Source organism: Pseudochrobactrum sp. sp1633 (assembly GCF_030376605.1).
Classification (GTDB): Bacteria; Pseudomonadota; Alphaproteobacteria; order Rhizobiales; family Rhizobiaceae; genus Pseudochrobactrum.
Genome location: NZ_JARRAE010000010.1, coordinates 1 through 57538, shown reverse-complemented (window position 1 = coordinate 57538; position 57538 = coordinate 1). Strand labels below are relative to the sequence as shown.

General features: G+C 51.3%; 57 protein-coding genes (1 of these 57 cut by a window edge). 19 read left to right on the top strand and 38 right to left on the bottom strand.

Features of this window, described 5'->3' with window-relative positions; translation table 11 throughout:
• On the top strand, positions 1-603 hold the 3' end of the coding sequence (gene radA, locus P8H26_RS12280; protein ID WP_289633333.1) for a DNA repair protein RadA. It extends 801 nt beyond the left edge of the window; 603 of the gene's 1404 nt are visible here — the last part of the coding sequence; the start codon falls outside the window, past its left edge; it ends in the stop codon at positions 601-603.
• 300 nt (positions 604-903) lie between these two features.
• Positions 904-1482, top strand: coding sequence for a CvpA family protein (locus tag P8H26_RS12275; protein ID WP_289633332.1), 579 nt, complete (start codon positions 904-906; stop codon positions 1480-1482).
• Positions 1483-1549: 67 nt separating this feature from the next.
• Here P8H26_RS12275 and P8H26_RS12270 read toward each other — a convergent pair whose 3' ends face one another.
• Together P8H26_RS12270 and P8H26_RS12265 are read right to left on the bottom strand one after the other, a co-directional pair.
• Entirely contained in the window at positions 1550-2764 is a 1215-nt protein-coding gene (locus P8H26_RS12270; protein WP_289633331.1) for a DUF418 domain-containing protein, read from the bottom strand.
• The gene (locus P8H26_RS12265; RefSeq protein WP_289633330.1) at positions 2761-3378 is read right to left on the bottom strand and encodes a TetR/AcrR family transcriptional regulator; all 618 of its coding nucleotides are present in this window, start codon (positions 3376-3378) and stop codon (positions 2761-2763) included. The genes P8H26_RS12270 and P8H26_RS12265 overlap by 4 nt, the downstream gene beginning before the upstream one ends.
• Positions 3379-3851: 473 nt before the next feature.
• On the opposite strand from P8H26_RS12265, the gene purF reads away from it, so the two are divergent.
• The 3 genes from purF (at position 3852) to P8H26_RS12250 (ending at position 6986) form a co-directional block, all read left to right on the top strand.
• Positions 3852-5426, top strand: coding sequence for an amidophosphoribosyltransferase (purF, locus tag P8H26_RS12260; protein ID WP_374708295.1), 1575 nt, complete (start codon positions 3852-3854; stop codon positions 5424-5426).
• A gap of 61 nt (positions 5427-5487) precedes the next feature.
• Positions 5488-6228: an SDR family NAD(P)-dependent oxidoreductase gene (locus tag P8H26_RS12255; protein ID WP_289633329.1), complete on the top strand. Its 741-nt coding sequence runs from the start codon at positions 5488-5490 to the stop codon at positions 6226-6228.
• Between the two features lie 206 nt (positions 6229-6434).
• Positions 6435-6986 carry an AAA family ATPase gene (locus P8H26_RS12250; protein WP_289633328.1) on the top strand — a complete coding sequence of 184 codons (552 nt, stop codon included), beginning with the start codon at positions 6435-6437 and terminating at the stop codon, positions 6984-6986.
• Positions 6987-7040: 54 nt separating this feature from the next.
• Here the strand turns inward: P8H26_RS12250 and pssA are convergent, their stop codons facing one another.
• The 4 genes from pssA to P8H26_RS12230 all read right to left on the bottom strand — a co-directional run bounded on the left by pssA (position 7041) and on the right by P8H26_RS12230 (position 12204).
• A complete protein-coding gene (gene pssA, locus P8H26_RS12245; protein WP_289633440.1) occupies positions 7041-7862 on the bottom strand; it encodes a CDP-diacylglycerol--serine O-phosphatidyltransferase in 822 nt (273 codons plus the stop codon).
• 2 nt (positions 7863-7864) lie between these two features.
• Complete coding sequence (locus P8H26_RS12240; protein WP_289633327.1) at positions 7865-8563, bottom strand: phosphatidylserine decarboxylase; 699 nt, start codon at positions 8561-8563, stop codon at positions 7865-7867.
• Positions 8564-8785: 222 nt separating this feature from the next.
• The gene (locus P8H26_RS12235) at positions 8786-10672 is read right to left on the bottom strand and encodes an ABC transporter ATP-binding protein/permease (protein WP_289633325.1); all 1887 of its coding nucleotides are present in this window, start codon (positions 10670-10672) and stop codon (positions 8786-8788) included.
• Between the two features lie 236 nt (positions 10673-10908).
• On the bottom strand, positions 10909-12204 hold the full coding sequence (locus tag P8H26_RS12230) for an Ig-like domain-containing protein (protein ID WP_289633324.1): 1296 nt from the start codon (positions 12202-12204) through the stop codon (positions 10909-10911).
• 327 nt (positions 12205-12531) lie between these two features.
• Here P8H26_RS12230 and P8H26_RS12225 point away from each other — a divergent pair, with 327 nt between their 5' ends.
• A complete protein-coding gene (locus P8H26_RS12225) occupies positions 12532-13137 on the top strand; it encodes a TIGR00730 family Rossman fold protein (protein ID WP_289633323.1) in 606 nt (201 codons plus the stop codon).
• A gap of 56 nt (positions 13138-13193) precedes the next feature.
• Here P8H26_RS12225 and rarD read toward each other — a convergent pair whose 3' ends face one another.
• From rarD to cysS, 4 genes are all read right to left on the bottom strand, one after another.
• Positions 13194-14114: an EamA family transporter RarD gene (rarD, locus tag P8H26_RS12220; RefSeq protein WP_289633322.1), complete on the bottom strand. Its 921-nt coding sequence runs from the start codon at positions 14112-14114 to the stop codon at positions 13194-13196.
• Positions 14115-14232: 118 nt separating this feature from the next.
• Positions 14233-15846, bottom strand: a complete 1614-nt coding sequence (gene cimA / locus P8H26_RS12215; RefSeq protein WP_289633321.1) for a citramalate synthase — start codon at positions 15844-15846, stop codon at positions 14233-14235.
• Between the two features lie 26 nt (positions 15847-15872).
• Positions 15873-16376 (bottom strand): GFA family protein, encoded by a 504-nt coding sequence (locus P8H26_RS12210; protein ID WP_289633320.1) that lies wholly within the window; start codon positions 16374-16376, stop codon positions 15873-15875.
• Entirely contained in the window at positions 16358-17872 is a 1515-nt protein-coding gene (gene cysS, locus P8H26_RS12205) for a cysteine--tRNA ligase (protein ID WP_289633319.1), read from the bottom strand. Before cysS ends, P8H26_RS12210 begins: the two co-directional genes overlap by 19 nt.
• Before the next feature lie 359 nt (positions 17873-18231).
• On the opposite strand from cysS, the gene P8H26_RS12200 reads away from it, so the two are divergent.
• Positions 18232-18414 (top strand): hypothetical protein, encoded by a 183-nt coding sequence (locus tag P8H26_RS12200; protein ID WP_289633317.1) that lies wholly within the window; start codon positions 18232-18234, stop codon positions 18412-18414.
• Here the strand turns inward: P8H26_RS12200 and P8H26_RS12195 are convergent.
• Entirely contained in the window at positions 18388-19002 is a 615-nt protein-coding gene (locus tag P8H26_RS12195) for a LysE/ArgO family amino acid transporter (RefSeq protein ID WP_289633315.1), read from the bottom strand. The two genes, P8H26_RS12200 and P8H26_RS12195, sit on opposite strands and share 27 nt — an antisense overlap.
• A gap of 37 nt (positions 19003-19039) precedes the next feature.
• On the bottom strand, positions 19040-19837 hold the full coding sequence (locus P8H26_RS12190) for an SOS response-associated peptidase (protein WP_289633314.1): 798 nt from the start codon (positions 19835-19837) through the stop codon (positions 19040-19042).
• Between the two features lie 90 nt (positions 19838-19927).
• Here P8H26_RS12190 and P8H26_RS12185 point away from each other — a divergent pair, with 90 nt between their 5' ends.
• The 4 genes from P8H26_RS12185 (at position 19928) to P8H26_RS12170 (ending at position 22223) form a co-directional block, all read left to right on the top strand.
• Positions 19928-20353: an NUDIX hydrolase gene (locus P8H26_RS12185; RefSeq protein WP_289633313.1), complete on the top strand. Its 426-nt coding sequence runs from the start codon at positions 19928-19930 to the stop codon at positions 20351-20353.
• A gap of 57 nt (positions 20354-20410) precedes the next feature.
• Positions 20411-20797, top strand: coding sequence for a TIGR02301 family protein (locus P8H26_RS12180; RefSeq protein WP_289633312.1), 387 nt, complete (start codon positions 20411-20413; stop codon positions 20795-20797).
• 231 nt (positions 20798-21028) lie between these two features.
• Positions 21029-21286: a hypothetical protein gene (locus P8H26_RS12175; RefSeq protein ID WP_289633311.1), complete on the top strand. Its 258-nt coding sequence runs from the start codon at positions 21029-21031 to the stop codon at positions 21284-21286.
• Positions 21287-21437: 151 nt separating this feature from the next.
• A complete protein-coding gene (locus tag P8H26_RS12170) occupies positions 21438-22223 on the top strand; it encodes a hypothetical protein (RefSeq protein ID WP_289633309.1) in 786 nt (261 codons plus the stop codon).
• Here the strand turns inward: P8H26_RS12170 and P8H26_RS12165 are convergent.
• Positions 22180-23160 (bottom strand): phosphatase PAP2 family protein, encoded by a 981-nt coding sequence (locus P8H26_RS12165; protein ID WP_289633307.1) that lies wholly within the window; start codon positions 23158-23160, stop codon positions 22180-22182. The genes P8H26_RS12170 and P8H26_RS12165 overlap by 44 nt on opposite strands.
• Before the next feature lie 219 nt (positions 23161-23379).
• Positions 23380-24714 (bottom strand): dihydroorotase, encoded by a 1335-nt coding sequence (locus P8H26_RS12160; RefSeq protein WP_289633306.1) that lies wholly within the window; start codon positions 24712-24714, stop codon positions 23380-23382.
• Positions 24715-24844: 130 nt separating this feature from the next.
• Between P8H26_RS12160 and P8H26_RS12155 the strand changes: the two genes are divergently transcribed.
• Genes P8H26_RS12155 through P8H26_RS12145 form a run of 3 tightly spaced genes read left to right on the top strand, consistent with a single transcriptional unit; the run spans position 24845 to position 27358 of the window.
• Positions 24845-25759, top strand: a complete 915-nt coding sequence (locus tag P8H26_RS12155; protein WP_289633305.1) for a folate-binding protein YgfZ — start codon at positions 24845-24847, stop codon at positions 25757-25759.
• Positions 25759-26382: an HD family hydrolase gene (locus tag P8H26_RS12150; protein ID WP_289633304.1), complete on the top strand. Its 624-nt coding sequence runs from the start codon at positions 25759-25761 to the stop codon at positions 26380-26382. Before P8H26_RS12155 ends, P8H26_RS12150 begins: the two co-directional genes overlap by 1 nt.
• On the top strand, positions 26375-27358 hold the full coding sequence (locus P8H26_RS12145) for an NAD regulator (protein ID WP_289633303.1): 984 nt from the start codon (positions 26375-26377) through the stop codon (positions 27356-27358). The genes P8H26_RS12150 and P8H26_RS12145 overlap by 8 nt, the downstream gene beginning before the upstream one ends.
• Before the next feature lie 5 nt (positions 27359-27363).
• Here P8H26_RS12145 and panB read toward each other — a convergent pair whose 3' ends face one another.
• Genes panB through nadA form a run of 5 tightly spaced genes read right to left on the bottom strand, consistent with a single transcriptional unit; the run spans position 27364 to position 32593 of the window.
• On the bottom strand, positions 27364-28173 hold the full coding sequence (gene panB / locus P8H26_RS12140; protein ID WP_289633302.1) for a 3-methyl-2-oxobutanoate hydroxymethyltransferase: 810 nt from the start codon (positions 28171-28173) through the stop codon (positions 27364-27366).
• A 22-nt stretch (positions 28174-28195) separates the two neighbouring features.
• On the bottom strand, positions 28196-29053 hold the full coding sequence (panC, locus tag P8H26_RS12135) for a pantoate--beta-alanine ligase (protein WP_289633301.1): 858 nt from the start codon (positions 29051-29053) through the stop codon (positions 28196-28198).
• Positions 29054-29092: 39 nt separating this feature from the next.
• Positions 29093-29956, bottom strand: coding sequence for a carboxylating nicotinate-nucleotide diphosphorylase (nadC, locus tag P8H26_RS12130; RefSeq protein ID WP_289633300.1), 864 nt, complete (start codon positions 29954-29956; stop codon positions 29093-29095).
• On the bottom strand, positions 29956-31506 hold the full coding sequence (locus P8H26_RS12125) for an L-aspartate oxidase (protein ID WP_289633299.1): 1551 nt from the start codon (positions 31504-31506) through the stop codon (positions 29956-29958). Before P8H26_RS12125 ends, nadC begins: the two co-directional genes overlap by 1 nt.
• Before the next feature lie 10 nt (positions 31507-31516).
• On the bottom strand, positions 31517-32593 hold the full coding sequence (gene nadA / locus P8H26_RS12120) for a quinolinate synthase NadA (protein ID WP_289633298.1): 1077 nt from the start codon (positions 32591-32593) through the stop codon (positions 31517-31519).
• A gap of 364 nt (positions 32594-32957) precedes the next feature.
• On the opposite strand from nadA, the gene P8H26_RS12115 reads away from it, so the two are divergent.
• Positions 32958-34190, top strand: a complete 1233-nt coding sequence (locus P8H26_RS12115) for an MFS transporter (RefSeq protein WP_289633297.1) — start codon at positions 32958-32960, stop codon at positions 34188-34190.
• Here P8H26_RS12115 and recO read toward each other — a convergent pair whose 3' ends face one another.
• The 4 genes from recO to lepB all read right to left on the bottom strand — a co-directional run bounded on the left by recO (position 34191) and on the right by lepB (position 37613).
• Positions 34191-34916: a DNA repair protein RecO gene (gene recO / locus P8H26_RS12110; protein ID WP_289633296.1), complete on the bottom strand. Its 726-nt coding sequence runs from the start codon at positions 34914-34916 to the stop codon at positions 34191-34193. It abuts the gene before it with no gap.
• 4 nt (positions 34917-34920) lie between these two features.
• Positions 34921-35865 carry a GTPase Era gene (gene era, locus P8H26_RS12105; protein ID WP_289633295.1) on the bottom strand — a complete coding sequence of 315 codons (945 nt, stop codon included), beginning with the start codon at positions 35863-35865 and terminating at the stop codon, positions 34921-34923.
• Between the two features lie 191 nt (positions 35866-36056).
• Positions 36057-36773, bottom strand: a complete 717-nt coding sequence (gene rnc / locus P8H26_RS12100; RefSeq protein ID WP_289633293.1) for a ribonuclease III — start codon at positions 36771-36773, stop codon at positions 36057-36059.
• Positions 36774-36827: 54 nt separating this feature from the next.
• Positions 36828-37613 (bottom strand): signal peptidase I, encoded by a 786-nt coding sequence (gene lepB, locus P8H26_RS12095; protein ID WP_289633291.1) that lies wholly within the window; start codon positions 37611-37613, stop codon positions 36828-36830.
• A 373-nt stretch (positions 37614-37986) separates the two neighbouring features.
• Here lepB and P8H26_RS12090 point away from each other — a divergent pair, with 373 nt between their 5' ends.
• Entirely contained in the window at positions 37987-38436 is a 450-nt protein-coding gene (locus P8H26_RS12090) for a GNAT family N-acetyltransferase (RefSeq protein WP_289633290.1), read from the top strand.
• A 47-nt stretch (positions 38437-38483) separates the two neighbouring features.
• On the opposite strand, the gene acpS is transcribed toward P8H26_RS12090, so the two are convergent.
• From acpS to rpoZ, 10 genes are all read right to left on the bottom strand, one after another.
• Complete coding sequence (acpS, locus tag P8H26_RS12085; protein WP_289633289.1) at positions 38484-38882, bottom strand: holo-ACP synthase; 399 nt, start codon at positions 38880-38882, stop codon at positions 38484-38486.
• Positions 38879-39460 carry a DUF2062 domain-containing protein gene (locus P8H26_RS12080; RefSeq protein ID WP_289633287.1) on the bottom strand — a complete coding sequence of 194 codons (582 nt, stop codon included), beginning with the start codon at positions 39458-39460 and terminating at the stop codon, positions 38879-38881. The genes acpS and P8H26_RS12080 overlap by 4 nt, the downstream gene beginning before the upstream one ends.
• A 436-nt stretch (positions 39461-39896) precedes the next feature.
• Positions 39897-41234: an oxygen-independent coproporphyrinogen III oxidase gene (gene hemN, locus P8H26_RS12075; protein WP_289633286.1), complete on the bottom strand. Its 1338-nt coding sequence runs from the start codon at positions 41232-41234 to the stop codon at positions 39897-39899.
• Positions 41231-41458, bottom strand: a complete 228-nt coding sequence (gene cydX / locus P8H26_RS18085) for a cytochrome bd-I oxidase subunit CydX (protein WP_308446669.1) — start codon at positions 41456-41458, stop codon at positions 41231-41233. Before cydX ends, hemN begins: the two co-directional genes overlap by 4 nt.
• A gap of 36 nt (positions 41459-41494) precedes the next feature.
• Complete coding sequence (locus tag P8H26_RS12065; RefSeq protein ID WP_289633285.1) at positions 41495-41641, bottom strand: hypothetical protein; 147 nt, start codon at positions 41639-41641, stop codon at positions 41495-41497.
• Positions 41642-41829: 188 nt separating this feature from the next.
• A complete protein-coding gene (locus tag P8H26_RS12060) occupies positions 41830-43407 on the bottom strand; it encodes a peptide ABC transporter substrate-binding protein (protein WP_289633284.1) in 1578 nt (525 codons plus the stop codon).
• A 153-nt stretch (positions 43408-43560) separates the two neighbouring features.
• Positions 43561-44283 (bottom strand): helix-turn-helix domain-containing protein, encoded by a 723-nt coding sequence (locus P8H26_RS12055; protein WP_289633439.1) that lies wholly within the window; start codon positions 44281-44283, stop codon positions 43561-43563.
• Positions 44284-44496: 213 nt separating this feature from the next.
• On the bottom strand, positions 44497-45075 hold the full coding sequence (gene pyrE, locus P8H26_RS12050; RefSeq protein ID WP_289633282.1) for an orotate phosphoribosyltransferase: 579 nt from the start codon (positions 45073-45075) through the stop codon (positions 44497-44499).
• A 10-nt stretch (positions 45076-45085) separates the two neighbouring features.
• Positions 45086-47338: a bifunctional (p)ppGpp synthetase/guanosine-3',5'-bis(diphosphate) 3'-pyrophosphohydrolase gene (locus P8H26_RS12045; RefSeq protein ID WP_289633280.1), complete on the bottom strand. Its 2253-nt coding sequence runs from the start codon at positions 47336-47338 to the stop codon at positions 45086-45088.
• 287 nt (positions 47339-47625) lie between these two features.
• A complete protein-coding gene (rpoZ, locus tag P8H26_RS12040) occupies positions 47626-48027 on the bottom strand; it encodes a DNA-directed RNA polymerase subunit omega (protein ID WP_289633278.1) in 402 nt (133 codons plus the stop codon).
• Positions 48028-48588: 561 nt separating this feature from the next.
• Here rpoZ and P8H26_RS12035 point away from each other — a divergent pair.
• Positions 48589-49161, top strand: a complete 573-nt coding sequence (locus P8H26_RS12035; RefSeq protein ID WP_289633277.1) for an NYN domain-containing protein — start codon at positions 48589-48591, stop codon at positions 49159-49161.
• Between the two features lie 16 nt (positions 49162-49177).
• On the top strand, positions 49178-49879 hold the full coding sequence (locus tag P8H26_RS12030; protein ID WP_289633276.1) for a uracil-DNA glycosylase: 702 nt from the start codon (positions 49178-49180) through the stop codon (positions 49877-49879).
• Between the two features lie 93 nt (positions 49880-49972).
• Here the strand turns inward: P8H26_RS12030 and smpB are convergent, their stop codons facing one another.
• Both smpB and dapA read right to left on the bottom strand, forming a co-directional pair.
• Positions 49973-50449 (bottom strand): SsrA-binding protein SmpB, encoded by a 477-nt coding sequence (gene smpB / locus P8H26_RS12025; RefSeq protein WP_289633275.1) that lies wholly within the window; start codon positions 50447-50449, stop codon positions 49973-49975.
• Between the two features lie 191 nt (positions 50450-50640).
• Positions 50641-51525, bottom strand: a complete 885-nt coding sequence (gene dapA, locus P8H26_RS12020; protein WP_289633274.1) for a 4-hydroxy-tetrahydrodipicolinate synthase — start codon at positions 51523-51525, stop codon at positions 50641-50643.
• A gap of 799 nt (positions 51526-52324) precedes the next feature.
• On the opposite strand from dapA, the gene P8H26_RS12015 reads away from it, so the two are divergent.
• Positions 52325-54373, top strand: a complete 2049-nt coding sequence (locus tag P8H26_RS12015) for a lytic transglycosylase domain-containing protein (RefSeq protein WP_289633273.1) — start codon at positions 52325-52327, stop codon at positions 54371-54373.
• A gap of 228 nt (positions 54374-54601) precedes the next feature.
• Here the strand turns inward: P8H26_RS12015 and P8H26_RS12010 are convergent, their stop codons facing one another.
• From P8H26_RS12010 to P8H26_RS12000, 3 genes are all read right to left on the bottom strand, one after another.
• Positions 54602-55090, bottom strand: coding sequence for a DUF423 domain-containing protein (locus tag P8H26_RS12010; RefSeq protein ID WP_289633272.1), 489 nt, complete (start codon positions 55088-55090; stop codon positions 54602-54604).
• Positions 55091-55433: 343 nt separating this feature from the next.
• Positions 55434-56360 (bottom strand): tyrosine-type recombinase/integrase, encoded by a 927-nt coding sequence (locus P8H26_RS12005; RefSeq protein WP_289633438.1) that lies wholly within the window; start codon positions 56358-56360, stop codon positions 55434-55436.
• 286 nt (positions 56361-56646) lie between these two features.
• Positions 56647-57538 (bottom strand): porin (locus tag P8H26_RS12000; RefSeq protein WP_289633270.1); only part of this gene is annotated, 892 nt, incomplete at its 5' end.

The window sequence follows — 57538 nt, the reverse complement described above, 5'->3', positions numbered from 1 at the left end:
GAAATGTCCGACAAGGGTTTGAGAGAAGTCTCCAATCCGTCAGAACTGTTTCTCGGTGAACGAAATGAAAAAGCACCGGGGGCTGCGGTTTTTGCCGGTATGGAAGGCACGCGCCCCGTTCTGGTGGAAATTCAGGCACTCGTTGCCCCCTCAACGCTCGGCACACCGCGCCGCGCCGTTGTTGGCTGGGATAATAGCCGCCTCTCCATGACGCTTGCCGTGCTGGAAGCCCATTGCGGTGTGCGTTTCGGCCAGCACGATGTTTATCTCAACGTAGCCGGTGGCTATCGTATTTCTGAACCAGCGGCCGATATGGCTGTAGCGGCGGCACTCGTCTCTTCACTTGCCGGTATTCCCTTGCCCGCCAACAGCGTTTATTTTGGCGAAGTCAGCCTGTCCGGTGCAGTGCGTGCTGTGGCGCATGCCGCACAACGCATCAAAGAGGCGGAAAAACTGGGATTCAAACAAGCAGTTCTGCCTGCCGGTGGTGTCGACCTGTCAAAACCACGCAATTTCACGCTAACTGAAACCGACTCGCTGCCTGATCTTGTGGCGCAGATCGCTGCTTCAGGTCCGGGTAAAAATGCGCAGAACCGCGATTAATGCGGGTGTGAAAGTGCTGAAAAATCGGGAATCATATGTGTTTTGCATCTTAAAATGATGCAGGCACAGCATGAGCAGCCGGACTTACCCCACAATTTTTGCAGGTTACGACAGGTTAAAACCGCAAACAGCTCCCGAATTAGTGATTTGTGAAAGAAATTCAGGTTAATTTCCCACGACAGAAGTGTCACAACTCTATCGGACTGACACAAGACACTGTAGATATTTGAGTTGCGGCATCATTGCCGCACAAGATTATATGTCCGCACGGACATACCGGACACAGAGGAACAAGGCAGGATGCCGATTACATTACTTGACGGAATTCTTATCGGGGTAACACTCGTATCGGCAATTCTCGCCATGGTACGCGGATTTTCGCGTGAAGTGCTTTCGGTTGCGTCCTGGGCAGCGGCAGCGCTGGCAGCCTATTTCTTCTACAAGCCGGTCGTGCCTTATCTCCAGCCATATATCAGCAATGAAACCATTCTGAATATTGCGGCTGCCGGTTCGGTGTTTCTGGTCACATTGATTGTTGTTTCAATCATCACCATGAAAATTGCTGATTTCATCATCGACAGCCGTATCGGCGCGCTTGACCGCACACTGGGCTTTATCTTTGGCGCAGCACGCGGCGTCTTGCTGGTTGTGGTTGCAATGCTGTTCTTCAACTGGCTCGTGGCAACAGATCAGCCAAGCTGGGTCACCAATGCCAAATCCAAGCCAATGCTGGATTCACTTGGGCAGCAGCTGGTGGATATGCTGCCGGAAGATCCTGAAACCGCAATCATCGAACGTCTGAAGCCACAGAATAATGCTCAACCTTCAGCGCAGGATGTGCCTGAAAATGAAGCTCCGGTAACACCGCCTGCTAATTGATTAAGCAGCTGTTCCAATTATAATTTTAAAACCGCTGACAGAACTCTCTGTCAGCGGTTTTTTATTTTCAGAGTTTGGCATTTGGCTTTTGCCAGTCCGGCCAGCGGCCTATTGTGATCGCCCGCAATAGCCATTCCAGCGGGCCATAATGATAATGCCGCATCCACCACCGGCTCAGGAAAAGCTGAAAGACAAAGATCGCCAATCCTATCAGCACATTCTCTAAGGCCGTTGTTTTATCAATCAGACCAAGGCCGAAACCATAGAAAATGAAACTGCAAATCAGCGATTGCAGTAAATAGTTGGACAGCGCCATACGCCCCGCCGGTGCCAGTGCATCACGCCAGAACTGACCGTGCTTTGTGCCAAAAAGCCGGAGCATCAGCGCGATGATGCCAAAGGTCAGCAAAGGTGCGGTTGCAATACTCAAGGCCAGACCAAACACTTCCCAATGGGTCCCTGCCGCCCAAAACGTAGTCAGAGCAGTTACAACAGATGCCGGCATACCGATGAATACACCGGCTTTAATCGCTGGTTTCAGATAGGGTCTATATTGATCCGGCTGCGCCAGAAACTGGTGCCTGCCTGCCAAAAAACCAAGCAAAAACATGACCAGCGCACAGGGCGCCTGTATCAATAACAACAAAATCCACATGGTTTGCAGTTCTGTTATATGCTGCATGATTACAGCACTAAAACTACCATTATAGGCAGTATAGGCCAGCCGCGCTTCATATAAGAGTTCCGCAGTCACTGTCTGCTCCGGTGAGCTCCAGAACAAAGCACCCACCAATAACCAGAGCAGAGCTGTTAGGCCAATCAGCCAAACCGCGCTTTTAATCAGTGTGTGATCCGGTTTGTTTCGCCAAAACAATAAAACCACGCCGAGCACAGCATAGGTCGTGAGAATATCACCATGAAACAACAAAATTGCATGGAGAAGACCGACAATCCACAAACCGGCCTGGCGCCGTAAAAAGCGCGGGACAAAGGCCTCTCCTACACGCACTGCGGACTGCATTTGCAATGTGACGCTATAGCCGAACAGGAAAGAAAACAGCAGATAAAACTTCATCTCGAATATGGTCGAGATGAACAGATGGACCAGCTCATTCAAACCAAATGTCAGCCCTGTTGTGCCAGTTGGCAGGCCATACATTACCGAAGAAAAGGCCATAATATTGACCTGCAAAATGCCAAACAGCGCAAAACCACGCAATGCGTCCACATCCGCAATACGGGATACCGGCCTTGCAACCTGAGACGGGAAATCTGATTTCATTTTTGTGCTTCCCCGCCGTTTGAAAGCCCAAGCACACCCGTCATCATTGCTTTCAGTGCGGCTTTTTCTTCCTGCGGCTTAAATTGCGGATCGACCGAGACACGGCTGAAAACACCGTCGACAACCACCATAATACAGTGAACCACCGAGCTTGCTGAAAACTGCTTGCTGATCTGCCCGCGCTCCATGCCAAGACTGATCAGGCCTTCCAGCTCCGCACACATCGCCTTTTCACTCAGACGGTATAAGCTGTTGATTTCTGCATCGCGACCGGCTTCAGCTGCAATTTCCAGAGCAAGCGAGGCCTGTGCTCTGTCAGCAGCCATATCCAGAACCCCGTCAAGAAACGCATTCAATGCTGCAAAAAGATCATCCCCTTCACACAGAACCGCAACAAAATCCTGAGTTTGCCGTCTGTCATCCTCAACAATCGCTGTAATGATTGCTTTCTTGCTGGCAAAATAATGAAACAGATTACCGGCACTAATGCCCGCAGCCGTGCATATTTGTGCGGTACTGGTCTGGTGAAACCCCTGCTCTGCAAAGCAGGTTTTTGCCGCCTCTAAAATCATCTGTTTCTTTGCCTGATGCTTGTCAGGATCTGTAACGCGCATAGCGCACCTCTAAAATAGACTGAATACTCGGTTTATTAATATGAGTCGTCAATTTTTGTAAGCAAAAAAATAACCGCATAGACTGCGACCAATATGTGCTATTGTTCAAAACTTAAGGGAAAGTGTTGTGTCTCAATGCTATCCGCCATATATGAGGCTGAAAATCAGAGACAAAACTGAAGACAGACAGGGATTATAGTGTCTGCGGGACGAAGTTTGTTTTCTCGTCTATAGCTGCACAAAGCCAAGCCGCAGATTTGAAATCTGCTCAGCACCTGACGTCTCACTTTGACTTTTCATCAGAGCCTGCATTTTTGAACAGCATATGTTTAAAACCCTGCTTACAGCTCTGAATTGTTACTGCTGCATGAGACAGCATCCAAAAACCTTTCAGTTTTTGGGACTATGCAGCAAAAGCACTCTTATGATAGAGAGCATTTTTTATTGCTCTGCAATCGAAAGGCCCAGCGGCTATGATCAGTCACTCCGGTGAAACCGTCCTGTCTTCGTCAGATCATTCTCAGATGATCCGCTCCGCTCAGAGCGTAGAGAACAGCGGCGCAGAACCGCTTCATAACTCGTCCCGTTTCTCCATTGATGAAGACGCCTTGCATGAAGAATGCGGCGTCTTTGGTATTCTCGGCCATGAGGATGCTGCAACACTGACAGCGCTTGGTCTTCATGCCTTGCAGCACCGCGGACAGGAAGCAGCCGGTATTGTTTCCTTTCATGAAGGACGCTTTTATTCAGAACGCCATATGGGACTGGTCGGCGACCATTTCACCAATCCGGCAACCCTGAAACAGCTTCCGGGCAATCTTTCGATTGGTCATGTACGCTACTCCACGACGGGTGAAACCGCGCTGCGCAATGTGCAGCCGCTGTTTGCCGAACTGGAAGTCGGTGGCATTGCGATCGCCCATAACGGCAACTTCACCAATGGCCTGAGCCTGCGCCGTCATCTGATTGCTTCCGGTGCGATCTGCCAGTCCACTTCGGATTCTGAAGTTGTGCTGCATCTTATCGCCCGTTCGCGTCTGGCCTCTTCCAGCGACCGCTTCGTTGATGCTGTCCGTCAGCTTGAAGGCGGCTATGCCATTCTCGCTATGACCCGCACCAAGCTGATTGCAGCGCGTGATCCGGTTGGTATCCGCCCATTGGTTATGGGTGAACTCGACGGCAAGCCGATTTTCTGTTCCGAGACCTGTGCTCTTGATATTATCGGCGCGAAATATATCCGCGACGTGGAAAATGGTGAGGTCATTGTCTGTGAAACACAGGCGGACGGTACTATCACCACCACATCAATCAAAGCGCCGAACCGCAAGCCGGAACGTCTCTGCCTGTTTGAATATGTTTATTTTGCCCGCCCTGATTCCGTTGTCGGCGGCCGCAATGTTTACACGGCACGCAAAAATGCCGGTATCAATCTGGCCAAAGAAGCCCCGATTGAAGCTGATGTTGTTGTGCCTGTGCCGGATGGCGGCACACCGGCAGCAATCGGCTATGCGCAGGCCAGCGGCATTCCGTTTGAACTCGGTATCATCCGCAATCACTATGTCGGCCGTACCTTTATCGAACCGACCCAGCAGATTCGTGCCCTCGGCGTGAAACTGAAACACTCAGCCAACCGTGCCATTATCGAAGGCAAACGCGTTGTGCTGGTGGATGACTCCATCGTGCGCGGCACAACCTCGATGAAAATCGTGCGTATGATCCGTGATGCCGGTGCCAAGGAAGTGCATATTCGCGTAGCATCCCCGATGATCCATCATCCGGATTTCTACGGTATTGATACACCGGATGCAGATAAGCTGCTCGCCAATCAATATCCTGACCTGCAAGCGATGTGTGATTATATCGGTGCAGATTCGCTGGAATTCCTCTCCATTGACGGTCTTTATGAAGCTGTCGGCGGTGAGAAGCGCAATCCGAAAGCCCCGCAATTCACCGATCATTATTTCACAGGCGATTATCCGACCCGTCTGGTTGATCAGGAAGAACTGTCGAATATTCATAATTTCGCATTGCTTTCCAGTAACGGCTAAAATCCAAAAAGGCGGCTTTAAGCCGCCTTTAAATTATACAGACTGAATGGGGTGGATTTTTATGAGCTTTGATCTGAGCGGACGCACAGCACTGGTGACCGGCGCATCCCGCGGCATCGGTTATTTTCTGGCACTGGAACTGGCAAAACGCGGCGCCCATGTGATTGCGGTTGCCCGTACTGTCGGTGGTCTGGAAGAGCTGGATGATGAAATTCAGGCATTGGGCAACACAGCCACGCTCGTTCCCCTTGATCTGAAAGACATGCCTGCGCTCGATATGCTCGGCTCTTCCATCAATGATCGCTGGGGCAAGCTGGATATTCTGGTGGCCAATGCTGGTGTGCTTGGCACGATCTCTCCGGTCGGTCATGTCGAGGCTAAAGTCTTCGAAAATGTTATCAGCACCAATCTCACTTCAATCTGGCGTCTGATCCGCTCGGTTGATCCGCTGCTGCGCCGCTCTGATGCAGGGCGCGCCATTCTCATGTCTTCCGGCGTTGCCCATACTGCACGCGCATTCTGGGCACCCTATGCCGCCTCCAAGGCCGCTGTAGAAGTAATGGGGCGCTCATGGGCGGAAGAAACCAAGCAAATGCCGCTGCGGGTCAATTCCGTTAATCCGGGTGCGACCCGTACCGCTATGCGCGCCAAGGCTATGCCGGGTGAAGATCCGGAAACACTGCCGCATCCGGCAGATGTGGCTGCTAAAATTGTGAAACTGGCCGATCCTGCTCTGACCATTACCGGTGAGCTCTACGATGTGCGTCAGGATAAGTTCCTGAAATATCATATGCCCTCTTAAACATCCGGCCTAAAATCGTCTGGCCGGACTGCAAATATCTGGCCAGACCGTTACCACTTTCTGATTTTTCAAAACCTTTTTAAATTATCACTTTTCATCTCACGGCTCTTTATTTTTACCTGCACCAAAGCACGCTCCCATTTTATCCCGCCGCCCTCTCCTGAATTATCTGATCTTTCAACATCTCAAACATAGAAGGATCTGAGATGGATCATTTCTACATTATAACCGGCGGCCCGGGCTCCGGAAAAACGACATTGCTCAATGCTCTCAAACAACAGGACTTTCAGCATAGTCAGGAAGCTGGTCGCCATATTATTCAGGATCAGCTTAAAATCGGCGGCAAAGCTCTGCCGTGGCTTGATCCTGCATTTTTCGCTGAACTGATGTTGTCATGGGAAATGCGGTCGTATCTGCTAGCTACGCAAGAGAGATCTGACAGGCCGTATTTTTTTGATCGTGGCATGGCGGATATTGCCGGTTATCTCACGCTCTCAGGCCTGTCTGTGCCGGATCATGTGCGTCAGGCTGCGCAACATTACACCTATAACACAACAGTCTTTATCGCCCCGCATTGGCCGGAGATTTATCAGGCAGATGCAGAGCGCAAACAAACGCCACAGGAGGCCGAGCGCACATTTGCGGTCATGGTGCAGACCTATCAGGCTTATGAGTTCACACTGCTGCATCTGCCCAAAACTGATGTCAAAGCACGCGTAGAATTTGTGCTGAACCACATAAGCCCTTCACACACATAAAAAAGCGCCCCTCAGTTGAGGGGCGCTTTTTTTGTATCATCCGGATAAGCTGCGTCAGCTTTTCTCCGCTGATGCTTTCTTTTCTTCCGCAATCACGCGGCGCTTCCATGCCAATGCGCTGAAAGGCAAAAACACCAGATAGGCCAATGCTGTTAGCGTGAGCGTCTGCCATGTGAAGCTCATCAGGAAACCAGCATAGATCACCACACCGAGGATCAGCGGCATAACAAAATCACGGCGGATAAAGCTGCCCGCTGTTTTTCCGTTATAAACCGGCAAACGGCTGACCAGCAAAAAGGCAATCACAATCGTGAAACCTGCGGTACCATAGGCCAGAGCCTTATTTGGCAATATGCCTAGAAAGCCCGCATAAACAGGCAACAGAACCAGCATTGCGCCAGCCGGTGCCGGAACACCGATAAAATAATTGCCCTGCCATGCAGGCTGGTTCGGATCTTCCAGCATGACATTAAAGCGCGCCAAGCGCAGGCAGCAGGCGATTGTGTAAATCAAAGCTGCAATCCAGCCGAAAGAACCGGCCTGATCCAGCATGAACAGATAAAGCACCAGTGCCGGAGCCACACCGAAATTAACGATGTCAGCCAGCGAATCCATCTGCGCGCCGAATTTGGAAGACCCTTTCAGGAGCCGCGCAATCCGTCCGTCAATGCCGTCAAGAAAAGCCGCCAGCAGCACCATAGCCACAGCCTGCTCAAAACGATGCTCGATAGCAAGACGGATACCGCTCAGACCCGCACAAATAGCAAGCACGGTAATCAGATTGGGTATGACAATCCGCATCGGGATTTCAGAAAGGCGCGGACCGCGCCCTTCTGTATTGCCATTTGGATCAAGCGGCGGAAAAGGTGCTTCCAGCATCAGGCAATCCGCACGGTTGGCGCAGTACGCGCTTCATCAAACTCTGCCAGAACAGTTTCACCCGCCACAGCCGTCTGGCCGACAGCCACACGGGCAACGGAACCCTTCGGCAGATAAATATCAACGCGCGAACCAAAACGGATCAGACCGAAGCGCTCACCGGTTGAAAGCTCGTCACCTGCTTTTGACCAGCAGACAATGCGGCGTGCCACAAGGCCGGCAATCTGCACAACGGCAACCGCGCCATGAACACTGTCGATCAATACGGAGTTGCGCTCGTTCTCGCTGCTGGCTTTATCAAGCTCGGCATTCAGGAACTTGCCCGGACGGTGCATCACGGCAGTGATTTTACCACGCACCGGCGCACGGTTAATATGAACCGAAAACACATTCATAAACACGCAGATACGCAGCATCGGCTCTGAACCGAGATCCAGTTCTGCCGGCGGCACGCTCATGCCTACCGATGACACTTTGCCGTCTGCAGAGCTGATAACAAGATTATCATCCAGCGGAGTTATGCGAAGCGGGTCACGATAGAAATAAATGCACCAGATGGTCAGCACCATCCCTACCCAGAACAAAGGTTCCCACAACCAGCCAAGCAGCAGGGAGACAACAAAGAATGCCGCAATAAACAAGTAGCCTTCGCGGTGGATAGGAACAAAAGTATTGCGAATGGTATCGGATAGGCTCATCGGTTTTCCTCAGATTTCCCGCTTCAATAACGCAAAATAACCGCGTTTAAAATGATTAAGCGCAATCAGTACGTTAAAATTCATAATATTCATGCTTTACCCCGACAGAATGCAGACAGAATATTACCGGAAGCCCCCCTCCGTGATTTTTCAAGTCTGAGTGCAGCCGGAATTATTGCGCATCAATACCGGCTGCTATCATAAAGGATAGAACTGCTCCTGTCATTCTCCGGCAGGAGCACCACGGATAACAATGCCAAGTTCATCATTTTCACGAACCTGACGCAGCCGTGCTTCGGCCTCATCAGCTTCACGCTGACGATCCCACATCGACGCATAAAGCCCGCCCTCAGCCAGCAGATCACGATGGGTGCCACGCTCGGCAATCTGCCCGTCTTTCAGCACGATAATTTCATCAGCACTGATAACGGTCGACAGACGGTGCGCAATCACCAGTGTTGTACGATAACGGCTGACCAGATCCAGCGACTGCTGAATATCCTGCTCGGTTGCCGTATCCAGCGCCGAAGTTGCCTCATCGAGGATCAGGATCGGCGGGGCTTTCAAAATGGTACGCGCAATTGCCACGCGCTGCTTTTCACCACCGGAGAGCTTCAGCCCGCGCTCACCAACCATCGACTGGTAGCCTTCCGGCAACAGCTGAATGAAACGGTCGATCTGCGCGAGTTTAGCTGCCTGCGCGACTTCTTCTTCCGTCGCGCTCGGGCGGCCATAGCGGATATTATAGGCAATTGTATCGTTAAACAGCACGGTATCCTGCGGCACCATGCCAATAGCATGGCGCAGGCTGACCTGTGAAACATCGCGGATATCCTGCCCGTCAATCGTCACCGAGCCCTGCTGCACGTCATAGAAGCGATAGAGCAGACGGGAGATTGTGGATTTACCGGCACCGGAAGGCCCGACAATAGCAATAGTTTTGCCGGACGGCACTTCAAAGCTGATATTGCGCAGGATCGGGCGGGACGGATCATAGGCAAAACTGACATTGTTGAAGCGGATTGCTCCCTGCGAAACTGCCAACGCCTGCGCATCCGGCTTGTCCTGAACTTCTTCTTCAACCTCAAGAAGATCAAACATCTGCTCGATATCGGTCAGACCCTGCCGGATTTCACGATAGATAAAGCCGATCATATTCAGTGGCAGTGACAATTGCATCAGCAGGGCATTGATGAAAACAAAGTCGCCAAGCGTCTGCGTTCCGGCCTGCACTTCGCGCGCGGACATCACCATCAGGATCATCATACCAACGCCGAAAATCACTGCCTGACCGAAGTTCAGCCAGCCGAGTGATGTCCATGTCTGGGTTGCCGCTTTTTCATAACGCGCCATAGAGCGATCATAACGCTCGGCTTCCATCGCTTCATTGCCGAAATATTTGACCGTTTCAAAATTCAGTAATGAGTCAATTGCTTTGGTATTGGCATCCGTGTCGGATTCATTCATTTCGCGGCGGATGCTGATACGCCAGTCACTCGCTTTGACCGTGAACCACATATACAGCCAGACCGTTGCCGCCACGACAATGAGATAGCTGACACCATAGGCAAAACCGAAAATAGCTGCGGTCAGCGCAAATTCCAGCAAGGTTGGCACCGAGCTCAGAATGGTAAAACGGACAATGGTTTCAATGCCTTTGACACCACGCTCAATCACGCGAGACAGACCGCCGGTGCGCCGCTCAAGATGAAAACGCAACGACAGCTTATGCATATGTACGAATGTACGATAGGCCAGCTGGCGCACCGCATATTGGCCGACACGGGCAAACAGCGCATCGCGCAGCTGATTAAATCCGGCCTGAATGATACGCGCCATATTATAGGCAACGACCAGCATCAATGTGCCGACAAAAATTTGCGGTATCCAGCTTTCAGGAACAAAAGAACCGTCCAGCGCATTTGTGGCCCACTTGAAAAAATAAGGCACCAGCATCAGCACGAATTTTGCGATGACCAGATAGAAGGTTGCCCAGACGACCCGCATTTTCAGATCATGACGCTCACTCGGCCACATATAGGGCCAGAGTTTCGCCAATGTTTTCAAGGTCTGACCGGATTCTGCCGAGACTGTCTTTTGTTTTTTCATAATTTTTTTAACGCCACAGGCGACCCGCTGTCGCCACCTTCATTCTGTAATATATTCATACCACCGCAGAACTGCCCGCAGGCTGCCAGAACGTCTTATCATGCCTGCGCACATGATACGAATAAAACTCCCGCACAATCTTGTGAGGTATTGGTTTGTGAGGCGCAAAACGGCGCTGGCTTGTGAGGCCAACAAGCACCTCTCACAAACTCATAAAACCAACCCTAAAGCCGCTATTACGGCAGCTTCTGTTGCACGTCCTGATCCTTCAGCGGCTCTTTCGGCATAACGAACACCTGACCAGGCCAGATCAGATCAGGATTTTTAATCTGATCGGTGTTAGCCAGATAGATCGTTGTATAGCGCATGCCGCTGCCGTAAGTGCGCTTTGAAATTGTCCAGAGATTATCACCCTTGCGGATAATCACGGAACCTTCCGCTTTTTCCAAAGGCTGCGCCTCTCCGTTCGGGGTATTTTGCTCAGGCTGCGTTACATTCGGTGCGGGCTGCGCTGCAACATTCGGTGCGACAGCGGCAACGTTCTCACCGGCTTCACGGCGGAAAGGTACGCGCGCTGTCGCCAGAATTTTGCCGCCCTTATCCATCAGATCTGCGCGGATAATATAATCCCCAACAGCAAGCGGCTGCTGGGTCTGCACCAGATAACGCCCCTCCGGCGTAATAACAGCTGTGCCCAGCAAGGTTTCATTTGCTGAAACATTAACGGACTGACCGCCGCGTGCATGACCAGCCACAAAAACGGAGCGCCCTTCGATTTCTACTGCCTCAACAGCAATGCTGATTTCATCTTTCGAGCTGCCGGAAACAGAGCCACCCTGTGCGACCTGCGACGGCAATGTAACAACCGGTGCACTATCTGTCTGTGCGGAAGCAGGCGTGTCTGAATTTTCAGGCTTGGCGACGCCTCCCGCCTGCGGGGTCGTAATCATCCTGCTTGCCTGACCCGGCTCCTCAACCAGTGCCAGCACCTGCCCGTCCGGTGTTGCCGGAACAGACAGGATTGCGGTTTGCTGTGAGGTGGCTACCGATTTATCTTCAGAAGTCGCACGCAGAACCAGCTGGTAATCGCCGCTTTTCAGCGCTTCATCCAGAATGATTGCAAAGTCGCCGTTCTCGCCAGCCTTGGCCGAGCCGAGAACACGGGTTTTAGAAATCACATCCACAACAGAATTCGGTGCCGCCTTACCGGCGATGACAAGCGAACCATCACCTTCCAGCCGTAACACATCAAAAACAGGAACTGTAACCGTTTGCACAGGCGTGGCATCCAGCGGCTCAACCGGCTTATTATCAGCGGGAGCCTGCTGTGGTGCGTCTGCTTTAAGTGCAGGTGCGGCCTGCCCGCTATCCGCAGGCTTATTATCCTGCTTTGCAACCACCGGCGCATCATTTGATGCGGGCACCTGCTGCGGCTGATCCGTCTTCTGCGGAGCCATGCTGAAATAAGCCACAAGACCACCTGCTATAACAACAGCAGCAAAACCGGCAAGCGCATAACGACTATTCTGCATACGGGGCTGACCCTTTTAACACCGAGCTTAAAAAAATATCATAACATGCTGTGTCTGCTTATAATTCCATTTGTATAATCAGCACATTCATCAAGAACTAGCGCTTTTTCATTGTCTCAGCAAGAATATCACGTACGGATACTAAAATTCTTGCCATATATTACCGGATGACACATCCAAAAACGGATACATTGACAACAAGCTCTTGAATTTACAGATTTAAGCGCTTTTCACCAGCATGCGCTCCCGTTCTTGCCTGCCAGTTTTTACAGCCTGAATATTTGCAGAAAACTTGACGTCAAACACCATGCGCGCCAAAAAGATGACATGAGCAAGATTCGATCAATATGTGTCTATTGCGGTTCTTCAACCGGCAATAATCCGGTTTACCGGGAAGCAGGACTGGCTCTTGGCCGCTCCATTGCAGAAAACAACCTTCGCCTGATCTATGGCGGCGGCACAAAAGGAATTATGGGCGCAGTTGCTGAAGGTGCCTACAAGGCCGGCGGCAAAGTGACCGGTATTATTCCGACATTTCTTCTCAACAAAGAAGCTGACGGCAAGCAGAATGAAATGCTCGACGAGCAAATCATCACCGAGAATATGCACCAGCGCAAACAGTTGATGTTTGAACGCTCGGATGCATTTGTCACTCTGCCGGGCGGCATCGGTTCTGTTGAGGAAATCGTAGAAATGATGACCTGGGCACAGCTCGGCCATCATAAAAAGCCGATGGTTTTTGCCAATATCAATCATTTCTGGGAGCCGATGATCGCCATGCTCGATCATATGCGCACCGAGGGCTTTATCCATACCGGCCATCGCGTGCAGCCCAAGATGCTTGAGACTGTAGAAGAAATTATTCCTTACATCTTTGATGCTGCCGCTAAAGGTGATGCATCCGGCGATGAAGACATTATCGCTCGTATGTAAGCGAGTTTACTGCCATTAAAAAAGCCCCTCTTGCGAGGGGCTTTTTCTTTATCTTCTTAAGCTTTGGCGGCAATCTTATCTGCCCGCGCCTCTTTCAGAATTGACCATGTATAGAGGATCAGCCCTGCCCAGATCAGCGCGAAAGCATAGAGCTGCGTCATATTAAACGGCTCTTTGAACGCGAAAACAGCAATCAGGAACAGCATGGTCGGCGTGATATACTGCATCAGCCCCAAAGTGGTGTAGCGCAGCAGTTTCGCACCTGTTGCATACATAATCAGCGGCACCGCAGTCACCACACCGGCAAGCATCAGCAGAGAAATATCAGCAGATGAACCGGTTACGAAATGATCCTGCCCCTGACTGTAGAGCCAGATGGCATAGGCACTGGCAGGAACAAACAGAATGATGACTTCCAGCATGAAGCCCTGAGACGGGCCGATCGGCAAGGACTTGCGGAAAAAGCCATAGAAGCCGAAAGACAATGGCAGGATGATTGAAACCCAAGGCAGACCACCCTGCTCGACGGTCAACAGCACCACAGCAGCAGCGGCAAGGAACACGGCGATCAGCTGTATTCTTGTCAGGCGTTCTTTCAGGAACACCGCACCAAGAATCACATTGACCAGCGGATTGATATAATAGCCGAGCGCCGCATCCAGTGCGTGATCGTTGAAAATCGCCCAGACATAAACACCCCAATTCAGGGTGATCAGCGAAGCTGTCAGGCAGGCCATAGCCAAGGTGCGCGGATTACGCAGTGCAGCGCCTACATCCTTGGTGCGCCCCATAAACATCAAGATAACAGCAGCAACCGGCAGTGACCAGATCACGCGATGCGCCAGCACCTCCACCACCGGAATATGGGCGACGGCCTTCATGTAAAACGGGAACAAGCCCCAAAACACATAGGCCAGCATCGCAAAGATAAAACCGCGCGTTGCTTCCGGCATCGCAGTTTGAGACCGGTCAGTCATGATTACTCATCCTCAGATTTCCGGTCTCGGGCTTTATTCATACAGCGGGAGCCGTTCATTACAATCGCATCAGTAACAACCGGTACTCCCGTTTTACTTGCTCCGCAAACGGCAAATTTTATTCTGCTGCAATATGTCCCGCAAGTTCGCGGTTTTTCATCAGCTTATAGACCACAGAATCCATCAGCGCCTGAAAGGATGCGTCGATAATATTATCCGACACGCCAACGGTGCGCCAGCGCTGGCCACTGGCATCATGCGACTCGATCAGAACGCGGGTGATCGCCCCCGTACCACCATTGAGGATACGTACTTTAAAATCCACCAGTTCCAGATCGGCCAGTTCTTCCTGATAGCGACCGAGATCTTTGCGCAGCGCAAGGTCGAGTGCGTTAACCGGACCATGACCTTCGGCCACAGACAAGTGCTCCTCACCGTCGATGATGATTTTAACAATCGCCTCCGACACGGTTTTCAGGCAGCCGTTGCTGTCATAACGGCGCTCAACCATACAGCGGAAGGCCTCAACACGGAAAAACTGCGGCACGGCGCCCAATTGCTGACGCGCGAGCAGCTCAAAACTCGCATCGGCGCTTTCATAGGCATAGCCTTCAGCTTCACGCTCTTTGACCAGCGCGATCAGCGTATCAAGATGATGGTCATCTTTAGCGACTTTGATGCCGCGTTTGTTGAGTTCCGCGATGAAATTAGACTTACCGCCCTGATCGGATACCATCACACGGCGATGATTGCCCACCATTTCCGGCGGCACATGCTCATAGGTCTTTGGCTCTTTCAAAAGCGCTGAGGCATGAATGCCCGCTTTAGTGGCAAAGGCTGAACTACCTGTGAAAGCGGCCTGATCGTTCGGTGCGCGGTTGAGAATATCGTCAAATGTGCGCGACAGCTTGGTGATGCCGGCAAGCGCTTCGTCACTGATACCAACCTCAAAACGCTCTGCCCAGTAAGGCTTGAGCATCAATGTCGGGATCAGCGTGACCAGATTGGCATTGCCGCAACGCTCGCCGATACCATTGAGCGTGCCCTGTACCTGCCGCACACCAGCATCAATTGCGGCCAGCGACACGGCAACGGCCTGTTCGGTATCATTATGGGCATGAATGCCTAAACACTCGCCCGGAACCACCGCTTTGACCGCGCGGACAATATCGCCGATTTCGCTCGGCTGCGTGCCACCATTGGTATCGCACAGCACGACCCAGCGTGCACCGGCACCATAGGCCGCTTTGGCACAGGCCAGCGCATAATCAGGATTGGCCTTAAAACCGTCGAAGAAATGCTCGCAATCAACGATGCATTCCTTACCAGCCATGCGCGCGGCAGTGACAGATGAGGTGATGGATTCCAGATTGTCTTCCAATGTGCAACCGAGCGCCAGATGCACATGATAGTCCCAGCTTTTGGCAACATAGGTAATCGCATCACTGGAAGCCTGCAACAACACAGACATGCCCGGATCATTTGAGGTGGAAACGCCCGGACGCTTGGTCATACCAAAAGCGGCGAATTTCGCTTTTGCGGTATGTTTGCGCTGAAAAAAGCTCGTATCTGTCGGGTTTGCCCCCGGATAACCACCCTCAACATAGTCCATGCCGAAATCGTCCAGCATAGCGGCAATGGCTTTCTTGTCTGCAACCGAGAAATCAATGCCCGGTGTCTGCTGACCATCGCGCAGGGTGGTGTCGTAGATATAGATACGCTCTTTTTTCATTGTTGTTCCTTCCTCCATATCCGTATTTATGCGTGAGATTGGTCTTGCGGCCATGTCTCAGTGTCATGGTCAGGATGCTGATAAGATATCATCGTGCGCACAAATTCCGCACTTTCAGGGTCACGATCTGTCGTATAGGCAGGCAAAGCGCTCAGCTCATCCAGATAAGGCAGCTTGCCCTCCATGCCCCACTGCACCACCGGCACAATCTTCTCCGGATGATCAAAAGCGGCAATCGAAAGCGCCAGACCATCCGGCGCTTCATAAGTCAGTGGTGTGCCGCAATCCGCGCAAAATCCACGTTCAACATGGTTGGATGAGCGGAACAGTTTTCGTATTCCGCGCGTCCACTCCAATGTCCCCTCTTTAACGGAGACCAGCGGTGCATAATAATTGCCGAAAGCCTTCTGGCACATGCGGCAATGACAGATAGATGCACTACCCAGCTGCCCTTTCACACGAAAACGCACGGCACCGCACTGACAACCGCCGCTCCATACGGCTTCTGAGTTCAGCGTTTCACTTCCCATGTTGTCACCCGTTCTCCAGAAACCGGATCTTTACCATCCTTAAGCTGGATATTCTGCGTCAGTAATGCGTCACGAATACGGTCAGCATCCGCCCAGTTTTTCGCATTAATGAATGCCAGACGATCAGTAATCTGTCTTTCAACATCCGCCGTGTCGACATCTGCAGCAGTGCTGAACAAGTATTGTGCAGCTTCCGCCAATAATTGCGCATCGTGAAGACCAAGCAGAGTGAGGCCGGAAACCAGTGCCTGCACATCGCCCTGCTTATAGGCTTTCCGCAGTTCAGTGAGTGCTGCCCATGTATTCAGATCGTCACCAATAGCACTGGCAAAAACTACAGCCTTATCCGCAGAAGCAGGCACCGGCTGATCAGAAATCGCCTGATACCACTTTGCCAGTTCTTCACCGGATTCAATCAGACGCTGCTGCGTCCAGTTGATCGGCTCACGGTAATGGGTCTGTAACATGGAAAGACGGGCAGCCATGCCAATCCAGCGACGGCGGAAACCCTCCGGCGCATCTGTGCCCGACAATTGCGGCAGCTCTGATTTCAGCACATCGTCAATGGTGATGAAATTGCCCAGCGATTTGGACATTTTCTGACCTTCGACCTGCAGAAAACCATTATGCATCCAGATATTAGCCATGCGCTCTGAACCAAAAGCGCAGCATGACTGGGCAATCTCGTTCTCATGATGCGGAAACACCAGATCAATACCTCCGGCATGAATGTCGAAGGTATTTTTCAGCGGATCATCGCATTTCAGACCACCACCAAACGGCTCCAGCAATTTGGCCATCGACATGGCCGAGCACTCAATATGCCAGCCCGGACGGCCACTCACTGCAATACCTGCCGGAGACGGCCAGCCCGGCTCACCCTCTTTAGACGGTTTCCACAGCACGAAATCCATCTCATCGCGCTTGTAGGAAGCCACATCCACACGCGCACCGGCGATCATCTCATCCAGTGAGCGGCGGGCAAGTGCGCCATAGCGGGGGCCATGTTCGCCACTCATGGTTTTAACCGCAAACAGCACATGGTCATCCGCCACATAGGCATGACCGCGTTCAATCAGACGCTCGATCAGCTGGCGCATCTCTTCCAGATGTTCGGTTGCACGGGGCTGGCTGGATGGTTCGAGATTGCCGAGCGCCGTTACATCGCTCTGGAACTGCGCATTGGTGCTTTCAGTGACTTTGCGGATCGCCTCATTGAGCGGTAGATCAGGATAATCGCGTACGGCACGCGCATTGATCTTATCATCCACATCGGTGAGGTTGCGTGCATAGGTGACTTGAGCTTCGCCATAAACATGGCGTAGCAGACGGAACAGCACGTCAAACACGATCACCGGACGCGCATTGCCGATATGGGCAAAATCATAAACGGTGGGACCGCAGACATACATGCGCACATGGTCAGGATTGATCGGAACAAAGTCCTCTTTCCTGCGGGTCAGCGTATTATATAAACGCAATTCTGTGGCAGACATCGGGTTTCCCTCATAAGAACGCAAAACAACATTTGCGCAGCCTGCTGGCCGGTGCATTTGTCTGCTTCAAAAGGAAAAGAAAGACGAAAACATCCGAGCCAGCAATCTGCTAGCGAATAATAACCGCAATAATACAAGTGGTGTTTGCGAGTGGTGTTTTCATGACAGCACTTATCTCTCTGATCCTGCGTCGCGTCAAGAGAGCCGTCAGAGATTTTTGTTGCGGGGAATAATCATCGCATACTCAGGAACCGCCATGACAATACCCATATTTGCGCCCGGATTTGCACATTTCCAGCCATGCTTCAGTCCCAATTTCCGGGGACACTGGAACTGTAAATAACGGGAAGGAAACAATTATGAAAAGCGTATTGAGCCCTCACAAAAAAGATCAACTGACAGAGCAATATCGCGCAATCGGCCCTGCATCGCTCATCGCAGCGCTGATGGCTGCCCCACGCAGCCGCCGAAATGACAAGCGGCTGCATGTCTCTTATCTGCCGTCTAACAAGGCATCACGCCCACAGCAGACGACTAAGTAGGCTGAAGGCAATTGCCCACATAACGACACCGATAATGCAGTCGAGAATGCGCCATGCAGAAGGCTTGGCGAAAAACGGCTGCAACAAGCGTGCACCATAGCCGAGCGAGAAGAACCAGACGAAAGACGCAATGACTGCTCCCGCAGCATAGGCCATTCGTGCCTCGCCTTCAAAACGCGCAGAGAGACTGCCGACAAGCACGACCGTGTCGAGATAAACATGCGGATTGAGAAAAGTCAGCGCAAGACAAGTGCTGATTGCGGCCTTGAGGCTGACTGCACCACCATTCGCGGCACGCATACCATCAGGATGCATCGCACGGCGAAAAGCCGAAAAACCATACCAGAGTAAAAAGGCTGCACCGCCGATTGTCACCACTGTGATCAAAGCAGGTGATTGCGCAATGATTGTGCCGAGCCCTGCCACACCTGCAATAATCAGAATTGCATCCGATAATGCACAAATCAGACAGAGTATAAAAACATGCTGACGTAGCAGTCCCTGTCGTAAAATATAGGCATTTTGTGCACCGATGGCGACGATAAGTGATAATCCGAGCAAAAAGCCCGAAACTGCTGCTGTTCCCACGATAGTTCCACGCTCATTATGCTTATGAAATTCCTACCTAAAACATACTGAACTGGTCGTCATTGTCATCTGTTTTCTTTTTGACCGCAGGCTTTTTAGGTTTAGCTGTTTTTTTAGCTATTGGCTCCTGAGAAACAGCCATCTCCTCCGCTCTTTCATGCACATCCGTGCCGAAATAACGGGCATTATTGATCTTATCCGATACGGGTATTGCCTCGAAAAAATCATCCTGCACGGGCTTGAGCAAATGCTGCACATCCTTGGCACGGTTGCGTTTGCAATCCAGCCACTCCTGATAATCCTCAGGGCGTATCACCAGCGGCAGACGCTCGTGAATATGCGACAGCGCATGATTGGAAGCTGTGGTCAGAATTGCGGCCGTGTCCATCTGCGAACCGTCGCCGCTCACCCATGTTTCCATCAGCGCCCCAAAAGCAATGGTTCCGCCCTGACGCGGGCGTATCCAGTAGGCCTGCTTTCTGCCATCCCCAAGCTTGCGCCATTCATAGAAACCCGTGACCGGCAGTAGCGAGCGACGATGTTCCATAGCCGCTCGGAAAGACGGTTTCTCATGCGCTATCTCGGAACGGGCATTGATCATCAGCGGAAAATTCAGCGGGTCTTTTGTCCATGACGGAATAAACCCCCAGCGCACCAATGTCGCGATCCTATCCGGCCGGTTACTTCCAGGTGCCGGTGTTTCTCCGGCCATCACGATCATGAGCGGCTGTGTCGGTGAAATATTATAGCGCGGCGGAAAGGCTTCATCGACAATCACGCCGAACTGCGCCTCCACCTCATCAATCGTCGCCAATAATGCAAAACGTCCACACATAGTGTCCGGTGTCGCGAGTTTTACCGCAAAGGTCAAGGTGCCAGACAAACAAAGCTTGCAAATCAGCGGGCAGGTTTTACCACTTAATTTATGACACAAGTAGTTTCCCCTCTCCCAGTGATTGCTCACGGCGCTTCAATCATCTGCCGCAATGAAAACCGCTTTCTGCTGGTGAAACGCGGCAAGGAGCCCCTCAAAGGCTCACTCGCTTTTCCGGGCGGCGGGGTTGAGGCCGGCGAAAGTGCCGAGCAAGCGGCACAGCGTGAACTCATGGAAGAGACCGGATTAAGCTGCAACCGCCTACGACTGGTGGATACCATCGACCTCTCTCAGGAAGGGCTTTACGGCAAAGTCTATAATCTCAGCATTTTCCGGGCGTTTGATCTGAGCGGACAGGAGCAGGCCGGAGATGATGCCGTTTCCCTGCACTGGCTGACGGTTGAGGACATGCTACAGAATATTGTGACTGTCAGCACTTTAGCTTTTGCGCGCCGCATTCTGCAGGAAGAAGGCTGAGCGCCTTGAAACAGCCTGATTACTGCACAATTTATAGTGAAGGCGCGGAGTATGTATATGACCAGATTTCTTGTTAGCTTACTGTTGGTCACAGGATTTTCTGTTTCCGCACTTTCCGCACAGGCACAAACGCAGGAAATCAGCGGCCCTCCCTATGAAAACCAGATGATCCAGCTCGCTGAAACACTCGGCTCCCTGCATTATCTGAGCAATCTGTGCGGGGATAAAACCAGCCCCTGGCGCGATCAGATGGATGCGTTGCTTAACGTTGAAAAAGCAGATGCGGGGCGACGTAAAACTCTGGTTTCAGCCTTCAATAACAGCTACCGCACTTATGCTGAGAATTACAGCCAATGCACAGATCAGGCATTGAAAGCGATCGGCCGGTTTAAAATTCAAGGTGAAAAACTCTCCGAAGGACTGGTCGCCCATTACGGCAATTAACCAAAACTTCATTCATTGCAATAAAGCAGCAAACAGGCATTCACAAACAGTCGCAATCTGTTAACAAGAGATTAAATTTTTGATGGTGGTGCTTCGGCTGATAGTGTAAGAAACGGACTTCAGATAACCGTTTCTGCTCTGAATGGCTCTATGACAGCACTTCCATTAGCTTAAGTCCTGTCCGTCTTCCGCGATGCAGTGTCCAACGGCATAAAGCCAAGGTGATATTTTATGAATCATGCTCCGACAGATCTCGATGAACTGATTGCCTATGAGAAAAAACAGGCGGCAATCGAATATCAGCATGAAGCATGGGCTGACGGAATCTCTGAAGGCATCGAACCGGAAATTCTCGCTGAAGCAGCTTTTGCCAATGCGCTGACTGAACTTGTGCGCCGCACAGGTGAAGATGCTGCGCTCGGTCTGCTCGATAAATTGCGTGAACAGATCATTGCCGGTGAATTTCTGCCAAACCGCGTTCTGCAATAAACGATCTGACATCACCGGCGCTCGTCATAATTTATGCCAGAGCGTGCCGTAGGCTGATAATTACTTTACGCATTATCCAGTGCAAAACCGGCGCCGCATTTGCCGGAACTGCTCTGGTTTAAACATTTATATTTCTGGTTTGGAGTCTCCGATGTCGCTTTCATTCCGCCGCGGGTTAAGCAAGCTGAATTCGTCTGCCCTCTCCGGCCTGCTCTTTGTCATACTCGCTGTATCCGCGACGGCTCCGGCCACGGCCGGAACATTGAGCGGAAAGCCTCAAATTCTGGCATTAAGTGAAACGCCAGCCGCTGATGACGGGGATGTTAATCCGGCGCAGGTGCCGTTGCCGGGTCCGCTGCGTCAGGTACCGACCGAAACTTACAGAGCGCCTGAAACCGGAGCAGCTTCTGAAAACGGCAATCCTGAGCGTGATATTACCCGCCCGCATGTCTCGTCAGAAGGCAAAATTCCGGAAGTGTCCTATGACTATTCCAAGCTTCCGCAAGCTGTGCAGGACACCCGCAAGAAAATTCTCGACATTGCCAAGGCCGGAAAAATTGACGCTCTCAAACCACTGCTCGGCGATGGCGGCGAAGCAAGCCCGCTGCTTTCGCTTGGCGAATATGACGGCACGCCGCTGGAGTTTCTGAAAAGCCTTTCAGGCGACAGCAATGGTCAGGAACTGCTGGCTATTCTGGTAGACCTGCTGGAAGCCGGTTATGTGCATCTGGATGCAGGCACACCGAGCGAGGTCTATGTCTGGCCGTATTTCTTCGCCTATCCGCTGGAAAAGCTGGATGACCGGCAGATGGTTGAGCTGTATCAGATTGTCACCGCCGGTGATTTTGAAGAAATGAAGGGCGTTGGTGCCTATATTTTCTACCGCCTCGGCATTACGCCGGATGGCTCATGGAAGTTCTTTGTGGCCGGAGATTAATCTCCGGTTTTTCCTGCCTGTCAAAACGACGTTGGAAAAGCTCTGCTCCCCACAAACAAATCAAAAACAAAATCAATCCACCAGCCAGGTCGATAAGATAATGCCCACCGTGGGCTAATGTTGCAGGAAAGACGAGTAAATTCACGATCAGAAAAACTGGAAACATCCATTTCAATGAACGCGAAAACCAAATACCAACCAACGCTAACACTGTATGATATGATGGGAAAGCAATAAGCCCAATCATCTGGGATGGTCGAATCTGTTCCTCACCGTAAACTAACAGATCAAGCATTTTTTTCCCGTACGCTTTATCAAGAACCTGATGAGAGATCGAAGCTGTTTCTTGATCCAACATGAGATATGCACTTGGGCCCGCTGTCGGGAATAATATCCAAAAAACAACTGCAAGCGAAGCGCTTAACATTAATGTCATGAGCATTACATGCAAACGCCGAATTTGTGCACCCAAACCCAGCATAAGAATTAAAACTACCATTTGCGGCAAACTCGACAAGTAAGCATAGCGCATAAGCTCATTTAAAATGGGCTTATGCACACTCCAGCGAACCATATCTGCCCAGTTATAACCGAAGACTGCATCAAATTGAAGCAACCACTGATCCAGACCAATACGGTGATTAGGCAAAAACACATAGTTTAAAAGCGCCATAGCGGACGTAAAGGCCACCATTAAGCTGGTGCATATTGTTACTACAGCTATTGTTTCGCTACGGTTTAATCCGCGATAAATCAAACCTATACACATCAACAACAGGCTGGCAGCAACGGTGATAATATACTCGTCATAGGCAACACTCAACTTCCAGGACGCGACCAAAATTATATCTGTCAAAGAAACAAACGACACAAGCATGAGCATGGTAAGCTCTGCCGGTCGCAAATAAATAGACGATGTTGCGTGTATTTTCTTCATGGCACTACAAACCATAAACAAATTGAACAGTCGTAAATATCAGTCTGGGTTTTGCGGGATACAAAACTAAAAAGACTGCGACAGTTCCACCATCGCAGCCTTCATTTTTCATTCGGTCAAAACCGAACTACTCCAGCTTCCGCCTTACTGGCAAAGCCTCGGGGTATTACCTTCTCGGCAAAGCCAGTTTTTTTGTCTTCTCGGCAAAGCCAGCTTTATTTAGCTTCTCGGCAAAGCCTCAGTAAACTCCACAGGCTCACCAAGCGAAGGATTAACGATCTCGCCTTCCCACATCACCTTATGACCACGCACGATTGTGCCAACCGGCCAGCCAGTCACTGTCTTACCATGATATGGTGTCCAACCGGCCTTGGAGCCAGCCTGTTCATGGGTGATGGTTTCACGATGTTTCATATCAACAATCGTCAGATCGGCATCATAGCCCACGGCAATCCGTCCCTTGCGTGACATACCAAAAATACGGTTCGGGCCGTGCGAAGACAGATCAACAAAACGCTCAAGCGACAAACGGCCTGCATTCACATGATCAAGCATGATCGGCACAAGCGTCTGCACACCGGTCATGCCGGATGGAGAGGCCGGATAAGGCTTCTGCTTTTCTTCCAGCGTATGTGGTGCATGGTCTGAGCCCAGAACATCCACAACGCCCTGCCCGATGCCATGCCAGACGCCATCGCGGTGACGTGCATCACGCACCGGCGGGTTCATCTGGATGAGATTGCCGAGCGTTTTGTAATCCTCCGAAGACAGCGTCAGATGATGCGGTGTCGCCTCGCAGGTCGCCACATCTTTGCAATCTTTCAGAAACTCGATTTCTTCCGCAGTCGAAATATGCAGCACATGAATACGTGCGCGTGTTTCGCGGGCAATGCGCACCAGACGCTGTGTGCAGGTCAGCGCTGCAATCTCATCGCGCCAGACAGGATGGCTCGACGGATCATTTTCAACACGCAGACCTTCGCGCTCACGCAGGCGGAATTCATCTTCCGAATGGAATGCTGCGCGGCGGCGTGTATTGCGCAGAATAGATGCAACGCCTTCATCGTCTTCCACCAGCAAATCACCGGTTGAAGAGCCCATGAAAACCTTGATACCGGCCGCACCCGGCAGACGTTCAAGCTCGGCCACGTCTTTGGCATTGTCGCGTGTACCGCCAACCCAGAACGCGAAATCGCAATGCATACGATGCGTGCCGCGCTTCACCTTGTCGGCCAGCGCTTCCGGCGATGTTGTCAGCGGCTTGGTGTTTGGCATTTCGAAAACGGAGGTCACACCGCCAAGTACGGCTGCGAGCGATCCGGTTTGCAGGTCTTCTTTGTGTTCCATGCCCGGTTCACGGAAATGTACCTGACTGTCGACAACGCCCGGCAGAATATGCAAACCAGCGCAGTTAATGACCTCACCGGCAGACTTGTCAGACAGGGAGCCGATCGCGGTAATGCGTCCGTTTTTGACACCGATGTCACGAATGGCACTGCCATCATGATTAACAACCGTTGCGCCTTTGAAAATCGTATCGAATGTTGTGGTCATCCGGTTTCTCCCGTCTTTGCGATAACGCGCTGTTCCAGTCTTGCGATAACTTGCGATGCGGCTTACGTAACATAAACACGAATAGCAAGACTATTGCATCCTCACTTATTTGAAAAACCGGGAAGTTGATATGACAACGGCAGAACCTTTAACTCTGTTGACCGGATTAACCGGAAATTTTGATGACCGCACACAAATCCTTGTGCGCGGAGAAGATGCAGAAACATTTCTGCAATCCATCTTCACGGCTGATCTGAATACGCTTGAAAGCGGCATTTTGCGCGCTTCGGCACTGCTCAGCCCACAGGGGAAAATCCAGTTCGATTTTCTGATTTCGCGCATTGAGAATGGCTTTCGGATTGATCTTGCGAAAGAAGGATCCGAGGTCTTTGCCAAGCGCCTCACGCTTTATCGTCTGCGTGCCAAAGCTGAAATTATCGTTTTAAATGAATCAATTATCAGGATTGGCTGGAAAACTGATTCAGGCCGTTCAGAAAGTGATTCAATTAGCCTTGATAGTTATCAGGCAGTGCGTGATGAGCGCTTCCCTGATGCCGCAAATGTGCGCCGTTATTATGCTGAAACTGACGACTCCTCCCCCGCCACACAACTCGAGCGTGATGCATGGGCAGCTTTGCGTATTCATTATGGCATTGCTGAAGGTGGCGCGGATTTCATCATGAATGATGTTTTTCCCCATGATATTAATTTCGAGCAGTTCAGCGGCGTGTCTTTCAAGAAAGGCTGCTTCGTCGGGCAGGAAGTTGTGTCCCGTATGCAGCATCGCGGAACCGCACGCCGCAGGATTTTGCAGGCGACTGCGCAAGCTGCTTTGCCCGCCTCTGACACACCGATCACCGCAGGCGGCAAAGAAGTCGGAACATTGCGTAGCACCAACGGCACGCATGGTCTGGCATTGGTGCGCATTGACCGTGTGAAGGATGCGCTGGACAAAAACATTCCGCTGCTGGCCGGTGAGACAGAAATCACGCTCACAATTCCCGCCTATGCCAAATTCACCTTCCCTGAAGGGACTGCTGAATAATGGCGATATCCGGCGGCAGAGCGACCACAAAACCGGTTCGTGCATGGCAGCGTATGCTGTCCGGCCGCAGGCTGGATTTGCTTGACCCATCGCCGCTGGATATTGAGATCAGCGACATTGCCCACGGGCTTGCGCGTGTTGCCCGCTGGAATGGCCAGACGCACGGTGACCATGCCTATTCCGTAGCGCAGCATTCGCTGCTGGTTGAACAGATTTTTTGCAGGCAGAATACGGCCGCCACACATAAAGAGCAAATGCTGGCACTGCTGCATGATGCGCCGGAATATGTGATCGGTGACATGATCTCGCCTTTCAAGGCCGTGATGGGCGGTGCTTACAAACAGATTGAAGCACGGCTGGAAACGGCCATTCACCTGCGCTTTTCGCTGCCTGCCACCATGCCAGTCGCATTGAAAAAGGCCATTAAGAAAGCAGACATTGTTTCTGCCTATTTTGAAGCCACGGAGCTTGCCGGTTTCAGCACAGCGGAAGCGGCAGAGTTTTTCGGGCGACCACGTGGTTTTCATGCCGGAGATTTTGATTTGTCACCACTGCCGACCGCAGAGATAGAACAGGCTTTCATGAAGCGCTTTCAGGAACTGGAGGCGCAGATTCATGGCTGATATTTCTTCTGCTGTTGAGGTTGGCCTCAGTGCCGCTATTGTTACAATCCACAAAAACAATCCGGTCATTCTATGTGCGGATTATGAGCTATCTGATGTCCTCTCCTTGCCTTATGGCCGCTTTGACCCGTTGAAGCACCGCACACTGGAAGCCGGTTTGCGTCTGTGGGTTGAAGCGCAGACAGCCTTGCGGCTTGGCTATGTGGAGCAGCTCTACACATTCGGCGATCGTGGCCGTGCCAAATCCACAGCACCCGCAGGCGATACCCATGTGATCTCAGTCGGCTATCTGGCACTGACAAGGTTTGATGCAGAGCAAAACAATGACGGCTGGCGCTATTGGTATGATTTTTTGCCGTGGGAAGACTGGCGTAATGGCAAGCCTGCGCTGATCGACACGCTTATTCTGCCTGCGTTGCGCGAATGGGCGCAGGGCGACAAACGCAGCAGCCCGGCCTATGATTTGCATCTGTTGCCGCGCCTCACAAGATTGCGCCTTGCCTTCGGTACTGATGGGATTCAATGGGATGAAGAGCGTGTGCTGGAGCGCTATGAACTGCTTTATGAAGCGGGACTTGTGCGTGAGGCTACGATTGACGGCACGGTCAGCGCAACACCGCAGCTTGAAGAATTACAGCGCCATACGGGTCGTGCTATGGTTTTTGACCATCGCCGTATTCTCGCCACCGCGATTGCGCGGCTGCGCGCCAAGCTGAAATATCGTCCGGTTATTTTTGAAATCATGCCGGATTGCTTTACCCTCACCGCCTTGCAAGAAACCGTTGAGGCAATCTCCGGCCGTCATCTGCACAAGCAGAATTTCCGCCGTCTCGTGGAAAATGCCGAGCTGGTGGAGCCGACCGGTGCCAGCCTCAGCCAGTTGCGCGGACGTCCGGCAGCGCTCTACCGTTTCCGCCGTGCGGTTCTGGAAGAGCGCCCTGCTCCGGGCTTAAGGGTAACGCTGTCTCAGCGATAGGTGATTTAGCGATAGATGTGCCGTTCGTCAGGAAAACTGCGGCTTTTCACATCTTCCGCATAGGCTTTCACCGCCTCGTCAATGACCGCACCAATGGCTCCATATTGGCGGACGAATTTGGCAGGCTTGTCATTCAGGCCGAGCATATCTTCCAGCACCAGAATTTGCCCGTCACACTCTGCTGATGCGCCGATACCAATGGTTGGTACCGCAACCTGCGCTGTAATTTCACGTGCCAGCGGCTCGACAATGCCTTCCAGCACAATGCCGAAAGCACCGGCATCAGCAACCGCCTGCGCATCCTGCTTAATCAAATCCCACAACGCCTGATCTCGTCCCTGCACTTTATAACCGCCCATCACATGCACAGCCTGCGGTGTGAGGCCAATATGTGCCAGCACCGGAATACCGCGCTTGGTCAGAAAGCTAATTGTCTCGGCCATCTGCACGCCGCCCTCAAGCTTGACCGCACCACAGCCAGTTTCCGCCATGATCCGCGCTGCATTGCGGAAGGCGGCCTGCGGACTTTCCTCATAGGAGCCGAAAGGCATATCCACCACAACCAGCGCACGGGACGAACCGCGCATCACCGCCTGCCCGTGCATAATCATCATTTCCAGAGACACGCCGATGGTCGATTCCATGCCATGCATCACCATGCCGACACTGTCGCCCACCAGCATAAAATCCGCATAGCGGTCAACAATGGCAGCCGTGTGCGCATGATAGGCTGTGAGTGAAACCAGCGGCACACCGCCTTTGCGGGCACGGATTTCCGGCACGGTAATGCGGCGGATCTGTTTCTGAACACTCATGGCCGTTTCCTTTGATTAGAGGTTAAAACCGCAGCACATGCTGGTCGATCAAACGGGTTTTCCCAAAGCGTACTGTCAGCAATAGTACCGCCGGTGCGGTGAGCAGCTCTGCGGTTTCAGCCAGCGTTTCCGCATCACGGATATCCACGGCCTCAACCTCACCCCGTGCTTCCTGCTGTAACTTATCAAGCACCGCTTGGTGCAATACTGAAACCGAGCGTTCGCCCTGATCCACCAGTGTTTGTGCCAATTGCATTGCCTGCGGCAGGATAATGGCTGCGGCACGGTCTTCCGCACTCAAAAGACTGTTACGCGATGAGCAGGCAAGACCATCCGGTTCGCGCACTGTCGGCACACCGAAGACTTCAACCGGCTGATTGAGATCAGTCACCATACGCTTGATGACGGCAAGCTGCTGATAATCCTTCTCGCCGAAGAAAGCTTTGTCCGGCTGCACGATATTGAACAGCTTGCTCACCACCGTTGCCACGCCACGGAAATGATTGGGGCGCAATGCCCCCATCAGGATGGAAGACAGATCACCAACATCAACATAGGTCGATGTTTTGCCGCTGCCATCCGGATACATCTCATCCACCTCAGGTGCGAAAACATAATCCACGCCCTGCTCTTCGAGCAGTTTCAGATCATGCGGCAGATTACGCGGATATTGCGCCAGATCTTCATTGGGTGAAAACTGCGTGGGATTGACGAAAATCGAAACAACTGTGACATCACAATTCAACTGGCTATGCTTTGCCAGTGTCAGATGACCGATATGCAGATAACCCATTGTCGGCACGAAGCCGACAGTCTTGCCTGCACTTCGCTCAGCTCTCAAAGCCGTGCGTAAATCTGCAATTGTGCGGATCAGTTGCATATCATCATCCCCTGAAAAACCAGTGCGCACTCTATCTCATCAAGTGATGATAATATCCAGCCCGACATCAAGTGTCGGTGCAGACATTGTGATTTTCGAGGTTGAGATATAGTCGACACCCGTCTCGGCCACAGCCTTAACCGTGTCGAAATTAATATTGCCTGAGGCCTCAAGCTTTGCGCGTCCGGCATTAATTTCAACAGCTTTAACAAGGGTTTCCGGCGACATATTATCAAGAAGAATCACATCCGCCTGCACAGACAGCGCTTCTGCCATCTGTTCCAACGTATCGACCTCAACTTCGATCTTCACCAGATGTCCGACAAAGCTGCGTGCGGCTTCAATCGCCTGTTTGACCCCGCCTGCAACGGCAATGTGGTTGTCTTTAATCAACACCGCATCATCGAGGCCAAAACGGTGATTGGCACCACCGCCGCAACGCACCGCATATTTGGCCAAAGCCCGCATGCCGGGCATGGTTTTGCGGGTGTCACAGATTTTGGCCTGCGTATGGGCAATCTTATCTGCAAAGCGTGCGGTGTAAGTCGCAATGCCGGACAGCACCATGAGATAATTAAGCGCCACACGTTCAGCTGACAAAATAGAACGGGCATTGCCGCTGATACGGGCGATCTCCTGCCCTGCTTTGATGCGCGTGCTGTCTTCCACAGCGATTGTAATTTGCAGTGTCGGGTCAATCTGCGTGAAGGCCGCGCGGATAAAATCAACACCGGCCACCACGCCGTCTTCACGGCTGGTCAGCAAGGCAGTCGCCTGTTTATCAGGGGCAATCGTCGCATGGCTGGTAATATCTCCGGCACGTCCCAGATCTTCGAGCAGCGCATTGCGCACGGCATCTTCAACCAGCGGGCGCGGCAAAACAGAAGGATAAGCAGTTTTCATCAGGCAGTTTCCGCTAGTTTTTGATAGGTTTCCTGAGCGTCTTGCAAAGTCATCATTGAGCGATGCTGCCAGATGACCGAGCTTTCGGGATAGTCGCTGCGATAATGACCGCCACGGCTTTCCTTACGTGCTAAGGCGGACACCGCAAGCACTTCAGCAGTCGCCAAGCAATTGGCAAAAACCGGATCGCGATTGTTCCGCGCCAGTTGCCGGATGTGTTGCAGCCCCTGCAACATCTGATCCTGCCTGCGGATAACGCCGAAACTTCGGCTCATCACCGCCCGCAATTGCTGCATGGCCTCAGCGGGAGCTGGTTTGTCAGCAGATGGCAGAACCTCAACAACAGATTGCGGCACGTAATCTTCTTGCGGCAATTGCCTGATCGCCTCGGCAACACGCGCGCCAAACACCACTGCTTCCAGCAGAGAATTGGATGCTAAGCGATTGGCACCATGCGCACCGGTTGACGCTGCCTCCCCGCAAGCCCACAGGCCTTCAACCGTCGTGCGGCCATCCATATCCGTGAGAATGCCTCCCATGAAATAATGCGCCGCTGGCACCACAGGAATAAGCTCGCGAGCAGGATCAATACCAACCGCCTGACAATAAGCATAGACTGTCGGGAACTCCTGCGCGAATGCCTCTCCGATTGCCTTCGTGCAATCGAGATAAGCACCGCGCCCGCTTATCACCTCTTCATAAATACCGCGCGCCACCACATCGCGCGGCGCCATTTCGGCAGCCGGATCGTGACGCAGCATGAAGCGCTCACCGGCTTTATTGACCAGATGCGCACCATGACCACGCAGAGCCTCTGTCGCCAAAGGTGCCGGATCGGCCTTCACATCCAGCGCAGTCGGGTGAAACTGCACAAATTCCATATCCGCCAGAAGCGCACCGGCCTCAGCAGCCATGCCGATACCCGAACCGCTGGCCTCTGCCGGGTTGGTGGTCACCTGATAGAGATGCCCGATGCCACCGGTGGCAATCACCACCTGTCGTGCCGGTAAAATTTGATCAGAACCATCTGTCCGGCGGATGGTTACACCGCTGATACCCTTCTGATCCGACGTCAGCTGATAGGCCGTGGCATTTTCCACGATCGTGACGGAAGGTGTTTCACGCACTTTGGCAACCAGCGCCTGCATGATCGCACGGCCTGCCATATCACCACGCACGCGCACGATACGGCTATGGCTATGCGCCGCCTCGCGCGATACCTGCAAATGCCCTGCCAGATCGCGGTCGAACGGCACGCCGAGCTCGAGAAGATCATGCACACGGTCTGAAGCTGAAGAGGCCATCATGCGAATGACATCTTCATCCACAATGCCATCACCGGCGACCAGCGTATCGGCCACATGACTTTCAATCGTATCATCAGAGGAAACAGCCGCAGCAATACCGGCCTGCGCCCATGCGGAAGATGCGCCCTGCCCGATAGGTGCGGCGGCAATCACTGTCACCGGCAGCGGGCTTAATTGCAGCGCACAAAACAGCCCTGCCAGCCCCCCGCCAACAATTATAATCTGATTGTGATTTGCACTCATCATCACGCCGTCAGTTTTTCAGATTGATCATGCGTTCAACGGCCTGCCGTGCTTTGGCAGCCATTGTTGCATCGACGAAAACCTCACCGCTCATATTCACCAGCGTGTCGAGAATTTTCGGCAAAGTAATACGCTTCATATGCGGGCAGAGATTGCACGGTTTAACGAATTCCACATCCGGTACTTCCGCTGCAATATTGGAAGCCATCGAGCATTCTGTCACCAGCATCACCTTTGCCGGACGGTTGTTGCGCACATAATCAATCATGCCTTTAGTAGAACCGGCGAAATCAGCCACAGCGACGACTGAAGGCGGGCATTCCGGATGAGCAACAATCTGAATAGTCGGATCGGCGGCACGGTAAGCCAGCAACTCCTCAGCCGTAAAGCGCTCATGCACCTCGCAGCGGCCTTTCCATGTCAGCACTTTAACGGAAGTTTGCGCCGCAACATTCTGCGCCAGAAATTCATCCGGAATACAAAGCACACGATCAACACCAAAACTCTCCACCACCTGCACGGCATTGGCAGAGGTACAGCAGATATCGCTCTCGGCCTTCACATCGGCAGAGGTGTTGACATAAGTGACAATCGGCACACCCGGATAGGTCTCACGCAACAAGCGCACATCGGCTCCGGTGATGGATTCCGCCAGAGAGCAGCCTGCCTTCATATCCGGTATCAGCACAGTCTTATCAGGGCTAAGTAGTTTTGAAGTTTCCGCCATGAAATGCACACCGCATTGCACGATAATATCGGCATCCACACGCTCAGCTTCGCGCGCCAGTTGCAAACTGTCGCCGACAATATCCGCCACACAATGGAAGATTTCCGGTGTCTGGTAATTATGGGCGAGGATAACGGCATTGCGCTGTTTTTTGATACGGTTGATCGCAGCCACATAAGGCGCATAGGCAGGCCATTCAATGCGCGGAATATGATGCGCCACACGCTGATAGAGATGCTCGGTTTCCGCAGCAATCTCCGGCGTAAACTCCAAAGACGGCATTTCCAGCACGCCAAAGCGTTCTGCAGCGCTGCGGATTTCACCTTTATTCAGGTTCTCTTTGGTGGTGGCTGTCGTCATGTTCTGCCTCATAAAGCAGCAATAAAGCTGCCTTCTCCGTTTTCCCCTTAACCGCTCTTTCTGATTATGCTCACTTAGAGCATAATGTCATCCAAAAGAAAAACGGCTAAACCGTAGCGCGAATCTTTATTCCCATTACAGTTTCATGACAAGAAATTATTTTGCTCAAATCGAGCAAAATTAATCAACTGATCAAAAATGCATCCGAAAACGAAAACCTCACAATTATTGATAAGGCATAAAAATCAACACGTAAGCATTCAAACGAAGCATCTTCGCTCAAATCTCTTTCAAGCGTAAAAAAAATAATGTAATCACTATTACACAATATTTTTCCGGCATCTCCGCTGAAAGAACGCACAGCATGTCCACACCGCAGCAAAACTATCAAAGCTCCTCCATGCCCTGGCTGATTATCATCGCCGGTTGTCTCATCACGTTTCTGACCTTTGGTCCGCGCTCGGCAATGGGCTTTTTCCAGCTGCCGATTATTGGTGACAAAGGCTGGGATCGCAGCACCTATGGTCTGGCAATGGCCTTGCAAAACTTGTTCTGGGGTGCCGGACAGCCGATCTTTGGCATGATTGCCGATAAATACGGCTCATGGCGCGTGCTGTTAATGTCGGGTCTGTTTTATGCCGCCGGTTTGGTTCTGATGGCTAATGCCGATGCACCGATTGCCCTGCATATCGGCGGCGGTGTGTTGGTTGGCCTTGGTGTTGCCGCCGGTTCTTACGGCATTATTCTCTCGGCCTTTGCCCGCCATGTCAGCGCACAACAGCGCAGTCTGGTCTTTGGTCTTGGCACGGCTGCCGGTTCTGCCGGTATGTTCGCTTTTGCACCGATTTCGCTGGGACTGATTGAACGCTTCGGCTGGTCGGATGCCTTGGTTTGGCTTGGTGTTGCCATGCTGCTGGTGCCGCTGCTCGCTATTCCTTTGCGCGGCAATGCCAATAATGCCCGCATGCCGGATACAAGCGCTAAACAAACAGCAGCAGAAGCCCTGAAAGAAGCCCTGAGCCATAAGAGCTATCTGTTTCTGACCGCCGGATTTTTTGTCTGCGGTTTTCAGGTGGCCTTCATCACCACGCATTTTCCGGCCTATATTTCCGATATCGGCGTGGATAAGCACTATGCCGTCTGGGGGCTGGCGCTGATCGGTTTCTTCAACATTATCGGCTCGCTCGGTGCTGGCATTCTCGGCCAGACCCATTCCAAGCCCAAAATGTTGTCGCTGATCTATCTGCTGCGCTCCATCTTGGTTGCCGGTTTTATCCTGCTGCCGCAATCGGGTACCAGTGTGCTGATCTTCTCCGGCCTGATGGGTTTGCTCTGGCTCTCGACCGTTCCGCCAACAAACGGTCTTGTGGCCACCATGTTCGGCACACGCCATCTCGGCCTGCTCGGTGGCATGGTGTTTTTCTCGCACCAGATCGGTTCATTCATCGGTGTCTGGCTGGGCGGCACGCTGTATCAGCTTTATAACAGCTATGATGCCGTATGGTGGCTGAGCATTATTCTCGGATTGTTTGCAGCGCTAATCCATCTGCCAATCCGCGAAACGGCAGTACAGCGCCCTGCTCTCGCAGCAGCCTGATTATCCGGCGCGGGTTAAGGCAGAGATAAAGCCGGAGCGCGACTCCGGCTGCGTCTGCCCGCGCGGTTCCCACACATGGCGAGTGAAGAAAAAGCCCGTTAGCCGGAAGGCAGTGCAGATGTCAGCCACATTCTCTGCCCTGATCCGCGAATTGCAGACAAATGCCGGCATAGGTAGCAGCCGGTCAGCCCAAGGCGCACCGGCATCGCGGGATACGGCACGGCCGCTCTTTGGCGAAACATAAATCAGATCAGTGGTGCCGCCGCTTGCTGCACAGGATTTGAGATCAAGGCCGAAGCCCAGTTCTTCCAGCAACATCAGCTCAAAACGCAGCACCAGTTCACCGGCGGCAACCGGCGTCTCACAATGCTCCAGCAAAAGCTGCAAAGTTTCATAGAGATTTTCATGCGGATCGCGCTCGGGCAACAGCCGCAGATGCGCTGCTGCAAGCTGAATACCAAACAGCGCCACAGGCAGATCAATCAGCCGCGCTGCGGAAAAGCTCAACGGCTCGATCTGATAGGAGCCCAGATGCTCATCGAGCCGTGCCCACCAATGAAGGGAAACATGATTGCCGACCTGTAACATCGGCTGCATACGCTTGGAGCGGCCACCACGCACCACGCCCATATGGCGCCCGTGGGCACGGGTCATCACCTCAACAATGGCACTGCTTTCGCCATGCCGTCTTGTACCGAGAATGATGCCCTCGTCACGCCACTCCATCAGCTTATGCCTTAGGGAATTCAAGCCCCATTTCGCGGTAACGCTCAGGGTCATTGCCCCAGTTATCGCGGACTTTCACGAACAGGAACAGATGAACCGGTTGCTCCAGAATTGCTGAAATTTCCTTACGCGCGGACTGGCCGATCGCCTTAATCGTCTCGCCTTTGTGGCCAAGAACGATTTTCTTCTGGCTGTCGCGCTCGACATAAACCACCTGCTCGATACGCACAGAACCGTCTTTACGTTCTTCCCACTTTTCGGTTTCCACCGTTGAGGAATAAGGCAGTTCTTCATGCAGGCGCAAATAGAGCTTTTCACGGGTCACTTCTGCTGCCAGCTGACGCATCGGCATGTCGGAAATCTGATCTTCCGGATAATACCAAGGGCCGTAAGGCATTTTGGACACGAGATAATCTAACAAATCCTTACAGCCGGAACCGGTCAGTGCCGAGATCATGAAAGTGTTCTCAAATTTCACTTTCTCATTCGCAGCCTGTGCAAGTTTCAGCAGTTTCGGCGGATCAATACGATCGACCTTATTCAGGATCAGAGTTTTATTCTGATAGCTCTTCTCAACGCTTTCCAGCAAAGCTTCTGCCGCTTCATTCATGCCACCCTGTGCATCAAGCAAGATCAGCACCTGATCTGCATCGCGGGCACCGCCCCATGCAGTCGTTACCATAGCGCGGTCCAGGCGGCGCTTCGGCTTGAAAATACCCGGAGTATCGACCAGCACGATCTGTGTCTGGCCTTCGGTGACAATACCACGCACCAGTGCACGGGTCGTCTGTACCTTATGGGTCACAATCGAAACCTTGGTGCCAACCAAACGGTTCACCAAAGTCGATTTACCCGCATTTGGTGCGCCAATCAGCGTTACGAAACCGGAACGGGTCTGGGTTTCCGTTGCCAAGGTGCTGCCCTCAAGCGGACGGTCTGTTTCAGTCATTCTTTATCTCTTTTAAAAGCAAGTGCTATTCGGAAATGCTCTGAACAAACCAGCACAGGTTTTAAGAGCTTAATTTAAGTTTAGCGTAGTTTACGTCTAAATTGAATGGATAAACCACTCACGACGAATTTGAGGGTAAACACCCTCAATAAATTCGTCCGGCATACAAAATGCCTCAGGAAAATACAGGTTTACTCAGCAGGCTTGTCTGCCTGCCACACGCCTTCACGGCATAGCATATTTTCCGCTGCAATCTGCTCGGCAATCCGCTTGGAGCGGCCGGTACCGGTTGCAGCCTGAAAGCCGGTAACTTTGACCTCAACCACAAACACAGGTTCATGATCAGGGCCGGTGCGGCTGACAATCTTATAAACCGGTTGCAGCTTCCCCTGCTTGCCTTGCTGATGCGCCCATTCCTGCAACTCGGTCTTGGCATCACGGCGCGCCGCATCACTCACTTTTGATCGCGGCTCCCAGTATTTCAGCACAAAACCGCGGGCAGCTTCCAGCCCGCCGTCGAGATAGATCGTGGCAATCAGCGCCTCGATCACATCAGCGCGCACATTCAAAAGACGCTTATCATTGAGACTTTTAATATCGGAACCGGTTTCAATCAGATCACCCAGCCCGATTTCATCAGCAACAGAAGCACAACCTTCAGCACTGACCAGCGCATTCAAACGCACAGACAGCTCGCCTTCCGGCGCATCAGGGAATGCCGCGAACAGCATATCCGCTATAATCAGGCCGAGAACGCGATCGCCCAGAAACTCCAGCCGCTCATAATTCGAACCGGATTGCGGCCGCGCACTGGAATGCGTCAATGCACGCTCAAGACGTGCATGATCAATAAAAGTATGGCCGGTTTTCTCTTGTAGTATTTTTATACGTTGACGGTCAGAAACCATTTTCAGGCTCCTGATCCGCAACATTGTCAGTGATTAATTCAGTCAAAACACACATCAGTTATTTGTCGTTACCACGGATTTCGGATTTTCAGTTGCCCCTACCCAGTTCAGCAAACGATCAAATCGCAGATTGGTCGGCCAGCGCCACAGTTCCAGCGGGCTGTATTTTCCGGAAATAGAGAAGAAAATCACATTGGCACGACCAACAAAATTTTCATAAGGCACATAGCCCACAGAATAACGGCTATCCAGCGAGTTGTCGCGGTTGTCGCCCATCATGAAATAATGGCCGGCCGGCACTTCAAAGACGCGCGTATTGTCGCCCATCGCATTCGGATTCACGTCCAGCGTCTCATAGGAAACACCATTCGGCAGCGTTTCGCGATAAACCTCAATCGGACGATTTTCATCAGTCACATCCGGATTGGCAATCTCGCCAACCTTCTCCCGCGGAACCGCAACATCATTGATGTAAAGAATGCTGTCGCGCACCTGAATTTTATCACCAGGCAGGCCGATCACACGCTTGATATAATCAATATTGGTATCGCTCGGCAGTTTGAAGACTGCAACATCACCGCGTTTTGGCTCGGCACCCCAGATGCGGCCTTCGAACAGATCCGGCGAGAAAGGCAGCGAGAACTTCGAATAGCCATAGGCATATTTGGATACGAACAGATAATCGCCTTCCAGAAGCGTCGGACGCATCGAGCCGGACGGAATGCTGAATGGCTGAAACAGCAAGGTACGGATAACAAGCGCAAGCAGCAATGCCTGCACAATGATACTGACGAGTTCACCAGCACCGCCGGTTTTTTTCACTTCACTCTTGTTAGACAAGCTGGTTTTTCTCCGCTTCTGCGCGCGTTTTATCGTGCGACTCTTAACCTCTACAAAGCCATGAAGCAATCAGGAACTCACAGAACAAAGTCAGGCATTCCGGCTGCGTTGCAGAAAACCCGCATCTATGCCGGTTTTCGGATAAAAAATACAAACCGGCTCTTGATATTTCCGTTAGCGATTCACGGCAGAAATGCTGACAGCTTTGATCCTGAAAATTGTTCAAATTATTGCATTTACGCAGTCTTTCGCTCTGGTTATCGCTCAAAAGACATGATGTATTCTGTTCCACAATATTGATAACCGGTGTTTTTACAGCCTCCGCAGGAGACTTCTAAACACGGTAAAAAAACACAGGGGAGTTCAAACAATCATGTCTCAGGCCGCGGAAATCCGTCTCTTCACATCACAGGATAAAGCCGCATGGCTGCCATTGTGGAAGGGCTATCAAAACTTTTACAAGACCCAGATTTCTGATGATGTGAGCGATACAAGCTGGGAAAGACTGCTCAATGCTGATGAACCGATGAGCGGCGCTTTCGTCTGGGTTGACGGCGAGGCCGCCGGTTTCGTCCATTATATCCGCCATCGCTCCACATGGGCAAAAGGCGATTATTGCTATTTACAGGATCTTTACGTCAATCCGGAAATCCGTGGCAAAGGGCTTGGCCGCGCGCTGATTGAGCATGTTTATAAAACCGCCGAAGAAAGCGGATGCTCACGCGTGTACTGGCTGACACATGAGACAAATACAGATGCTATGGTGCTTTATGACCGCGTGGCCGATAAATCCGGTTTCATCCAGTATCGTAAAATGCTCTGAGAAAAGAAAAGCGCTCGTCATCACAATGCGGGCGCTGTCATATCATTTCAGGCCGGAATTGCCTCAATAACAACGAAAGCCTGCGCCAGCGGATATTCATCCGTGATGCTCAGATGCACCACGGCTTTCATTCCCGCAGGCATCATCGAGAGAAGACGCGTCTCTGCGCCATTGGTCAGGCGCATGGTCGGCTTGCCGGACGGCAGATTAATCACTTCCATATCCCGCCAGAAAACACCGTGAGAGAGGCCGGTACCGAGCGCCTTGGAACAGGCTTCTTTGGCTGCGAAGCGCTTGGCATAGGTAGCTGCTTTCAGCTTACGGCTTTCGGCCTTGGCACGTTCACCATCCGTGAAAACCCGTTCAGTGAAACGGCTGCCGTGGCGCTCAAGTGTTTTTTCAATCCGGCGGATATCAATCAGATCGCTGCCGATACCAATGATCATCGGGACACGCCCTGCTCTGCCAGTGATTTTTTCACGGAAATCCGCTGCAGGCGCTTATGACGATAGCTGATCGTCGCCCAGCGTGTTGCAACATAGACGGCCAGCGCACAACCAAGACCAAGCACCAGTGAGCCAAACAGCATCGGCTTTAAAATCGGCTGCCAAAGTTCAGCAAAACTCATCTGTTTGAAAATTTCGCTTTCCAGAATCCGGGTTAAAGGCAGTGCTTGAGACTGACCGTTTTCATCCACAATCATCCGGCCGACTTCGTAAGTGCCACCCCAGATAAACGGGATTGTCAGCGGATTGGCCAGTGCAGTACCTAGAGCTGCCGCGGCAATATTACCGGCAATCAGATAAGCAAGAACAATCGCCAAGATAAGGTGAAAGCCGAAGAACGGAGTAAACGCCGCGAAAACGCCAACGGCAAGTCCGGCAGCAACCGCATGAGGGCTGGCCGTAATACGGGTAATCCGCTTGCCCATATACCGCATTGAGCGTGAAAAAGAACGGCGCGGCCAGATCATTGTGCGAAGGCGCTCCTTGTAGCTCAAGGGTTCTCTGCGTCTGAACAACATGTATTCTCTGTCACCATCCTGATTAATGAACCGGTTTTACCGATTTTACTGATTATCCGGTTTTAACCTGATATTCCGCAGCCGGTTTACAGGTATCACTACCTTGCAAACAGCCGTAAACGAGGCTTCATAGGCCGGAACACCTTAAGAAGCTACTCTCATAATACGATATTAAGGCTTTTTTAACAGTCGAATATTTGCCGCAGAGGAACAAACCATCTCAGCGGCCAAGTGCGCAACAACAGCACAGCAAAGTAAGATAACAAAATGAAAGAGCATCGCACTGATCCGCCGCGCCCCCGTGGCTGATCAGGCGATGCCCTCTTCAGGCAAATTCCGGACTGAAGCTTACCCCTTCGGCCTGCAGAAACTGCCTTCTTCTTCGCATGCGGCCCGCGCCCCCGCGACCACTGCGAAGTCCCTCACATGGCAATTATCAAATTGCCATGCTGAAACTATGTGCACATTCCTTGCGGAACTCATCAAACACCGCCGCCACCAGCCGCACCAATGTATGATGCTCAGGAGACATGGTGATCACGCCATCATGCACCGTGACAATGCCATCAGCCGCAAGCGGACGCAGCAATGCCAGCTCATCAGAAAAATTAGCACCTGATGCAATTTCATTGAGATCGATCCTGAAATCACACATCAGCTTTTCAATAATCCGCCCGCGTAACTTGTCGGAATCATTGAATGCATAACCACGCACAACCGGCGCACGCTCTCCAAGGACCGCAGCCTTATATTGCCCGATATCTGCAATGTTCTGCGTGTAGCCCTCACGGAATTGCGATATGGACGATGCGCCAAAACCCAGCAATGTCGGGCAATCATCATCCGTATAGCCCTGAAAATTGCGTCGCAAATGCCCTGCCTTGGTTGCGACAGCCAGCGCATCAGCCGGCAGAGCATAATGGTCAATACCCACAGGCTCGTAGCCCATAGCCATTAATGTATCCCCGACAACCTGTGCCTGCTCATAACGGGCATCAGCATCCGGCAACAGACTCACATCAATCAGTCGCTGATTGGCGCGACGCGCGGGCAAATGCGCATAACCATAGCAGGCAATCCGGCTTGGGCGGAACCCGGCCACGCGCTCGCATGTTTCCCGCAAAGTTACAACCGTCTGCAACGGCAGACCATAAATCAGGTCAAAATTCAGGCTGGTAATACCTACCTGCCAGAGCGAGTTGACCGCAGATTCAATCTGTTCAATCGGCTGAATACGACCAATGGCTTCCTGCACCGCAGGATTAAGATCCTGAACACCCAGACTGGCACGATTGACGCCGACCTGCGCCAGATCACGGCAAAGCTTCTTGTCAACTTTGCGCGGGTCAAGCTCGATGGCGTGCTCCATATCATCCGCAAAGTCGAACTGCTCACGCAGAACCTGCGTGATACGGGCAATGCCCTCGCCACCCAGAATACTCGGCGTACCGCCACCCCAATGCAGATGCACGGCTTTCGGGCGCTCGGTCAAATAGTGTCCGGCCTGACGAATCTCACGGATCAACACATCAGCATAGGCCTCAATTACCGTATCCCGCCGCGCAACTTTGGCGTGACAACCGCAATAATGGCAAAGATCACGGCAATAAGGCACGTGAAGATAGAGCGAAACCGGTTCACTCTGCCTTAAACGCCGTAGCCACGCCTCATACTGATCTTGACCGACTGCCGCAGAGAAATCCGCTGCCGTCGGATAAGATGTATAGCGGGGCACGGCAAGCGAAGCATAATGTCTTGCCGCAATCTCCGTCATACTTTTTGTCCTCTACCGGCAGACAGCGCTGCCTGCTGTTTCAGTTCCATTGCCGGTACAACCGACATGTTTTTCATTTTCGGCGTAGTCGGCATATTTTTCATTTTCGGCGTAAACGCCGGGGCGAGCACCAGCATGTCATTGCGCAGTTCAAGCCGCAGGGCATTGAAAACTGCGAAGGAGCAGGCCAGTCCCAATCTAAAGATCCAAGAGAAACACCACATTTAGCTGCCCCCTTCTCACTCTTTTTCAAACGGTCATTAAGCATTAGGCGTATTATCGATACTGACTTTGACAATCGGGTCGCGCATAGCGCTAAAGGCCTGATTGTTATTGATAAAGATGGGCGGCAGAATACGGTTGGTATAGTCATAAATGCGATGCGTGCCCGTAAACTCTGTATTCAAAATGCAAATTACCAGCAGAGCAAAATTGTAAAAACAGCCTGCCGGATATGTTGCACCAAAAGAATCCGTCCTCCCCTGAGAACTGGTGTAGCAACATGGGAGAAAACCGCATTGATCTGGATCAATGAGCATTAAATAGAAAACGGGCGGAGAATTTTCCCCGCCCGTCTGCAAAACTCAAAAGCAGCTTATTGCTTTAGCGCCAACCATTGTGTGGCGTGAACATTTCTCAGATTATCATGCCAGCCCTCAATCCGGTCAGAGACCAGAGACCTTGAGGCATAAGTGAGCAGCGGTATAATCACCTGCTCCTGAAGCAACAGCCGCTCCGCATCCGCCAATATGACTGCGCGCGCTTTAAGGTCAGTGGTTACCGAAGCCTTATCCAGCAAAGTATCATAGGCTTTATTTGACCATTTCGCATAATTGAAGCTGCTGGCGCTTTGGTAGAGAAACAGAAAACTCTGCGGGTCGCTGTAGTCTCCGATCCAGCCATCACGCGCCAGATTGAAATCTCCGCCTTCGCGCAAATAATTGAAATAGGTCGTGCCTTCCATCTCATTCAACTTTGCTTTGATGCCGATATTTTTCAACATATCCGCAACGGCTGCCATAACATTCTTATGGTTCTCGGACGTATTATAAAGCAGCTCTACCGTCAGGCTGTTCGGGGCGACACCGGCCTCTTTTAAAAGTGCTTTTGCCTTGTCTTCACGGTCGAGAATATCCTCATTTGCATAATCCTGACGCACCCCGCCGCTGATATAATTATCGATGCCCGGCGGCACTAAGGAATAAGACGGCAGCATCGTGCCCCGCCAAATCTCAGATGCAATAAACTCACGATCAATCACCAGCGACATGGCGCGGCGTACACGCGGATCTTTCAGAGGGCTGCCGTCTTTGCCTTTAATATCAAGAAAATAACTGCCCAATTGCGAGGCAACACGCAGCTGGGTGCCAAAGCGCTTTTTGACATAGTCCATTTGCTCTGCGGCCACATCCGAGCAAATTTGCATCTCTTTTGCCTCAAACCGGCGCATGCAACTGGAGCGGTCTTCAAAGGGCAACCAGTTCACCACATCAATTTTGACCTTATCCGCATCATAGTAATACGGATTTTTCCTCATGGTGATTTTGTCATTCGGTATGAAGCTGACCAGCTGATAAGCACCGTTACTCACCAGATTGCCTGGCGCTGTAAATTTATCGCCATATCTTTCAACACTTTTGCGGTGCAGCGGCAGTGCCGTATGATGTGCCATCAGTTGCAGAAAATACGGTGTCGGCGCTTTCAGCGTGAATTTCACTGTGAAATCATCGGGTGCTTCCACGCCTAATTGTTCAGACGGTATTTTACCTGTCGCGACGGCTTCAGCATTTTTGATCGGAAACAACACACTGGCATAGGGAGCAGCCGTTGCCGGATTCATAATACGGCGGAGCGAATAGACAAAATCCTGCGCTGTTACCGGATCACCATTCGACCATTTCGCATTATCGCGCAGATGAAAAATATAAGTCAGACCGTCCGGCGACATATCCCATGACTTTGCCACACCGGCGATGATCGCCCCCTTGGCATCTTCCATCACCAGCCCCTGATAAAGATCCGCCAGAAGCGCCGCCTCATCAACCGTTGATGTCAGTTGCTGATTGAACGATGACGGATCACCGCTATTGCCTCGGTTTAAAACAGTTTCAGCATGCGCAGAACCGGTGAGCACAGATAATACTAAGCCTGAAATCAATAATGAACGGCGCATGGCCCCTCCTGAATTTATAAATAAAAACTCCCGCGCCGATATTACGTGAGCGCGGGTTCACGAAAATCCCAATAAATACAGAAAGAACACAAAGCATCACTAATGCGTGTCTCAACAACAAGCACAGGCACAAGCTAAAATATCTGTCAGAAATCAGTTTTTAAATTCGGTACCCGCGACAGCTGAAAGCGAACGGTGCGAGAGAATGTTCACCGTATTGGCATCCGGCAGATGGATCAGACCCTGTGTACGCAATTTTGTAAAACAGCGGCTGACCGTTTCAATCGTCAGGCCGAGATAATCCGCAATATCCGTACGGTTCATCGACAGATGCACCGGATTGGCCGGATGACCGACACGCTCAGCCTGTGCCGACAGAACCAGCAGAAAAGAAGCCAGTTTTTCGACCGGCGCAAGGCGCCCCAGCACCAGCTGATTATCACGCGACTGACGCAGAGCTTCCCGCGTCATTACATAAAGCCGGTCTTTAAGAGCCGGATACTGATCCATCAGCTCATCCATCTCATTCACGGCAAAGCAGCACAATGTGGATGGCACAACAGCCTCAGCCGTCTGCGAATAGCTTTCGTCATCGGCCAGACCAAGATAATCGCCGGGATAAAGAAAACCGGAAATTTGACGGCGCCCGTCAGGCAGCAAAGTAAAAAGACGCAATAAACCGGAAGTCAGGCTGAAGACTTTCAGCTTCGGCGCGCCCTCTTCCACCAGCATTTCACCGGTTTCCAGCTTGCGCGAAGCCATAATGGCTTCCAGAGAATGCAGCGCATCATCCTGCAAAGCGGCGCAAATAGCCATTTTACGCACTTCACAATCAACACATGCTCCACACGGATCACGGTGACGCTGATTGTGCATTGTCTGAGCAGTTAGAACTGAAACCACGATGATGCCTTTAAAGTACCCAATGGGGTTTATGCGTAACAGCCTGCGCAATGCAAAGCAGAATTAATGCTATAGCTGCAAATTTTATGCAGAATATGTACGTTTACGTCATGGCACGAAAAGCCCGGGATTTCCATATCCCGAGCTTGCCTGCGTCAAATAACGCTCTGAAATTTTAAAGTTTGGTCAAATATTGCGGCTGCCGGGTTTGATCGCCGGAATGGCGGCCAGTTCCGGTGGCAGGTCATCCTTATCGTAGGACGGCACTTCATACTCTGCCAGTGCGATCAGCTTTGTGCCCACATCGGCTTTACCTGCCGAGCGGTCAACAATACAGGCGGCTGCAACAACTTCAGCCTTCAGATCGCGCAGTGTTTCAATCGTCTCACGGATCGACAGGCCGGTTGTCACAATGTCTTCCACAATAACAACGCGGGAGCCTTCCGGCAGCTCGAAACGGCGCAGCTTGAACACACCATTTTCACGCTCAACCCAGATTGAAGGCACACCAAGATGGCGTGATGTCTCATAAGACGGGATCAGACCGCCGATTGCAGGGCCGACAACATAGTCAATCTCACCCAGACCAGCGGCTTTAATCTTCTCAGCCAGAGCTTTACAGAGCTTTTCAGTCTTGTCGGCATGCATGAACACCCGTGCTTTTTGCAGAAAAACAGGACTGCGGCGGCCGGAAGTGAGGATAAAATGCCCCTCAAGAATGGCACCTGCCTCATGAAATACGCCCAGCACATCTTCAGTATTCATAAAAAGCCTCTTATCCGTTAACGCGCTGTGCATCACTCACGCAGGCGCTTTCTTTTAATTGCGCAATAATGCGATTGAGATGTTTGAGGTCCCAGACCTCAAGATCCATAATCATTTCCGTAAAGTCCGGCGCGGTGCGCACCATAGAAAGATTGTGAATATTCGTATCATTCACAGAAATGACCTGTGCAATCTCTGCCAGCGATCCCGGTGAATTGATTGCTGACACGGAAATACGTGCCGGAAAACGCTCGTGCATTTCACCGTCAATATCCCAGCGCACATCTATCCAGCGTTCCGGCTGATCATCATAGGCGGTCAGCGCAGATGACTGGATCGGATAAATTGTGATGCCAACGCCCGGCTGCAGAATACCGACGATACGATCGCCCGGCACCGCACCTTCCGGCGCAAAACGAACCGGAAGATCAGAGTTTGCCCCGCGGATCGGCAATGCATGCCGGCTTACCGCTGCAGCCTGTGTTTGTGCATCCGTGTCGCCGCTTGCACTACCTGCACTGCCCTCTGGCACCTTAAAGATCATGCCGGCAGCATTTTGCAGGTTAAACCAGCCTTTTTCACCGGTTTTTGCAGGGCTGTTCTGAGTAATACGTGTGTCCTGATAGTCCGGATAAACCGCTTTCAACACATCACCGGAAACAAGTTCCCCGCGTCCTACAGCCGCGAATACATCCTCAATATCTTTGCGCGCCAGTCGCGCCAAAGCTGGTTTGAGCAGCTCTTTGCTGAACGGCTTGTTACCACGCTCAAATGCGCGTTCAAGAATACGCATGCCAAGGCCGGAATATTGCTTGCGCACGGCAGCGCGCGTTGCGCGGCGGATAGCAGACCGCGCCTTTCCGGTAACAACAAGCGACTCCCATGCCGTCGGCGGCACTTGCGATTTCGAGCGGATAATATCGACTTCATCGCCGTTTTTCAGCTCGGTCATCAGCGGCATCATGCGGCCGTTGATCTTAACGCCAACCGTTGAATCCCCGATATCTGTATGCACAGCATAGGCAAAATCAATCGGTGTAGCGCCGCGTGGCAGGGCAATCAGGCGACCTTTCGGCGTAAAGCAGAAGACCTGATCCTGAAACAGTTCCAGCTTGGTATGCTCCAGAAACTCCTCAGGATTATCCCCTTCTGACAGCGCTTCAATGGTGCGCCGCAGCCAAGCATAGGCATTGGATTCCGTAGAAATTGCCGTTGGCACAGTATTGCTGCGCCCGTCTTTATAGATCGAATGCGCGGCAACACCATATTCCGCCACATCATCCATTGCGCCGGTGCGGATTTGCAGCTCTACGCGCTGACGGGACGGGCCAATAATCGTGGTGTGGATAGAACGATAATCATTCTGCTTCGGCGTTGAAATATAATCTTTGAAGCGCCCCGGCACCATCGACCATGTGCGGTGAATAATGCCAAGCGCCTTGTAACAATCATCAACATTATCAAGGATAACACGGAAGCCGAAAATATCGGAAAGCTGCTCGAAAGACAGCCCCTTGGTTTCCATCTTACGGAAAACAGACCAAGGTTTTTTCTGTCTGCTGGAAACATCGGCATGCAGGCCTTTTTCTGCAAAAAGCGTTGCCAGATCGGCTTCAATCTTGCTGAGAAGGCCGCGGTTTTTCTCCATCAGCTCAGCAAGACGATCTGTGACTGCACGCCATGCTTCCGGATTGATATAGCGGAATGCCAGCTCTTCCAGCTCTTCACGCATATCCTGCATACCCATGCGGCCTGCAAGCGGCGCATAAATATCCATAGTTTCTTCAGCAATGCGCAGGCGCTTGTCTTCGCGCATCACACCGAGGGTACGCATATTGTGCAGGCGATCTGCCAGTTTCACCAGCAGCACGCGCACATCATCGGAAATAGCCAGCAGAAGCTTGCGCAGGTTTTCCGCCTGCACAGCTTTCTTGGAAACCAGATCGAGTTTTTTAAGCTTGGTCAGACCTTCAACCAGCTTGCCAATTTCAGGGCCAAAAAGCTGGTCAATCTCAGCGCGGGTCGCATCTGTATCTTCAATCGTGTCATGCAGCAGCGCGATGGCAATCGTTGCCTCATCAAGACGCATGTCGGTCAGGATTGCGGCGACTTCCAGAGGGTGCGAAAAATACGGATCACCGGATGCGCGCTTCTGACTGCCATGTTTTTGCATGGCATAAACATAAGCCTTGTTCAGCAGAGCCTCATTAACATCAGGCTTATAGTGCTGCACCCGCTCAACCAGCTCATATTGGCGCATCATCAGCCTGCACTCCCTTTAGTCGCATCCATCGCAAAGCATACCGAAATTTACTGTATTATTTATCAGGCAGAAACCTGTACCAAACTAAAAGCACGCAATAATTCAACAAGTTCCGGCGTTTTGCATGCGGCATTTTAACGACCAGATCAAGAAACAGCCTGACGCACACAAAATAAAGCGCCGCAGAGTGATCTGCAGCGCTTTAATAATCCGATCTTTACTGACACCGGCAACCTGTAAATACCGCCGGAAATCTGTTGAAACAGCTTAAAGCGCCTCAACAAAAATCAGTAATCGTCACTTTTCTCAGGTGCAACAAGACCTTCAATACCCGCCAGCAAATCTTCTTCGCTCATGCTGTCGAAAGTTGCAATGTCTTCAGCGCCGACAATAACTTCACCGGTCAGGTCATCCAGAGCACCGCTGATCTGCAATGGTGCCGGTGCTTCCGGCTCATCAATTTCCACATGCTTCTGCAGGGAATGGATCAGGTCTTCTTTCAGATCACCCGGCGACAGGGTTTCGTCAGCGATTTCACGCAGCGCAACAACCGGGTTTTTATCGTTGTCGCGATCAATGGTAATCTGACCGCCCTGTGAGATCTGTCGTGCACGATGGCTGGCAAGCAGAACCAGCTCAAAGCGGTTGTCTACCTTGTCAACGCAATCTTCAACGGTAACGCGGGCCATAGATCGCCCCTTTCATATCTCAAAATTAATTCAGGAATTCTTGGTTTCAATAACGGCACTTGACACAAAAAACAAGCAAAAGCGCACAAAGCCGCGATCAAAGTACCCAGAATATACAATACAGGGAATAACGGCAGCAATAAAGCAGCTGCCAAAGTAATCATGGAAGTCATGAAATTTTCTGCATGAGCGCCATATCACAACCCTGCCGTTTAAACCGCATCACCTTTTCTCAGGCAAAAGCCCGACAGAATCGGTCGCAATTTATTGCCATCCATCATCCGGCAAGCGCGGAAGCCGCGTAAAATAAAATCCGTTAAATCGTTTATACTCTTGGGCATCAAGGAACAGATATCATTTATATGATATTTGTGATATCTTAATCACACATTTTTCCGGCCTTTTACGAACAGCGCAATAAAAACAACCTGTGATTGCTTGCCTTTCTGTGCATGCGCCTTAGAACGCAGAGTAGGAGAGGCTTTTTTCAAAAATAAAATTGAAAAGTGCGGACAATTAATCAGCGAACTATTATTTGCTGAAGAATGGATAATTATCAAAATGTTTGATTCACGCGAAAAAATCGCGCTTTTTATCGATGGCGCCAATCTTTACGCTGCATCCAAGACTCTTGGCTTTGATATTGATTACCGTAAATTGTTGAAAGCTTTCCAGAAACGCGGTTATTTGCTGCGTGCTTACTACTATACTGCACTCGTCGAAGATCAGGAATACTCATCCATTCGCCCCCTGATCGACTGGCTTGACTATAATGGCTATAAAGTCATTACCAAAGCCGCCAAAGAGTTTACTGATGCGACCGGCCGCCGCAAAGTCAAAGGCAATATGGATATCGAACTTGCGGTCGATGCCATGCAGCTGACTGATACTGTGGATCATTTTGTGATCTTCTCCGGTGACGGTGATTTCCGTTGCCTCGTTGAAGCACTGCAGCGCCGTGGCCGAAAAGTCAGTGTTGTTTCAACACTCACAACGCAGCCACCAATGATTTCGGATGAGCTGCGCCGTCAGGCCGATCATTTCCTTGATCTGGTAACGCTGAAATCTGAAATCAGCCGCGAAGCCTCTGAGCGTCCGGCTCGCCGTTTTGAAGAGGAAGAAGAGCTTTACTAAGCTCTTCTGACCGGCCTTGTTAAATTCGGAACCATCCCGCGATTGCGCATTTTGTCCCCGCCTCCATGACTTTATACAAGTCTGGCGGGGCAATGAGCCTTCATGGCACAATGCGCCGGTTCCGGCATTTCTGCCGACCGCCCCGCAGAATAGCGCAACAGCAGTACAGACAACCACCCTGCCCGCTTTTCCTGAGCGTGTGCGTTTGCTGATTATTGGTCTTGCGCCGGGTTTGCGCGGGGCGAACCGCACAGGGCGACCATTTACCGGCGACTATGCGGGTGACCTGCTCTACTCCACTTTAAAAAAATATAATTTCGCTCGGGGCAATTTCGAAGCACGTCCTGATGATACGCTGACGCTCAATGATTGCGCCATCGTCAACGCTGTTCGCTGTGTCCCGCCGGAAAACAAACCTACCGGCGCCGAAATTAATACCTGCCGGCAGTTCCTGACGCCGTTTATTACCGGCCTCCCAAATCTGCAGGCCATTGTAACACTCGGTACAATAGCGCATCAGTCCACTATTCGTGCCCTTGGCCAACCCGTTGCGAAACATAAATTCGGCCATGCCGCCCAGACCAATATCGGGTCTTTGCGGATTTTTTCCAGCTATCACTGCTCGCGCTACAACACCAATACAGGCGTGTTGACGGAAGCCATGTTTCATGGCGTTTTCGAAAATGTGCGTGATTATCTCAACGATAATCAACACTGATTATTTCTCAAATACAAAAAGCCCCATCTGAAGCAGACAGGGCTTTGAACTTTCAGCAATTTGGAGCATTTCCGGTTTTGACTCGGAAATACCTTAGCCGCGATCACGCAACAAGCGTGATTTCTCGCGGTTCCAGTCACGGTTCTTTTCCGTCTCGCGCTTATCATGCAGTTTTTTACCGCGAGAGAGCGCAATTTCAAGCTTCACCATGCCACGCTCATTAAAATAGAGCTTCAGCGGTACAACCGTCATCCCATCGCGCGCGATAGAATTTGCCAATCGCACAGTTTCCCTTCCACTGAGCAGTAATTTACGCAAACGGCGCGGATCATGATTGAAACGATTGCCCTGCGTATATTCAGGAATATAGGAATTGATCAGCCAGAAAGCGCCATTCTCATAACTGGCATAGCTTTCAGCAATATTCGCCTGATTGGCACGCAAGGATTTAACCTCGGTCCCGGACAGAACCAAGCCGGCCTCAATAACTTCGAGGATCTCAAAATTATAACGTGCCTTGCGGTTGTCAGCGATGATTTTGCGCGCAGGCGCATTCTTTTTCGTATTCATGGCAGCAATATATATCTGATCCGCAACTTTACCAGCAGCTTTTGATTAATTTTCCGCATGTTAGCTACAAAAAACCAACAGCCGCAAGCATAAAAAAACCTGCCGATTTCACAGTGAATGTACCGGCAGGCATAAGTGATTTGCAGCAAAATAAACAGCGTAAACTGTTCAGTTATGCCGGTTGCGCAGGATTACTGATTCAGCAAGCCTGCATGACGCAGCGCTGCATCGATTTTCTCTGCGGTTTCTGCTTCTATCGGCATCAATGGCAAGCGCAGGCGATTTTCAATACGTCCGGTACGTGCCAAAGCATATTTAACACCTGACGGGTTCGGCTCCATAAACAATGCTTTATGCAATGGCATCAGGCGATCCTGAATTGTCAGCGCCGTTGCATAATCACCGGCGAGACATGCCTCTTGAAACTGCGCGCATAGACGCGGAGCAATATTGGATGTCACCGAAATACAGCCGCGGCCACCATGAGCATTAAAGCCAAGCGCTGTTGCATCTTCACCGGAGAGTTGAATGAAATCCGCGCCGCAAGTTGCGCGCTGTTCGGATACGCGCTCAATTTTACCGGTCGCATCTTTAACGCCGACAATATTTTTATGGTCGCGCACCAATGCACCCATTGTTTCCGGTGTCATATCAATGATTGAACGACCCGGAATATTATAAATCACCAGCGGAATGGAAATCGCTTTGGCAACTGCGGAAAAATGCGCATAAAGCCCGCGCTGATTTGGCTTGTTATAATAAGGTGTCACGACCAGAACCGCATCGGCACCGGCGCCCTCAGCATGCTGCGCCAGCTCAATCGCTTCAACAGTATTGTTTGAACCTGCTCCGGCAACAATCTGCGCACGACCTTTTGCTTCCTCAACGCAAACCTCAATCACCCGTTTGTGCTCATCATGCGATAGCGTCGGTGTCTCGCCGGTTGTGCCAACTGGCACAAAACCGTGCGTTCCCTCTTCTATCTGCCAGTTTATAAGGCCACGGAACGCTTTTTCGTCAAACCCACCCTGCTCGGTGAATGGTGTGACGATAGCCGTGATTGAGCCCTTAAGCATCGGGTACTCCCAAAAAAGTTTGCCTGAGTTTTAAAATGAATTGCGTATCAGCAAAAGATGAGCTGAGCACACAGTCTTTGAAGTTCGTAATCAGTCCTGAAATTTTGCCCGCTCAAGGCCTGATTACGAGATATTAAATATGGTAAACTGCATATATGATCGTATCAAACATACAGCGTATAATAATGTCATTCTATTCATCACAACAGTCGTGACGGCACCATCCATACAGGCTTTACAGCCGCATACAGAATGATGGTATCACCATCTGTTTATGAAAAGTGCTGCACCATAGTCTTGCAATTCTGACGGATCAAGCGGTTTTATACATATCCGTTAGCAATTCATCACTATGCCGAAAATAGGTCCTGTTTTCGTCTAAACGACGCAAGTCATTGAGCGAAATGACGAAAACATTCAACAAGCAAATCACTGATTTGGGTGTTCTTTCCCGAATAAAGACCAGTTAATACCGGCAAAACTTTGGCGCTTCGCATTGTGAATATGCCAACCAAAGCTATGCCCTATTTAAGGTAAGGCTTCATTAACTCTGCCTTCACAGATCTGGCTTATAGTCCTTGAATCAGAACCACAGGCAGCGCCAGTTATCAACATATTCAGAGCCCGTTTATTCCATAGAACGGTATTTCTATAACTCTCAGTTTTTGCTCGAATATCTTTAAAATCTGCCTTAAATTTGCTTCAACAGGGTTATAACGGATTTGTAATGCGTAAATTTGCACTTTTCGGACAGAAACCAGATCAGCGTTTTTTAGCCCTTACACTTCTATGTGCAAGTATGGCAACGAATATACTGACGGCTAATGCTCAGGAAGCCGAAAATGTGCCAACACCTTTGTTGCGCCCCTTTGCACCAACCATAATGCGCAACATGCCCGCCCCGATGATGCGGCCTGATCCGACAACCACAGCGACTATTCCGCGGACCCAGGCACCGGCGGCGATGAATGGCAGCCTCAAAACTGCCCTTGATGCTCTTTCTGCTAAAGACGCCCGCCGTGCTCTGGCCATTCGCAACGGAATGCCTGCCGGAGATCTTGACCGTAATATTCTCACCTGGGCATTAGCCTTGTCGGGTGCTGATGGCCTGTCGAGCGGTGATATCGCTTCTGCTGCCGCAGAACTGCGCGGATGGCCGGGCATGACGACGGTTCAGCGCAACACCGAACGGGCGCTCTATCGTGAAAACGCACCGGCCGGCACTGTTATCTCTTATCTCGGAAATCGCACTCCGCAAACGACAGAAGGCATGATCCTGTTAGGCCGTGCTTATCTTGCCAGCGGAAATCGCAGTGCTGCGCGCCAGTTGATTGCGCCGTGGTGGGCAAAAGCCAAGCTGGACAATAAAGATGAAGCACTGGTTTTACGCGAGTTTTCCGGTGTTTTGACCAAAGAGGATAATCAGGCGCGGTTTCTGCGTATGCTTTATGATAACCGTATGCAGTCCGCAGCACGGTTAGCGGCACCGGCAAATGCTGAATCACTTTATGCGGCTTTTGTTGCTGTTAACAAACGCGCACCGGATGCTGCACAAAAGCTGAATGCCGTGCATGCCTCATGGCAGTCAAACCCCGCCTATTTATATATAAAGATTCAGCATTTACGCCGCACCGAGCGTTATACTGAAGCGGCCAATCTGATGCTGAAAGCTCCGCGTGATGCCAAATCGCTGGTTGATCCCGATGCATGGTGGACTGAGCGTCGCGTGCTTTCCCGCGAATTGCTGGACATCGGCAAGCCGCAGATTGCCTATCGTCTGGCGGCTGCCCACAGTGCAGAAACACCAACGATGGCTGCAGACGCAGAGTTTCATGCCGGTTGGTATGCGTTGCGCGCATTAAATGATGCGTCGACTGCGCAGAAGCATTTTACACGTATCGCTGAAATTTCGTCCCGCCCGATGTCTGCTTCCCGCGCCTATTATTGGATGGGACGCGCCGCAGAAGCCGGTGGTGGCGGCAATGCAAAGCAAATGTATCAGCGCGCATCCTATTACGGCACATCTTTCTATGGTCAGCTGGCTGCCGCAAAACTTGGCAACAATGTTTTGCAATTGCCTTATCCTAAACCAAGCGCCACAGATCGTGAGCGTTTTGACAGCCGCGAACCGGTTCGTGCAATCCGTCGCCTTGAAGCGATCGGCTATGGCAACCGCGCTCAAAGCCTTTATATCAACATGGCGCAGGAACTGAGCAGCACCGGCGAACTCGCTCTTCTCGCTGTGATGGCTGAGCGCAACAGCAACCACTATCTGTCACTGCGTGTCGGCAAAGTTGCTGCTGGTCGCGGGCTGGACGTCGGCGCACTTTCCCATCCGACCGGCGCAATTCCGGCCAATGCCAATATCAAAGGCTCCGGTGCAGCCCTCGCCTATGCGATTGCCCGTCAGGAAAGTGAATTCAATATATCTGCGGTTTCCAGCGCCGGTGCGCGCGGACTGTTGCAGCTTTTACCGGGCACAGCCAAGGGCGTTGCACAACGTGCCGGTCTTGCTTATTCCGATAAACGTCTGACAACGGACGCTGCATATAATGCGACACTTGGCGCCCATTATCTCGGCGAGCAGATTGAACGGTTTAACGGTTCTTATATTCTGACTTTTGCCGGATATAATGCGGGTCCAAGACGTGCCAGCGAGTGGATTGCAAAATACGGTGACCCGCGCGGACAGAATCTTGATCAGGTTGTGGACTGGATTGAGCGGATTCCCTACACCGAAACCCGCAATTATGTGCAGCGCGTGATGGAAAACTATGCCGTTTACAAATCACGCCTCTATGGCAACGCCAATATTCAGCAGGATCTTGTGAGCGGTCGACGCGGCTAGAGCGTATTCGTTCTATCGCAATTGCACTACCGCCTCAGGGTCATGCATAAAAACAACCAAAAGCCGCACTGCAAAATTGCAGCACGGCTTTTTTGTTAAATGACCAATATCAGACACTGACTGATGATGATCTGAACACATACCAACTGCGAAGGCCCCTAATTTCAGCGTCCGCTTTGGTTAGTGCAGATTACACGGGGTAATTGTTGCACTTTAAAATGGTTTTCTTCAGTTTTTTGATGGGAGAAAGGCGCAGAGCGCAGTCATCAGCCATCCGCCAATCATTAATGTGCCGCCCAGTGGTGCAGCCATAGCAAACAATCTGTTCCCTGTCAGATCCCGCAGAATCAAATCACCGGAAAACAGAACTAGACCGATCAAAACCAGCACGGCTGACCAATAAACTGCGCGGCTCCTTGCACTTAAGAATGCAAAACCTAAAAATGCTGCGGCATGCCCCAGTAAAATCGGTGCGACTACCCCCAAAAACGCATGATCACCGTGTGCTGAGGCTGCATAACTTGCCATAGCCCCCGCACCGGATATGCCACCAAAAAACAGAAAAAGACGTTCGCCACCCGCAACCATAGTCTCAACCTTGTCACATAGAATCCCAAACAGCGCGTCAGCAATGCGATTGCTGACGGTGCGAATTCCTTCAATTCGAGTTGCTATATCTAAAGTGCAATCCGAAAACTGTGAAGCGATTTCGGGCAAACTGCGTGGCCCAACTCAAAAAACAGAGCATTTTCAGTGTTTCAGATTCAACTAAAACGCTCTGATACCGGTAGCAAGGAAATGCCAACCGGATCAAAATTCATACTACAGATAGAATATTACGCTTGAACAGGATTATAGCAGGCCAACCCATATAGATTGCTGTGTTTCCGGCTGAACCGGAGAACAAGCATCATGGCCTGCATAAAAAGTGTTTCATCGAGATATGAGTCGCTATTTTCAGCAGGCAAATACATACCTGCCCTGCTTCACCCGCACTGACAGAGTTGCTTCACACATTATCGCACATCAACGATGTGCAATAATGTGAAAACAACTATAATCAGCGGACTTCCAGCACTTTTACGCAACTATCAAGGTCATTCGTCGCAAGATGGGCATAACGCATAGTCATCTGAAGTGTCTGGTGACCAAGCCACATCTGAACACGACGAATATCAATACCGCAGCGAACCAGACGAGATGCACAAGTGTGACGAAGAATATGAGGCACGACCTGCGTATCGGTACCAAGGCCAACTTCATATTTGGCATCATTCCAGACCGCGCGAAACTCAACCTGAGTGAGCATCGAGAACGGCCCTTTATGCCGGTCGACAACGATCTGGCAGCTTTTTCTTGCACGTTTTGTCAATGGAACTGTGCGGCTGCGATTCGATTTGGTGAGCCAGAACGTGACGCGCGGATCATGAAGATCATTCCATGTCAGACCGATAGCCTCACCGAGTCGGCAACCTGTGTCGACCAGAAAGACAGCCAGACGATAGCTATGCTCACATCGCGCTTTAATTGCAGAAAACAGTCGTGCTTCTTCTTCAAGTTCCAGAAAACGAATCCGCCCTGCCCGCTCTTTCTGACGAATGAACTCCGGCAGGCTAAAGATGTCCCCCATCTTATACGCCTTTCGCAGTAACTTGCTAAGTGCAGCCATCTTTCTATTGATGGTTGCATTGCTGTTATTGCGCTCACGCAGGGAACCGATAATTCTGTCGAGCATTTCCTGGCTAAAGCCACTGAAACGCTCCCCCTTCAGAATTTCATTTATCTCACCGAGAAACAACCTCACATTGTATTTATGAGAACCGTCGTCCCATAAAATATTGAGGTAGCGTTCGGATAAATCAGTAACAGAATACTGACTTACAATACGATGCGTTTTTGTGTTCGAAGATGTGAAACTTAAATTATAGCCAAGAACAGGCGCAAAGTTATCAGCATTTTCGATCGAAATGTCCCGATTTAGCTCCATCATAGGGCCCCCCAGCCGTTTGAATGGTGAGGAGCTTTAGAGCCAACCAAGGAATAAAACAAGTCCGGGGAACAATTTTGATAGAGCACCATTGTATAACCACTCTGGTTAGATTTCTGTCGAGCCCCCTCGAAAAGTCTTAATTCCGCCTTTTCCACACAAAAAGTTCATACTGAATATTCTAAGCGCATCTCGTGAAAGATGGTCCCCGCTTGAACGCCTCATCTGAGACGAAAATACCAGCGGGTCACCCCGCTGGTACTTATTCCTTAACTAAACCAATGGCTTAGAAAGAACGCTGGAAGCGGATGATACCACCGAAAGCGTCTTTTTCGCCGCCAGCCAGACGAGCTGGATGGTCTTTTTTCCATGTGGTGTAGTTGATTTCAGGAGTAATTGTGAAGCCTGGAACCAGCTGGTAAGCTACGTTTGCAGCAACAGCAGTTTTGCCGAAATCTTCGTAAGCAGCCTGCAGGTTGAAAGTTGCTTTGTCGGTTGCCTTATACTTCAGACCACCCCAAACAGCCCAATCGCCACCCCAACGGCCGTACATGCCGTAGTTACCTTCATAAGAAGAATAACCGCCCTGTACCCATGCGGAGAACTGGTCTGTTACGTTTACATCGAGGCGAACTTTACCAGCCCACTCTTCGATTTCAGAGTCGTAAGCTGCAACACCAGCGATCGAACCCCAAGCCTGTTCGAACTTCAGACCACCAACAACATGTGGCATGTAGTCGTCGATAACAGCATCATAGCCAACGCCTTTATGGGAGAAGCCTTTAACTTCGCCCTGTTCAGCAGAGATAATAGCCGAGAAGCCGTTACCGCCAGTGAAGGTGTAGCTGATCAGGTTGGTGTTGTAGAGGCCTGCATCTACAACGTCATCGTTGATGATGTCGCCGAGGTAACCGGTAAATGTGTGGAAAGCTGAATCGGTTTTACCGATTGTCAGGCCACCGAGCTGAATGATTGCATGCTTCAGAGTATGCTTACCATCTACGCCATCACCGAAGTTGAAACGGTTTTCTGTGTAGGTCTTCAGTGTGCCCAGCTCAGTTTCAGCCGCTGTGTGTGTACGCAGTGTGAAACGGGTATTCTTCGACCATGTACCCAGCTCTTCGCCGCTGTATGGATCATCACCGAAAGATGCGTCGTAACGAACGTAACCGGAGATG

Excerpts from the sequence above, each read along its gene's own strand:
- P8H26_RS12275 (WP_289633332.1), top strand. The coding sequence starts at position 904 with ATGCCGATTACATTACTTGACGGAATTCTTATCGGGGTAACACTCGTA.
- P8H26_RS12270 (WP_289633331.1), bottom strand. The coding sequence starts at position 2,764 with ATGAAATCAGATTTCCCGTCTCAGGTTGCAAGGCCGGTATCCCGTATT.
- P8H26_RS12265 (WP_289633330.1), bottom strand. The coding sequence starts at position 3,378 with ATGCGCGTTACAGATCCTGACAAGCATCAGGCAAAGAAACAGATGATT.
- purF (WP_374708295.1), top strand. The coding sequence starts at position 3,852 with ATGATCAGTCACTCCGGTGAAACCGTCCTGTCTTCGTCAGATCATTCT.
- P8H26_RS12255 (WP_289633329.1), top strand. The coding sequence starts at position 5,488 with ATGAGCTTTGATCTGAGCGGACGCACAGCACTGGTGACCGGCGCATCC.
- P8H26_RS12250 (WP_289633328.1), top strand. The coding sequence starts at position 6,435 with ATGGATCATTTCTACATTATAACCGGCGGCCCGGGCTCCGGAAAAACG.
- P8H26_RS12240 (WP_289633327.1), bottom strand. The coding sequence starts at position 8,563 with ATGAGCCTATCCGATACCATTCGCAATACTTTTGTTCCTATCCACCGC.
- P8H26_RS12235 (WP_289633325.1), bottom strand. The coding sequence starts at position 10,672 with ATGAAAAAACAAAAGACAGTCTCGGCAGAATCCGGTCAGACCTTGAAA.
- P8H26_RS12230 (WP_289633324.1), bottom strand. The coding sequence starts at position 12,204 with ATGCAGAATAGTCGTTATGCGCTTGCCGGTTTTGCTGCTGTTGTTATA.
- P8H26_RS12225 (WP_289633323.1), top strand. The coding sequence starts at position 12,532 with ATGAGCAAGATTCGATCAATATGTGTCTATTGCGGTTCTTCAACCGGC.
- rarD (WP_289633322.1), bottom strand. The coding sequence starts at position 14,114 with ATGACTGACCGGTCTCAAACTGCGATGCCGGAAGCAACGCGCGGTTTT.
- cimA (WP_289633321.1), bottom strand. The coding sequence starts at position 15,846 with ATGAAAAAAGAGCGTATCTATATCTACGACACCACCCTGCGCGATGGT.
- P8H26_RS12210 (WP_289633320.1), bottom strand. The coding sequence starts at position 16,376 with ATGGGAAGTGAAACGCTGAACTCAGAAGCCGTATGGAGCGGCGGTTGT.
- cysS (WP_289633319.1), bottom strand. The coding sequence starts at position 17,872 with ATGTCTGCCACAGAATTGCGTTTATATAATACGCTGACCCGCAGGAAA.
- P8H26_RS12200 (WP_289633317.1), top strand. The coding sequence starts at position 18,232 with ATGAAAAGCGTATTGAGCCCTCACAAAAAAGATCAACTGACAGAGCAA.
- P8H26_RS12190 (WP_289633314.1), bottom strand. The coding sequence starts at position 19,837 with ATGTGTGGACGTTTTGCATTATTGGCGACGATTGATGAGGTGGAGGCG.
- P8H26_RS12185 (WP_289633313.1), top strand. The coding sequence starts at position 19,928 with ATGACACAAGTAGTTTCCCCTCTCCCAGTGATTGCTCACGGCGCTTCA.
- P8H26_RS12180 (WP_289633312.1), top strand. The coding sequence starts at position 20,411 with ATGACCAGATTTCTTGTTAGCTTACTGTTGGTCACAGGATTTTCTGTT.
- P8H26_RS12175 (WP_289633311.1), top strand. The coding sequence starts at position 21,029 with ATGAATCATGCTCCGACAGATCTCGATGAACTGATTGCCTATGAGAAA.
- P8H26_RS12170 (WP_289633309.1), top strand. The coding sequence starts at position 21,438 with ATGTCGCTTTCATTCCGCCGCGGGTTAAGCAAGCTGAATTCGTCTGCC.
- P8H26_RS12165 (WP_289633307.1), bottom strand. The coding sequence starts at position 23,160 with ATGAAGAAAATACACGCAACATCGTCTATTTATTTGCGACCGGCAGAG.
- P8H26_RS12160 (WP_289633306.1), bottom strand. The coding sequence starts at position 24,714 with ATGACCACAACATTCGATACGATTTTCAAAGGCGCAACGGTTGTTAAT.
- P8H26_RS12155 (WP_289633305.1), top strand. The coding sequence starts at position 24,845 with ATGACAACGGCAGAACCTTTAACTCTGTTGACCGGATTAACCGGAAAT.
- P8H26_RS12150 (WP_289633304.1), top strand. The coding sequence starts at position 25,759 with ATGGCGATATCCGGCGGCAGAGCGACCACAAAACCGGTTCGTGCATGG.
- P8H26_RS12145 (WP_289633303.1), top strand. The coding sequence starts at position 26,375 with ATGGCTGATATTTCTTCTGCTGTTGAGGTTGGCCTCAGTGCCGCTATT.
- panB (WP_289633302.1), bottom strand. The coding sequence starts at position 28,173 with ATGAGTGTTCAGAAACAGATCCGCCGCATTACCGTGCCGGAAATCCGT.
- panC (WP_289633301.1), bottom strand. The coding sequence starts at position 29,053 with ATGCAACTGATCCGCACAATTGCAGATTTACGCACGGCTTTGAGAGCT.
- nadC (WP_289633300.1), bottom strand. The coding sequence starts at position 29,956 with ATGAAAACTGCTTATCCTTCTGTTTTGCCGCGCCCGCTGGTTGAAGAT.
- P8H26_RS12125 (WP_289633299.1), bottom strand. The coding sequence starts at position 31,506 with ATGAGTGCAAATCACAATCAGATTATAATTGTTGGCGGGGGGCTGGCA.
- nadA (WP_289633298.1), bottom strand. The coding sequence starts at position 32,593 with ATGACGACAGCCACCACCAAAGAGAACCTGAATAAAGGTGAAATCCGC.
- P8H26_RS12115 (WP_289633297.1), top strand. The coding sequence starts at position 32,958 with ATGTCCACACCGCAGCAAAACTATCAAAGCTCCTCCATGCCCTGGCTG.
- recO (WP_289633296.1), bottom strand. The coding sequence starts at position 34,916 with ATGGAGTGGCGTGACGAGGGCATCATTCTCGGTACAAGACGGCATGGC.
- era (WP_289633295.1), bottom strand. The coding sequence starts at position 35,865 with ATGACTGAAACAGACCGTCCGCTTGAGGGCAGCACCTTGGCAACGGAA.
- rnc (WP_289633293.1), bottom strand. The coding sequence starts at position 36,773 with ATGGTTTCTGACCGTCAACGTATAAAAATACTACAAGAGAAAACCGGC.
- P8H26_RS12090 (WP_289633290.1), top strand. The coding sequence starts at position 37,987 with ATGTCTCAGGCCGCGGAAATCCGTCTCTTCACATCACAGGATAAAGCC.
- acpS (WP_289633289.1), bottom strand. The coding sequence starts at position 38,882 with ATGATCATTGGTATCGGCAGCGATCTGATTGATATCCGCCGGATTGAA.
- P8H26_RS12080 (WP_289633287.1), bottom strand. The coding sequence starts at position 39,460 with ATGTTGTTCAGACGCAGAGAACCCTTGAGCTACAAGGAGCGCCTTCGC.
- hemN (WP_289633286.1), bottom strand. The coding sequence starts at position 41,234 with ATGACGGAGATTGCGGCAAGACATTATGCTTCGCTTGCCGTGCCCCGC.
- cydX (WP_308446669.1), bottom strand. The coding sequence starts at position 41,458 with ATGTGGTGTTTCTCTTGGATCTTTAGATTGGGACTGGCCTGCTCCTTC.
- P8H26_RS12060 (WP_289633284.1), bottom strand. The coding sequence starts at position 43,407 with ATGCGCCGTTCATTATTGATTTCAGGCTTAGTATTATCTGTGCTCACC.
- P8H26_RS12055 (WP_289633439.1), bottom strand. The coding sequence starts at position 44,283 with ATGCACAATCAGCGTCACCGTGATCCGTGTGGAGCATGTGTTGATTGT.
- pyrE (WP_289633282.1), bottom strand. The coding sequence starts at position 45,075 with ATGAATACTGAAGATGTGCTGGGCGTATTTCATGAGGCAGGTGCCATT.
- P8H26_RS12045 (WP_289633280.1), bottom strand. The coding sequence starts at position 47,338 with ATGATGCGCCAATATGAGCTGGTTGAGCGGGTGCAGCACTATAAGCCT.
- rpoZ (WP_289633278.1), bottom strand. The coding sequence starts at position 48,027 with ATGGCCCGCGTTACCGTTGAAGATTGCGTTGACAAGGTAGACAACCGC.
- P8H26_RS12035 (WP_289633277.1), top strand. The coding sequence starts at position 48,589 with ATGTTTGATTCACGCGAAAAAATCGCGCTTTTTATCGATGGCGCCAAT.
- smpB (WP_289633275.1), bottom strand. The coding sequence starts at position 50,449 with ATGAATACGAAAAAGAATGCGCCTGCGCGCAAAATCATCGCTGACAAC.
- dapA (WP_289633274.1), bottom strand. The coding sequence starts at position 51,525 with ATGCTTAAGGGCTCAATCACGGCTATCGTCACACCATTCACCGAGCAG.
- P8H26_RS12015 (WP_289633273.1), top strand. The coding sequence starts at position 52,325 with ATGGCAACGAATATACTGACGGCTAATGCTCAGGAAGCCGAAAATGTG.
- P8H26_RS12005 (WP_289633438.1), bottom strand. The coding sequence starts at position 56,360 with ATGGAGCTAAATCGGGACATTTCGATCGAAAATGCTGATAACTTTGCG.